This is a genomic window from Savagea faecisuis (assembly GCF_042675605.1).
Lineage (GTDB): Bacteria > Bacillota > Bacilli > Bacillales_A > Planococcaceae > Savagea > Savagea faecisuis.
In genome coordinates this window covers 1-43,096 of the sequence record NZ_JBHTJF010000008.1, presented here as the reverse complement: position 1 = coordinate 43,096, position 43,096 = coordinate 1, and the positions used below count along the sequence as shown (strand labels likewise).

General features: G+C 40.1%; 43 protein-coding genes, 1 tRNA gene and 1 rRNA gene. 2 read left to right on the top strand and 43 right to left on the bottom strand.

Annotation, left to right across the window (positions count from 1 at the left end):
* Window positions 1-509: 509 nt before the first annotated feature.
* The 14 genes from lysS to tilS all read right to left on the bottom strand — a co-directional run bounded on the left by lysS (window position 510) and on the right by tilS (window position 15,059).
* Complete coding sequence (gene lysS, locus ACFQ0V_RS02035) at window positions 510-2,000, bottom strand: lysine--tRNA ligase (RefSeq protein ID WP_194563759.1); 1,491 nt, start codon at window positions 1,998-2,000, stop codon at window positions 510-512.
* Between the two features lie 80 nt (window positions 2,001-2,080).
* Window positions 2,081-3,085, bottom strand: coding sequence for a tRNA dihydrouridine synthase DusB (gene dusB / locus ACFQ0V_RS02030; RefSeq protein WP_381009126.1), 1,005 nt, complete (start codon window positions 3,083-3,085; stop codon window positions 2,081-2,083).
* The gene (gene folK, locus ACFQ0V_RS02025) at window positions 3,082-3,576 is read right to left on the bottom strand and encodes a 2-amino-4-hydroxy-6-hydroxymethyldihydropteridine diphosphokinase (RefSeq protein WP_381009124.1); all 495 of its coding nucleotides are present in this window, start codon (window positions 3,574-3,576) and stop codon (window positions 3,082-3,084) included. The genes dusB and folK overlap by 4 nt, the downstream gene beginning before the upstream one ends.
* Window positions 3,573-3,941, bottom strand: a complete 369-nt coding sequence (folB, locus tag ACFQ0V_RS02020) for a dihydroneopterin aldolase (RefSeq protein WP_381009122.1) — start codon at window positions 3,939-3,941, stop codon at window positions 3,573-3,575. Before folB ends, folK begins: the two co-directional genes overlap by 4 nt.
* Window positions 3,942-3,949: 8 nt before the next feature.
* Window positions 3,950-4,768 carry a dihydropteroate synthase gene (gene folP, locus ACFQ0V_RS02015; RefSeq protein WP_381009120.1) on the bottom strand — a complete coding sequence of 273 codons (819 nt, stop codon included), beginning with the start codon at window positions 4,766-4,768 and terminating at the stop codon, window positions 3,950-3,952.
* On the bottom strand, window positions 4,765-5,610 hold the full coding sequence (locus tag ACFQ0V_RS02010) for an aminotransferase class IV (RefSeq protein ID WP_381009118.1): 846 nt from the start codon (window positions 5,608-5,610) through the stop codon (window positions 4,765-4,767). The genes folP and ACFQ0V_RS02010 overlap by 4 nt, the downstream gene beginning before the upstream one ends.
* Before the next feature lie 5 nt (window positions 5,611-5,615).
* Window positions 5,616-6,983 (bottom strand): anthranilate synthase component I family protein, encoded by a 1,368-nt coding sequence (locus tag ACFQ0V_RS02005; RefSeq protein WP_381009116.1) that lies wholly within the window; start codon window positions 6,981-6,983, stop codon window positions 5,616-5,618.
* Window positions 6,984-7,138: 155 nt separating this feature from the next.
* Complete coding sequence (gene cysK / locus ACFQ0V_RS02000; protein ID WP_194563765.1) at window positions 7,139-8,062, bottom strand: cysteine synthase A; 924 nt, start codon at window positions 8,060-8,062, stop codon at window positions 7,139-7,141.
* Window positions 8,063-8,201: 139 nt separating this feature from the next.
* Entirely contained in the window at window positions 8,202-9,170 is a 969-nt protein-coding gene (locus ACFQ0V_RS01995) for a peptidyl-prolyl cis-trans isomerase (protein WP_381009114.1), read from the bottom strand.
* Window positions 9,154-10,065, bottom strand: a complete 912-nt coding sequence (gene hslO, locus ACFQ0V_RS01990; protein WP_381009112.1) for an Hsp33 family molecular chaperone HslO — start codon at window positions 10,063-10,065, stop codon at window positions 9,154-9,156. The genes ACFQ0V_RS01995 and hslO overlap by 17 nt, the downstream gene beginning before the upstream one ends.
* Complete coding sequence (locus ACFQ0V_RS01985) at window positions 10,049-10,813, bottom strand: type III pantothenate kinase (protein WP_381009110.1); 765 nt, start codon at window positions 10,811-10,813, stop codon at window positions 10,049-10,051. Before ACFQ0V_RS01985 ends, hslO begins: the two co-directional genes overlap by 17 nt.
* A gap of 163 nt (window positions 10,814-10,976) precedes the next feature.
* A complete protein-coding gene (ftsH, locus tag ACFQ0V_RS01980) occupies window positions 10,977-13,016 on the bottom strand; it encodes an ATP-dependent zinc metalloprotease FtsH (RefSeq protein ID WP_381009108.1) in 2,040 nt (679 codons plus the stop codon).
* Between the two features lie 107 nt (window positions 13,017-13,123).
* Window positions 13,124-13,666 carry a hypoxanthine phosphoribosyltransferase gene (hpt, locus tag ACFQ0V_RS01975; RefSeq protein WP_381009106.1) on the bottom strand — a complete coding sequence of 181 codons (543 nt, stop codon included), beginning with the start codon at window positions 13,664-13,666 and terminating at the stop codon, window positions 13,124-13,126.
* 13 nt (window positions 13,667-13,679) lie between these two features.
* Entirely contained in the window at window positions 13,680-15,059 is a 1,380-nt protein-coding gene (gene tilS, locus ACFQ0V_RS01970; RefSeq protein ID WP_381009104.1) for a tRNA lysidine(34) synthetase TilS, read from the bottom strand.
* A 102-nt stretch (window positions 15,060-15,161) separates the two neighbouring features.
* Between tilS and ACFQ0V_RS01965 the strand changes: the two genes are divergently transcribed.
* Window positions 15,162-15,235 (top strand) — tRNA-Met (locus ACFQ0V_RS01965).
* A 98-nt stretch (window positions 15,236-15,333) separates the two neighbouring features.
* On the opposite strand, the gene ACFQ0V_RS01960 is transcribed toward ACFQ0V_RS01965, so the two are convergent.
* The 19 genes from ACFQ0V_RS01960 to metG form a co-directional block, all read right to left on the bottom strand.
* Window positions 15,334-15,753 carry a S1 domain-containing RNA-binding protein gene (locus ACFQ0V_RS01960; protein WP_381009102.1) on the bottom strand — a complete coding sequence of 140 codons (420 nt, stop codon included), beginning with the start codon at window positions 15,751-15,753 and terminating at the stop codon, window positions 15,334-15,336.
* Between the two features lie 125 nt (window positions 15,754-15,878).
* Window positions 15,879-16,265 carry an FtsB family cell division protein gene (locus tag ACFQ0V_RS01955; protein WP_381009100.1) on the bottom strand — a complete coding sequence of 129 codons (387 nt, stop codon included), beginning with the start codon at window positions 16,263-16,265 and terminating at the stop codon, window positions 15,879-15,881.
* A 79-nt stretch (window positions 16,266-16,344) separates the two neighbouring features.
* The gene (locus ACFQ0V_RS01950) at window positions 16,345-16,605 is read right to left on the bottom strand and encodes an RNA-binding S4 domain-containing protein (RefSeq protein ID WP_381009098.1); all 261 of its coding nucleotides are present in this window, start codon (window positions 16,603-16,605) and stop codon (window positions 16,345-16,347) included.
* Window positions 16,602-18,059, bottom strand: coding sequence for a bifunctional methyltransferase/pyrophosphohydrolase YabN (locus ACFQ0V_RS01945; protein ID WP_381009096.1), 1,458 nt, complete (start codon window positions 18,057-18,059; stop codon window positions 16,602-16,604). Before ACFQ0V_RS01945 ends, ACFQ0V_RS01950 begins: the two co-directional genes overlap by 4 nt.
* Window positions 18,056-19,642: a putative polysaccharide biosynthesis protein gene (locus tag ACFQ0V_RS01940; RefSeq protein ID WP_381009094.1), complete on the bottom strand. Its 1,587-nt coding sequence runs from the start codon at window positions 19,640-19,642 to the stop codon at window positions 18,056-18,058. Before ACFQ0V_RS01940 ends, ACFQ0V_RS01945 begins: the two co-directional genes overlap by 4 nt.
* A gap of 52 nt (window positions 19,643-19,694) precedes the next feature.
* Complete coding sequence (gene mfd / locus ACFQ0V_RS01935) at window positions 19,695-23,216, bottom strand: transcription-repair coupling factor (RefSeq protein ID WP_381009092.1); 3,522 nt, start codon at window positions 23,214-23,216, stop codon at window positions 19,695-19,697.
* A gap of 53 nt (window positions 23,217-23,269) precedes the next feature.
* Complete coding sequence (pth, locus tag ACFQ0V_RS01930) at window positions 23,270-23,833, bottom strand: aminoacyl-tRNA hydrolase (RefSeq protein WP_381009090.1); 564 nt, start codon at window positions 23,831-23,833, stop codon at window positions 23,270-23,272.
* A gap of 78 nt (window positions 23,834-23,911) precedes the next feature.
* The gene (locus ACFQ0V_RS01925; protein ID WP_381009088.1) at window positions 23,912-24,550 is read right to left on the bottom strand and encodes a 50S ribosomal protein L25/general stress protein Ctc; all 639 of its coding nucleotides are present in this window, start codon (window positions 24,548-24,550) and stop codon (window positions 23,912-23,914) included.
* A gap of 223 nt (window positions 24,551-24,773) precedes the next feature.
* A complete protein-coding gene (locus ACFQ0V_RS01920; protein WP_381009086.1) occupies window positions 24,774-25,733 on the bottom strand; it encodes a ribose-phosphate diphosphokinase in 960 nt (319 codons plus the stop codon).
* 213 nt (window positions 25,734-25,946) lie between these two features.
* Window positions 25,947-27,320, bottom strand: coding sequence for a bifunctional UDP-N-acetylglucosamine diphosphorylase/glucosamine-1-phosphate N-acetyltransferase GlmU (gene glmU, locus ACFQ0V_RS01915; protein WP_381009085.1), 1,374 nt, complete (start codon window positions 27,318-27,320; stop codon window positions 25,947-25,949).
* Between the two features lie 139 nt (window positions 27,321-27,459).
* On the bottom strand, window positions 27,460-27,831 hold the full coding sequence (locus tag ACFQ0V_RS01910; protein ID WP_381009083.1) for a RidA family protein: 372 nt from the start codon (window positions 27,829-27,831) through the stop codon (window positions 27,460-27,462).
* Window positions 27,831-28,658, bottom strand: a complete 828-nt coding sequence (gene purR, locus ACFQ0V_RS01905; protein WP_381009082.1) for a pur operon repressor — start codon at window positions 28,656-28,658, stop codon at window positions 27,831-27,833. Before purR ends, ACFQ0V_RS01910 begins: the two co-directional genes overlap by 1 nt.
* Window positions 28,659-28,724: 66 nt before the next feature.
* On the bottom strand, window positions 28,725-29,579 hold the full coding sequence (gene ispE, locus ACFQ0V_RS01900) for a 4-(cytidine 5'-diphospho)-2-C-methyl-D-erythritol kinase (RefSeq protein ID WP_381009080.1): 855 nt from the start codon (window positions 29,577-29,579) through the stop codon (window positions 28,725-28,727).
* Between the two features lie 601 nt (window positions 29,580-30,180).
* The gene (gene veg / locus ACFQ0V_RS01895; protein WP_381009078.1) at window positions 30,181-30,447 is read right to left on the bottom strand and encodes a biofilm formation stimulator Veg; all 267 of its coding nucleotides are present in this window, start codon (window positions 30,445-30,447) and stop codon (window positions 30,181-30,183) included.
* Window positions 30,448-30,538: 91 nt separating this feature from the next.
* Entirely contained in the window at window positions 30,539-31,444 is a 906-nt protein-coding gene (rsmA, locus tag ACFQ0V_RS01890) for a 16S rRNA (adenine(1518)-N(6)/adenine(1519)-N(6))-dimethyltransferase RsmA (RefSeq protein WP_381009076.1), read from the bottom strand.
* Window position 31,445: 1 nt separating this feature from the next.
* Window positions 31,446-31,997 (bottom strand): ribonuclease M5, encoded by a 552-nt coding sequence (gene rnmV / locus ACFQ0V_RS01885; RefSeq protein ID WP_381009074.1) that lies wholly within the window; start codon window positions 31,995-31,997, stop codon window positions 31,446-31,448.
* 112 nt (window positions 31,998-32,109) lie between these two features.
* Window positions 32,110-33,339, bottom strand: a complete 1,230-nt coding sequence (locus ACFQ0V_RS01880) for a ubiquitin-like domain-containing protein (RefSeq protein ID WP_381009073.1) — start codon at window positions 33,337-33,339, stop codon at window positions 32,110-32,112.
* Between the two features lie 92 nt (window positions 33,340-33,431).
* Entirely contained in the window at window positions 33,432-34,202 is a 771-nt protein-coding gene (locus ACFQ0V_RS01875) for a TatD family hydrolase (RefSeq protein ID WP_381009071.1), read from the bottom strand.
* A 295-nt stretch (window positions 34,203-34,497) separates the two neighbouring features.
* A complete protein-coding gene (metG, locus tag ACFQ0V_RS01870) occupies window positions 34,498-36,435 on the bottom strand; it encodes a methionine--tRNA ligase (protein WP_381009070.1) in 1,938 nt (645 codons plus the stop codon).
* 394 nt (window positions 36,436-36,829) lie between these two features.
* Between metG and ACFQ0V_RS01865 the strand changes: the two genes are divergently transcribed.
* On the top strand, window positions 36,830-37,105 hold the full coding sequence (locus tag ACFQ0V_RS01865) for an AbrB/MazE/SpoVT family DNA-binding domain-containing protein (protein ID WP_194563788.1): 276 nt from the start codon (window positions 36,830-36,832) through the stop codon (window positions 37,103-37,105).
* Window positions 37,106-37,154: 49 nt separating this feature from the next.
* On the opposite strand, the gene rsmI is transcribed toward ACFQ0V_RS01865, so the two are convergent.
* The 10 genes from rsmI to rrf form a co-directional block, all read right to left on the bottom strand.
* The gene (gene rsmI, locus ACFQ0V_RS01860; protein ID WP_381009068.1) at window positions 37,155-38,027 is read right to left on the bottom strand and encodes a 16S rRNA (cytidine(1402)-2'-O)-methyltransferase; all 873 of its coding nucleotides are present in this window, start codon (window positions 38,025-38,027) and stop codon (window positions 37,155-37,157) included.
* Window positions 38,011-38,283, bottom strand: coding sequence for a GIY-YIG nuclease family protein (locus ACFQ0V_RS01855; RefSeq protein ID WP_381009066.1), 273 nt, complete (start codon window positions 38,281-38,283; stop codon window positions 38,011-38,013). The genes rsmI and ACFQ0V_RS01855 overlap by 17 nt, the downstream gene beginning before the upstream one ends.
* Window positions 38,273-39,019 (bottom strand): tRNA1(Val) (adenine(37)-N6)-methyltransferase, encoded by a 747-nt coding sequence (locus tag ACFQ0V_RS01850; RefSeq protein ID WP_381009064.1) that lies wholly within the window; start codon window positions 39,017-39,019, stop codon window positions 38,273-38,275. Before ACFQ0V_RS01850 ends, ACFQ0V_RS01855 begins: the two co-directional genes overlap by 11 nt.
* A 72-nt stretch (window positions 39,020-39,091) precedes the next feature.
* Window positions 39,092-39,442 (bottom strand): initiation-control protein YabA, encoded by a 351-nt coding sequence (locus tag ACFQ0V_RS01845; RefSeq protein WP_381009062.1) that lies wholly within the window; start codon window positions 39,440-39,442, stop codon window positions 39,092-39,094.
* Window positions 39,443-39,459: 17 nt separating this feature from the next.
* The gene (locus ACFQ0V_RS01840) at window positions 39,460-40,272 is read right to left on the bottom strand and encodes a PSP1 domain-containing protein (RefSeq protein ID WP_381009061.1); all 813 of its coding nucleotides are present in this window, start codon (window positions 40,270-40,272) and stop codon (window positions 39,460-39,462) included.
* A gap of 12 nt (window positions 40,273-40,284) precedes the next feature.
* Window positions 40,285-41,262 carry a DNA polymerase III subunit delta' gene (holB, locus tag ACFQ0V_RS01835; protein ID WP_381009059.1) on the bottom strand — a complete coding sequence of 326 codons (978 nt, stop codon included), beginning with the start codon at window positions 41,260-41,262 and terminating at the stop codon, window positions 40,285-40,287.
* A gap of 57 nt (window positions 41,263-41,319) precedes the next feature.
* Window positions 41,320-41,760, bottom strand: a complete 441-nt coding sequence (locus ACFQ0V_RS01830; RefSeq protein ID WP_381009057.1) for a YaaR family protein — start codon at window positions 41,758-41,760, stop codon at window positions 41,320-41,322.
* 15 nt (window positions 41,761-41,775) lie between these two features.
* Window positions 41,776-42,105 carry a cyclic-di-AMP receptor gene (locus ACFQ0V_RS01825; RefSeq protein WP_194563796.1) on the bottom strand — a complete coding sequence of 110 codons (330 nt, stop codon included), beginning with the start codon at window positions 42,103-42,105 and terminating at the stop codon, window positions 41,776-41,778.
* 43 nt (window positions 42,106-42,148) lie between these two features.
* The gene (gene tmk / locus ACFQ0V_RS01820) at window positions 42,149-42,769 is read right to left on the bottom strand and encodes a dTMP kinase (protein WP_381009055.1); all 621 of its coding nucleotides are present in this window, start codon (window positions 42,767-42,769) and stop codon (window positions 42,149-42,151) included.
* A gap of 69 nt (window positions 42,770-42,838) precedes the next feature.
* Window positions 42,839-42,954: ribosomal RNA gene (gene rrf / locus ACFQ0V_RS01815) — 5S ribosomal RNA — on the bottom strand.
* Between the last annotated feature and the right edge of the window lie 142 nt (window positions 42,955-43,096).

Sequence of the window (43,096 nt, the reverse complement as noted above, 5' to 3'; positions counted from 1 at the left end):
TCCAACGGGGTTGAATAAAGAAACGGTTTATTTCATCAACAAGTTACTGTTCAGTTTTCAATGTTCATTTCGTCGCTTTCTTGAAGCAACTCTTATATCATAACTCAATGTCATTCGCTTTGTCAACAACTTTTTAAAAGTTTTTTTCGAAAGGTCAAATGCTTATTAAGTTCGTGTTGCAAAAGCAACGTTTATAACTATATCAAGGTTGTTTAAAAAACGCAACCCCTTTTCTTTAAAAACTTTAATTTAAATTTCTCTTCATTATATAACTTTTTTACATTTCAATTCGCGACACTTTTTTCAAGACTTGAAAATCAATTTCATCCCACACTCGTATCACTTCCACTCGTTTTTCTCTTCTTCAATCTTTGTTATTTTTTATAATCTTACATACTTCTCACTGTATTCTCATTAAATAATGATTGCTACTTAAACATCTCATTGTATAACCAAATAAAAAATCAGAAAGTGAGTAACTCACTTTCTGATTGAGAATATCTATTGTATTAATCTTTCGAACGCATTTGTGGGAAGAGTAAAATATCACGAATCGATTGTGCATCTGTCAATAACATAACGAGACGGTCAATTCCGATACCTAATCCGCCTGTCGGTGGTAAACCGTATTCTAATGCTTCGATGTAATCTTCATCCATATCATGCGCTTCATCATTACCCATCTCTTTTTCTGCGAGTTGCGCTTCGAAACGTTGACGTTGATCGATTGGGTCATTCAATTCTGTAAATGCGTTCGCGTGTTCGCGGCGCACGATAAATAATTCGAAACGATCTGTGAAGCGTGGATCTTCAGCATTTTTCTTAGCAAGCGGTGAAATTTCAACTGGATGTCCGTAAATAAATGTCGGTTGAACGAGTTGTTCTTCTACTTTTTGTTCAAAGAATTCGTTTAAAACATGACCGACATCCATCATTTTCTCTACTTCGACATTGTGTTCTTTCGCTAATGCATGCGCTTCTTCTTTCGTCATTTCTGGCCAGAAGTCTACGCCTGTATATTCTTTAACGGCATCTACCATGTGGAGTCGTTTCCAACGTGGTGCGAGTTCGATCGTATCTTCACCGTATTGAATAGTTGTTGTTCCGAGTACTTCTTGTGCGATATGTGCCACCATATTTTCAGTGAGTTCCATAATGTCATTGTAATCTGCATACGCTTGATACAATTCAATCATTGTGAACTCTGGATTGTGACGCGTTGAAATTCCTTCGTTTCGGAATACGCGACCAATTTCGTACACTTTTTCAAATCCACCGACTACGAGACGTTTCAAGTGTAATTCTAGTGCGATTCGAATATAAAGATCTAAATCGAGCGCGTTATGGTGTGTAATGAATGGTTTAGCGTTCGCACCACCTGCTACTGAGTGCAGCATCGGTGTTTCGACTTCTAAAAATCCTTGAGCGTCCAAATAACGGCGCATCTCTTGAATGATACGGCTACGGAGTACAAATCTCTCTTTGCTACCTTCTGTTGAAATTAAATCTAAATAACGTTGACGGTAACGTTGTTCTACGTCTTTTAATCCGTGGAACTTCTCTGGTAATGGACGCAATGCTTTCGTTAAAAATGTAAATTCGTTGGCACGTACAGATAATTCTCCGACATTCGTTTTGAAAATGCGACCTTTAATACCGATAATATCACCGATATCTACTGTTTTATATAAATCATATGCTTCTTCGCCAATTTCATCACGACGCACATAAATTTGAATTTGACCGTTCATATCTTGTAAATGAGCAAATCCAGCTTTCCCTTTACCGCGCTTCGTCATAATGCGACCTGCAATCGTTACTTCTGTTTCCATCTCTTCTAATTCTTCTTTTGAATATTGGTCATATGCTTCATGAATATCACTTGATAAATGCGTTCTTTCAAAACGACTACCAAATGGATCTAGACCACCTTCGCGAATCGCTTCCATTTTTTCACGACGCACGATAAGCTGATCGTTCAATTCGTCTAAATGAGACATTTCGTTCACTCCTTGATTCATTATCCGTTAATTGGATTTACTATCTTGTATTGTACACGATTTAATCAATCGTTTCATTGTTAAATTACAGTTTGTTGTCGTTCAGCAAGTTCTTGTTGGAAACCTTGTAAAAGATTTGTCAATTGTTCCTTCGTTTCCGTTTCATTCACAGCGCTTCTAATCGGACCGCTTCCTTTGATTCCTTTCAAATACCACGCTGTATGCTTTCGCATCTCACGCACCGCTACCCGTTCACCTTTCAAAGCCATTAAACGATTAAAGTGGAGTAAGCATACGTCGATTTTTTCAATCGGACTTGGTTCCTCTACGAACTCTCCCGTTTCTAAATAGCGTACCGTCTGGTAGATCATCCATGGATTCCCTAATGCAGCACGACCGATCATGACCGCATCTACACCTGTTTCCTCCAACATGCGCTTAGCATCTATCGGTGTTGCGACGTCTCCGTTTCCGATAAAGGGAATCGTAATTTTTTCACTCACTTGTCGCAATACATCCCAATTCGCTTTTCCTTCATACATTTGAACACGCGTACGACCGTGCATCGCAATGGCACTCGCTCCTGCTTTTTCAGCCGCTAATGCATTTTCCACCGCGAAAATATGCTCTTCATCCCAGCCGATTCGCATTTTTACACTGACCGGTTTTTCAACTGCTTCGGTTACTGCCGATACCATTTCATAAATTTTGTCAGGATTTAATAGCCATTTGGCTCCCGCTTCACATTTAATAATTTTATTGACGGGACAACCCATATTAATATCGATCATATCCGCGTTCGTCTGTTGGTCGACATATTGCGCCGCTTCTACTAACGTTTCTTTTTCTCCACCAAAAATCTGCAAAGCTAAAGGGTATTCTCGCTCGTCGATATGAAGTAAGTTCATCGTATTGCGATTGCGTTGAATAATTCCTTTATCACTAATCATTTCCGCATACACAAGACCTGCTCCAAATTCTTTCACTGTAAGGCGGAACGCAGAATTACTAATTCCAGCCATAGGTGCTACGACGACGCGATTGTCCAGTTCAATATTTCCAATTTTAAAAGGTTTCGTTGTCATGATGACTCCTCTCCTTCATAAATCCACACTTCACCTGTTGCTTCTTCTACATATTGTTTCAAAGGACGTCTCGTTTCAGAATGTACGAGTCCAGTAGATAATTCCAATAAAGGGACGAGAACGAATAGTCGCTCATGCATCCGTTCATGAGGAATGATTAACGACTCTGTCCGAATGACTTCTTCATTGAACAATAAAATATCGACATCGACTGTGCGCGGTCCCCAACGGATGACACGTTCTCTCCCTAATAACTCTTCAACGAGTTGACATACTTGCAGTAAAGCATCTGCCTCTAAATTCGTTTCAATTTCTACGACGATGTTTAGGAAGTTCGCTTGATCGACGAGCCCAACTGGTTCCGTTTCATACACAGAAGATTGACGTTTCACTTGAATCGCTGGGTGATGTTGGAGTTGTTCGACCGCTCGAGTTAAGTAGTCCATGCGATTTCCGATATTTGAGCCAATCGATAAATACGCTCGGTTCATCGATAATCGCCCCGTACAATTTCAACCGCTACATGATTGTAATGTCCTGGAATGGGAGGGTCCGGCTTGATAACTTTCACTCGAACTCCCTCTGTCAATGGTGAAAACTTTGTCAAAATACTCGTTGCGATACGTTCTGCTACCGCTTCAATCAACTTAACAGGCTCTCCTTCTACAACTTCCTTCGTCGCTTCATACACTTCCGCATAATTGATCGTCTTCGTTAAATCATCTGTTTCTCCCGCTTCCTGTAAAGAAACCGCTAATGAAACATCGACATTAAAACGTTGACCGAGACGATTTTCTTCCTCTAACGCACCGTGATAACTATAAAACTGCATGTTTTCAATATGAATATAATCCATGTTCATCCTCATTTCATTAATGCATTTAACATTTTAACCGTTCGCACCGTTTCTTTCACATCATGTACGCGCACGATATGAGCTCCGTTTAATATGCCGTAACTGACCGTCGCAAGCGACCCTTCTAACCGTTCTTCTACCGGTAAATCGAGTACATATCCAATCAAGGATTTACGGCTCGTGCCGAGTAAAATGGGATACCCCCACTCATTTAACTGTTTTAAGTGTTGCATCGCAATTATATTTTCCGGTTGTGACTTCGAAAAGCCGCCGATACCTGGATCTAACCAAATGTTTTCTTCGCGTACGCCAGCTTCTTTTGCGATTTTAATGCTACGCTTTAAGTCCGCTTCATACCCCGCAATAAATCCTTCTGGGTAATCCGCTTCCTTTCGATTATGCATTAAAATAATCGGAACATCGAAACGTGCCGCAACTTTTGCAATTGCTGGTTCTTTCTGTGCTCCCCATACATCATTAATAATTGAAGCCCCCGCGCGCACCGCTTCTTCCGCTACTTTTGCTTTATACGTATCGATGGAAATGACGCAATCCAATTCTTTCGTCAATGCTTCGATAATCGGCACGACTCGACGGATTTCCTCTTCTTCTGACACAGGCGCATGCCCTGGGTATGTCGACTCTCCACCGACGTCAATAATTCGAGCCCCGAATGCTAACATTTCTCGTGCGTGTTCGACAGCTTTTGTTACTTCGTTATATTTTCCACCATCTGAAAACGAATCTGGCGTCACATTTAAAATTCCCATGACGACAGGTTCTTTTTGAAAATCAAATGTTTCTCCTTTAATGACGTACGGTTTCACTTTTCATTCTCTCCTTTATGCACAACTTGTTGATAAAGCGCGTGTAGATGTTGATAAATCGGCCCTTTATTTCCTAGTAATCGTTTATTTTCATAACTTTTAATCGGAACGAGCTCTTGTACCGCGTTCGTTATCCACATTTCATCTATACTATGCAAGTCTTCTTCTTTAAACTCACCGATACATACTTCATAATGACGTGATGCGATTTTTAAGACGGTTGAACGTGCTGTCCCTTCTAATAAGCCGGTTGCGGCAGATGGGGTATAAATGACATTGTCCTTCGACCAAAATACGTTCGATGTCACCCCTTCTACGACATACCCTTCACGGTTAATCAAAATCCCTTCTTCTGTCGCCAAACTATTTAATTGTTGACGTGCTTTGACGTTATTTAAAAAATTAAACGATTTATGGCGATATGTTGTTTCCTCACTATTACGTGGCACTTCAATGCGATAAGCACTTTTTTCTGTTCCACGTGAAACATGTAGCTCTTTTCTTAGCAATAAAACATGCACGGAATCATATTGCGGAACCGCCAACCCTAAACCTTCTTCCCCTGCGTATACGTTTAATCGAAAATAACCATCATTATTTCCGTCCAGTTCATTTAATTGATGACATGCAATACGCAATTGTTCAGGCGTTAAAGAGCATGCCATATTTAAATCAGTCAACGCTCGAGTTAAACGTTCAAAATGAGCATCGAGTTGAAAAATCTCACCATTATACGTGCGAAACGTTTCAAAAAAGCCGACGCCATACAAAAAACCGTGACTCATCGGCGAAATCGATACATCGCTCTCTTTCATAATCATTCCGTCATAATAACAATACACTTCACTCACTCCGTTAATCGCAAAGCTTCAAACAATGCTTCTGCTTTCATTAACGACTCTGCATATTCCTCTTTCGCTACAGAGTCACTCGTAATTCCTGCACCCGCTTGTACATAATATGTCCCCGCTTCTACAAGCGCTGTACGAATGACGATATTCCATTCCAAATTACCATCAAAACCAATCCAACCGATTGACCCTGTATATAAATTTCGCTTCGTCGGTTCCAATCGTTCAATTGCGTGTAATGTTGGTAATTTCGGATCACCCGTTATCGATCCGCCTGGAAAGACCGCTTCTACAAGCTGCTGTAACGTAACATTATCTTTTAAGCGACCTCGCACATTAGATACGAGATGCATGACATGGGAATATTTTTCAATCACTTCCGACTCATTCACTTCTACCGTGTTCGGCACACATACTTTTTCAAAATCTTTCACTTCAAGTTGAACGAGCATATCATGTTCTTCTAAATCTTTACGCGCACTTTTTAAATCTTGAATATATGCTGCATCTTCTTCTGGTGTCGCACCGCGTGGTCTCGTTCCTCCAATCGGACGAGTTTCAACTTGAGTTCCTCGCTTTTTCAACAACAATTCAGGAGAACCACTCACGACTTGAAATTGTTCATGTTGAATAAACGCCATATAAGGGGACGGATTAATTTGGCGTAACACTAAATACATATGTAATGCTAGGATATCACTTTTCGCTTTTTGAAGAACGGTTAAATTTACTTGTTCCACATCACCATTTTCAATCAATCGTTGAATTTCAGCTACCCCTTCACAAAATACATCCTCTGACATCCCGGCTACAACTTCAAGTGAGCGCCTATTACCGCTTATTTTTTGCTCGTATTCACGAGCGTCTAACCAAAGCTTCTTCCACCATTTTAAATGTTCATCATCTTTGAACGTTAACCATATGACCTCTTCCGTCGTATGATCGAATATCGCATAGTCTTCAAATAAGTAATAGACGACGTCCGAGATATTCACTTCTGTCGTCGCTTCTTCTCCGATGTCCATATAGCGTCTCGCGTAATCATAACCGACAAACCCTAAAAATCCGCCTTTAAAAGGTAAATCGACATCGACGCTTTCGATGTGCATCGCTTGTCGTTCTTGCTCTATATATTGCAAAGGATCTAAATCGCTAAAAAACTCTCGTTCGCCTTCAATGATTCGAACACCTTCGTTTGTTGATTCATAACGTTTCAGTGGATGCATCCCTACAATAGAATATTTTCCGCCTCTACCACTCTCTAACAACATATGATGCTGTTCATCTTTCCCTAACGAAGCATATTTTCCAATAAACTGTTCATGCGTCATATGTCCTCGTTCTTCATAAACCTTTCGTTTCATCGATTTAATCCTCCAACTTCGTTCAGTTTCAAATATTTTTTCCATTCTATTTTACCTCTTCTAGAAGTCATTCTGCTACCCTTTGCGCTTATTGCAAAATAAAAAGCGTAGCGAGCGGATTTCTCCCGCTTCACTACGCTTCCATTCAAATATCTTTAATCATCAAAGTGATATAAAGGTGTGCTCAAGTAACGTTCTCCATTAGACGGTAAAAGTGTTACGACTGTTTTTCCTTTTCCGAGTCTCTTCGCTAATTGCAAAGCACCGTAAATCGCCGCTCCAGAAGAGACACCTCCTAAAATTCCTTCTTCTTTCGCTGCGCGACGAGCGTATTCATATGCATCGTCACCTTTTACTCGCATAATTTCATCATACACTTCTTCATCTAACACTTTCGGAACAAATCCAGCGCCGATCCCTTGAATTTTATGTCCCCCTGGTGCATCTCCTGACAATACAGCAGACTCATCTGGTTCAATCGCTACGATTTGAACGTTCGGGAAGTGTTCTTTTAACACTTGTCCGACACCTGTAATTGTTCCTCCTGTTCCGATTCCTGCGATAAATGCATCGACTTGATCGAGCGCTTCAACGATTTCAGGTCCAGTCGTTAAACGGTGTACTTCTGGGTTCGCTTCGTTATTGAACTGCTGTGGCATGAACCAGCCATTTTCTTTCGACAATTGTTCCGCCTTTGCAATCGCACCTTTCATTCCTTCTGCGCCTGGTGTTAAGACGAGGTCAGCTCCGTAAGCGCGAAGTAAATTACGACGTTCTAAACTCATCGTATCTGGCATTACGAGCACTGCGCCATATCCTTTCGCTGCTGCGATCATCGCAAGTCCGATTCCTGTATTGCCGCTCGTCGGTTCAATAATTGTGCTACCTTCTTTTAACTCTCCTGATTTTTCAGCCGCTTCAATCATCGCAAGTGCAATACGATCTTTCACACTTGACCCTGGATTAAAATATTCTAATTTCACATAAACGTCCGCGTCATTTTCACCTGTTAAACGGTTTAATTTCACTAACGGTGTTTTCCCTACTAAGTCTGCTACTGAATTCCCTACAATGGCCATGGTCATTCTCCTTTTTTAATTCCTACTATTTTAATATGATTAAGATTAGTATACAACTTCATGCGCTAAAGTCAACCCATATACTAGGTTTTAAATACAAAAAAGCGAGGAAGTTTTACTATCCTTCCTCACTCATCATTTATTTCTTTTCTTGATAAATCCAATCAACTTTAAACTCTTTCCAAAATACTTCTGGTCGGACGTTTAAAGGGAGTTGCTCCATCGCTAACACTCGTTTCACTTGCTCTTTTACTGCATCAAACTCAAAGTTCTTTTCTTCAATGACATCGTTAACACGAATGACTGCGTAAGTTCCATCTTCTAAACGAATTGGATCACTCAGCTGTCCTTTTTCTAAGTCTTTTGCAGCTTTTAAAATTTTATCATCCATCAACTCAGTCGAAGTGTTGATATAGCCTAGGTCACCGCCTAAGTTGGATGATTGAATATCAATCGAGCGTTCTTTCGCAAGCAATTCAAAGTTCGACCCGTCTTTCACTTCTTCAATCGTTTGCTTCGCTTCTTCCTCAGTGTCCGTCACGATAACGTATGTGCGATAAGACGTCGGAACATTATATAAAGAACGATGTTCATCGTAATATGCTTGAATTTCATCATCTTCTATGACGATGTCATGCGTGAGCACTTTCTCTAAAATGAGGTTCGCTCGAATTTGTTCACGTAAAGATTGCTCATGATTTCCAATCGTTAACTGACGGTCAGAAGCCGTTAATAAAGCAAGCTCTAAATCGACTTCTTCTTCCGTCACTTTTAATTTATATGATTTTGCTGCTGCTTCCATCACTTGCTCGTTAATGAGACGTTGCAATGTTTCACGGCCAATTTCACGTTCCATCGCATTCATCCACGTATTGCGATCGATTTTTTCAGATCCAACTGTCGCAACCGTTTCGTTCAACGTTCCTTTTTCACTCGGCAGTAAAAGAAGGATGAGTAAAATGAAGTTCATGATAACCGAACCCGCCAATAAAACGAGTAACGGTTTACGTTTTAATGTTCGTCTTCTTTTAGGTGGTTGTGGGCGTGCTTTTTCTGGTGGAGCTTGCCTTTGTTTCGGTGAAGCTTGGCGATTACGCACGCGCTTCATTCAATAACTGCTCCAACTCTTCTTTAGAATAATGATACTTTTCAAGACAGAAATGACATTCTGCTTCCGCTTCACCATTTTCTTCAATCATCACTTGGATTTCTTCTCGTCCTAAGCCGACAATCGCATTTGCAAATCGTTCTCTCGAACAATTACATGCAAATTGAATTGGCATTTCATCCACAATGTCCACACGCTCTTCCCCTAAAATCGCATATAACATTTCTTCTGGTGTTAACCCATTGTCAATCATCGTCGATACCGGCGTCATTTTTTGTAATGCTTCTTCTAATGCATCGATCGTTTCATCCGTTGCGCCTGGCATCACTTGTAAAATAAAACCGCCCGATGCTTTCACTGTATTGTCAGGGTTCACGAGAACACCTAAACCTACAGCAGATGGCACTTGTTCAGATACTGCGAAATATTGTGTGAAATCTTCCGCAATCTCACCTGAAACGATTGGAATTTGTCCTGTGAAAAAGTCTCGTAATCCGATATCTTTCACGACTGACAATGTCCCTTCTGTACCGACAACACCTCGGACATCTAATTTGCCTTGTTCATTTAACTCGACATGCGTTTGCGGATAAAGAGCGTATCCACGAATATCCCCCTTCGCATTCGCATCGGCGATAATCGCACCGAGAGGACCGTTTCCTTCTACTTTAATCGTTAACTTTTCTTCCCCTTTTAACATCGCGCCCATCATCACCGTCGCTGTCATCGTTCGACCGATTGCTGCTGTCGCAGTTGGCCAGCTATTATGACGGCGCTGCATCTCTCCTACTACTTCTGTTGAACGCACGGCATACGCGCGAATCGTTCCATCAAATGCTAATGCTTTTACTAAATAATCGTTTCCCACGATCGTCACCTCATTCATTTCGTTCATATATTAAATGTAATCCTTTTAATGTTAAAAAATCATCGACAACATCAATCGCATCCGTTTCTTTTGCGATTAATTGTGCCATGCCTCCTGTCGCGATGACAGTCGGTACTTCTTTGCTTTGTTCTTTCATCCGTTGCACAATACCCTCAACTTGTCCTACATAACCATAGACGATTCCCGCTTGCATCGCTTCTACTGTGTTACGTCCGACTACTTGTTCAGGTTGAATAAGTTCAACACGTGGTAGTTTAGACGCGCGATCAAAAAGTGCCTCCATCGAAATACCGACTCCTGGCGCAATCGCTCCCCCCATGTATTCACCTTTCTCATTGACGTAACAATATGTCGTCGCTGTTCCGAAATCTACAATGACGAGTGGACTCCCATATTCATGAATCGCTGCAACGGCGTTCACGATACGGTCCGCTCCGACTTCTTTCGGATTATCGTACTTAATGTTTAAACCTGTTTTAATGCCTGGCCCTACAACGAGTGGTCGTTGATTAAAATATTTGCGACACATTTGTTCTAGCGGAAACATGACTGGTGGTACGACAGATGAAATAATAATGCCGTGAATTTGATTAAATTTCAAACCGACATGATTAAACAATGATTTGACTGACATCGCATATTCATCTTCTGTACGGTGACGGTATGTTTCCATACGCCAATGATGTTTCAACTCACCTTTGTCATAAACCCCTAATACGATATTCGTATTCCCCGTATCTAATACTAAGATCATTTTCTCTAGCCCCACATTCTCAATGTTTTCCACGTTATCATAACATATTACAAAGAGAAAAAAACAACTCCACTCTTAATTTTAACTACATTCTATCGTTTCTTATTTCGATAAAGAAAGACGGAAAGTTGAATGTTATCATTCAACTCCCCGCCTGTTCCATTTATTGTTTATTATTTTCGTCCTCTTGCGTCTTAGATGTTGTGCCGAGGTCTCCCATAATTTCAACCTCTGCTTCGCCTGTATCTTCTGGAATTTGATCCTCTGATTTAGGTTCAGCAACTGAAGTTTCTTCTGATGTTGTTTCTGGCTCGCTCTCTACAGCCGCTTGTAATTCTTCTGGACGATTATTTTGATCATATAAACGAACTGGTAATGTACCATGTTCTTTTAAATGATTAATTTGTTCTGCGTCGAGTGTCTCTTCTTCAAATAATGTATCTGCGATTAATTGGAGAAGGTCTTTGTTTTCACGCAAAATATCGAGTGTACGTTCATATTGATCTTGAAGCATCGTTTGAACTTCCTGATCGATGAGTCGTGCTGTTTCATCTGAATATGTCGGTGCACCGCCGATATCTCGACCGAAGAACATTTGACTGCGCTCTGCGCTTAAATGAACCGGACCGAGCTTGTCGCTCATACCGAATTCTGTAATCATGCGGCGTGCTAAGTCTGTCGCTTGTTGGAAGTCATTAACGGCACCCGTCGATACGTCACCTAAAATAATTTCCTCCGCAGCGCGACCGCCTAACGTACCTGAAATACGGTCTAACAATTCTTGTGTCGTCGATAAGTTACTTTCATCGCGTGGAATACTAATTGCATATCCACCCGCTTGGCCACGAGGCACGATTGTCACTTTATGAACGAAACTCGCATCATCTAACATTAAGCCGATGACGACGTGTCCCGCTTCGTGAATTGCGACACGACGGCGTGTTTTCTCAGAAATAACAGAGTTCGACTTCGCTGGCCCCGCAATAACGCGGTCCGTTCCTTCGTCGATATCAGACATATCAATTTTCTTCTTATTGCGACGAGCCGCAACAAGTGCTGCTTCGTTCAATAAGTTTTCTAATTGGGCACCAGAAAATCCAGGTGTTTGCTTTGCAACAACATTTAATTTAACTGATTCGTCTAACGGCTTATTGCGTGCATGGACGTGTAAAATCGCTTCGCGGCCTTTCACATCTGGGTTATGCACTAAAATTTGACGGTCAAAACGACCTGGACGTAACAATGCAGGGTCTAAAATGTCCGCACGGTTCGTCGCTGCGATGATGATGATTCCTTCATTACCGTCGAAACCATCCATTTCAACGAGTAATTGGTTTAACGTCTGTTCACGCTCATCATGTCCACCGCCGAGTCCAGCGCCACGCTGACGACCGACCGCATCAATTTCGTCAATGAAAATGATACATGGTGAATTTTTCTTCGCGTTTTCAAACAAGTCACGTACACGACTCGCTCCGACACCGACGAACATTTCAACGAAGTCAGATCCTGAAATCGAGAAGAATGGTACGCCCGCTTCACCAGCTACCGCACGTGCGAGTAATGTTTTACCCGTTCCTGGTGGTCCTACGAGTAAGATCCCTTTCGGAATACGAGCACCTAATTGAATATATTTGCGCGAGTCTTTTAAGAAATCAACAACTTCAACGAGTTCTTGTTTCTCTTCGTCGGCCCCAGCTACGTCAGCAAAGCTTACTTTTTTGCCTTCGTCTGTATGCAACTTCGCTTTACTCTTACCGAAGTTCATCATACGGCCGCCACCGCCGCCACCTTGCGCTTGATTTAATAAAAAGAAGAATAGGATGATGATGATGATAAACGGTAAAACCCCGACGATAAATGTAGCGAACATGCTTTTCTCAGGTGCTTTTTCGAATTTAAATTCATGCCCTGTTTTCGCAAGCTCTCCAATCTTATCTAAAACTGGTCTATCGTCCATCGGTATGTTCGTTATGAACGTCTCGCCCTCTTCTGCATCTTTCATCTTCCCTTTCACTTCATAGACGAGTTGCATCGGTTGCAACTCTGCTGCTTCGATATTGCCCGCTTCTAACGCATTGACAAATTCATCGTAACGAATCGGCTGCATCTTCGGGTTCGGATTGTTAAGTAAATTGAAGACTCCTAGAAGCCCAAGGAACAACAATCCATACAATATAATATATCGCATCGTTCGATTCATCCTAAAATCCTCCTCATTTCATTCACAAAAAACTATTGTAAATCTTAACATATATTAACACTTACCTACAATGAAAAAGCCTTTTCAAGCTCTCCTATTGTTCACAATTAAAACGAATAAATTTCTTTTTTCAGAACACCGATATATGGTAAATTACGGTATTTCTCCGCATAATCTAAACCGTATCCGACGACGAATGCATCCGGTACATCAAACCCAACGTAATCTGCTTTCAAGTCCACTTTTCGACCTGTCGGCTTATCGAGCAATGTCACGATTTGAATCGAATTCGCTTGGCGATATTTGAAAAGGTCGACTAAATACTTTAACGTCTTACCGCTGTCGATAATATCTTCAATAATTAAAATGTCGCGTCCTTCTACGTTCGTATTTAAATCTTTTACAATTTTAACTTCTCCAGATGAAACGGTCGCATTACCGTAGCTTGAGACATCCATGAAGTCGATTTCTAAATAAGCGTCAATCTCTTTCATTAAATCACCCATGAAAGGAATCGCTCCCTTTAAAATACCGATTGCGAGTGGATATTTATCTTTATAATCTTCAGTGAGTGTTGCCCCTAATTCTTTCACTTTCGCACGGATTTCTTCCTCTGTAATTAAAACTTCTTGAATGTCTTTTTCTAACATGTTTTTCTCTCCTTTAATTTCGCTCGACGACAAGCACATATTTTTGCTCATCGCTTTCATTTAAACGTACATCATAGCGACATCTCAAATAAGGCACAACTAACACTTCATCTCGTTCATTCACGATAATTGGCCAAGCATCTCGTTGTTGTTTGGCTATTTTTTCATCGATAAATAGACGTGCTAGTTTTTTCGGTCGTTCCATTCCTTCCCAATGTAAACGATCACCTTCTCGACGTGTCCGAATTCGCAAATCGGATTCGGAAAGTGAATAATATTGTTTAGACTTTTCAAATGATTGAATATCTTTTTGGAAACATAATTGAAACGTATAACTTCCCCATTGAACAATCGTATTCAATGGCAAGGAAAGCTCAGTACCTCGTTTCAAGCGTTCTCTCTTTTCGAAATAAGCTCGATTGTAAGAACGGCGAACTTGATACCCATTTGGCAAGTGAACAACTTGTTCTCCTGCTTCACGATTGAGTTCAGCTTGAATTCGGTTTAGTAAGCGTTTTGAATATGTAATCTCTTCGTTTTGATTCGAATAAAGATAATTCAATAGTATTAGAATGACACGGCTTTGTAAAGCGCTGGCCTCTTTTTGAAAAGCATTACAATCGATGATTTGTCTAGACTTTGAAGATTCAATTTGAACACGTTTCAAGGATGCTTTCGCTAAATCATTCAAAGCTTGCTCATCCAATTGATTTCCTCGCAAACTGCGCGCTACTAACTTTGAATAATTTGGTTCAATTTTTTCAATTTCAGGTAAAACGTGTTGACGAATCGCATTGCGGACATAGTCGTCTTCGTCATTCGATGGGTCGTGGCGATAAGGATATTGACGGGCTTGTAAATAAGTTAGTAATTCTTTTTTCGTCACTTGAAGTAATGGACGCAATAACTGTTTTGTATGAAAAGGACGTTCCGCTAAAATACCGATCGGCTTTTGCCCACGCAACATTTGCATCATCGCCGTCTCAATGTGATCATCTAGATGGTGAGCCGTTAATAAAAGGTCATACCCTTCTCGCTCCATTACTCGATAAAAAAAGTCATAGCGTTCAATGCGACACCTTTGTTGGACATTGTCTCGATGCTGTACGACTAACTTCGGAATGTCGATGCGTTCACTATAAAAAGGAACACCGTAATTAGCACTTAATTGTTGCACAAATTGTAAATCTTCATAAGATTGTTGTCCCCGCAACATATGATCGACATGAACGATACCGTATTGAAAGTTCAACTGTTGCTTCAGCTCATCAATGAGATGAACGAGCGCTACCGAATCGATGCCTCCTGAACAAGCAACTAACAATTTCTGATGTTGCACTTCTGTTTTCAGCGTTAATATATGACGTTGGATTTTGTGAATAAGGGAATCCATAATTGAGTCGCTCTTTTCTTTTTAATAATTTTTGAAAATCTATTTGACAAATTTTCATTTGTTGTGTATGATAATTCATGTTGTTCTAAATCAGAACATTTTGGCGGCGTAGCTCAGCTGGCTAGAGCGTCCGGTTCATACCCGTAAGGTCGTGGGTTCGACTCCCTCCGCCGCTATACAAAAGAAGAAGCGATGAAACGTTTAAACGTTCCATCGCTTTTTTATTGCTTTAATTTCGAAAGCCATTTTTTCTAAAGATTGAGTAAACTTCAAGTTACCCTCTTCGTGAACCGCGGCCACCTCGTTTAGATTCAGTAGCTCTCTTCAATGTAGAAAGTCGCTCTTCACTATCTTTCATGAAGCGTGCCATTTTTTGTTCAAAGTTCTCTGCACGTTCGACAGGTTGACTTTGACGATTGTTGTGACGTGGACGTTGTGGACGTTGCGGTCTTTCTGATTCTGGCTTCGCTTTACGAATCGATAAACCAATTTTACCATCCGAACCAACATTCATTACTTTAACTTCGACTTCTTCGCCTACTTTAAGATGATCGTTAATGTCTTTAACATAACTATCTGCTACCTCACTAATGTGAACCAACCCTGTTGAACCACCTGGTAATTCAACGAACGCACCGAAGTTTGTAATCCCTGTTACTTTACCTTGTAACTTGTTGCCTACTTCAATTGACATAAAAAAAATGCTCCTCCTTAAAGTTTGAACGATTTCGAATGACGAAATCTTTACATGCACTCGTATGAAAAGTATACAAGTCTCCTAATTAACATTATAACGAACAAAAAAAGAGTGTCAACTGACTACTCTTTTTGTTGTTTCTTTTCTTTTTCAGGTAAAGAAAAAATGACTTCTCCTTCTTTTCCTATCAAATACTGCTGTCTCGCTAACTTTTCAATATATTCATCATCATCTAAACGTTCTAGCTCGGCTTTCAGTTGCTTTTGTTCTTGTTGTACTTTCTCAAGTTCAATTGTAAGCTCTGCCTTATCTGCTAAATAACGTTCTTGTGCTTTGCCTTGTTTTAAATAAATCGAAAAAATCGTTATAAACGTTATAGACGCAATACAAGCATAGAAAAAAAATCGCCTTCTTAATCTCTTTTTTTGTTGTAGGCGCCATTTTCTCTTTTTATTGTAAGCTTCTTCTTGTTCTTCCGATTGGAAATGAACTGTTTGCTCATCCCGCATTGCGCCTCACACTCCTTACCATTCATTCCTCTAAATTATAAGGGAATTTTATATCTTTTGCAAAATCATCCAAAATTTATTAAGAATTAATTGTATTCTCAGATATTATTGTATACATATTAGCTGCATCTTCTTTTTTTGTAGAATCTTTCAACTCGTTGACACGTACGGTCACAACTTTTTGACCGAACTGAATCGCTAATTCGTCGCCTTCTTTTAATTTAGAAGATGCTTTCGCTTCCAATCCATTGACTGTTACACGACCTTGATCAGCGACTTGCTTCGCTAATGTACGGCGTTTAATTAAGCGTGATACTTTCAAAAACTTATCCAATCTCATCGTTGTTCTTCCCCTTTCGCTTCATCCCAATACAGATCCATTTGTTCTAAGTCGACTACTTCCCCTTCAGCATGGTTTTCTTTCATGCGGCGTTCAACGTGTCGAAATCTTCGAGAAAATTTTTCGTTCGCATGAACCATCGCCTCTTCTGGACTAATTTTTAAAAACTGAGCGATTTTCACAAGTGTAAACAACACATCACCGAATTCATCGATTTGTGTTTCGTTATTTCCTTCACGCACTTCATGTAAAAATTCTGCCCATTCTTCTTCAAATTTTTCCAAAGCCCCGTCAATCGACGGCCAGTTAAAACCGAGTGTCGCTGCTTTCTTTTGATAATTATAAGACGTAAGCAACGAAGAACTCGCACGGTATTCTCCATCTAAAATAGAGTGCACCGTTTCTTCTCCTCGTTCCGCTCGCTTAATCTCTTCCCAATTCGCCACTACATCATCCGCATTTTCTACCGTTGTATCCCCAAATACATGAGGATGACGACGAATCATTTTTTCTTGAATCGCCTGGACGATATCTTCTAAAACAAAGTATCCTTCATCTTCCCCAATTTGCGCATGAAGAAACACTTGAAGTAAAATATCGCCTAACTCTTCAATGAGTGCATCATCATCTTGCTCTTCAATCGCTTGAATGACTTCATGAGCTTCTTCAATTAAATGACGCTTCAACGATTCATGTGTTTGCTTACGGTCCCATGGGCAGCCCTCTGGAGAGCGCAAAATGCGAATCACTTCTTTTAATGATGACCAATCTCGCATACGTTCTTCAAATGGAGCAGGTGGGACATAAACGGATGTCAAATTATCAATTTGCGTCACGCGATCCAATTCATAAATTGGCACTGTAAGCACTTGCTCCATACTCGTTCCCGCTGCCGTTACCACTTTCACTTCGTAATCATCACGATATTTTTCCATCAATGTTAACTTTACTTCGGACGCGACGAACGCATCGTACACTTGTCCGATTAAAATATGCTGACTCATGACGAGTTCTTCCGCTTTTAATTGCAGAGCATCGACGAGTTGAAAACCTTCAATCGGATCCATTCTCACAGCGGTAAACATCGCGTCTAAAAAACTTTGCCCGCCTTTAATATCGAGCTCAATTTTTCCTTCTCGTTCCGCTTCGATTAACAGTTGCACTGTCTGTTCTGCGACGAGCGGATGACCTGGTACCGCATAAACGACAGATGGAGCATCCACTTCTAATAAACGTTTGACAATCGTTTCATATACTGCTTCAAACGTCTCATTTTCTTCATAAATCGTATCAAAACTCTCAATTTGAATATTTTCTTCTTGAAGTTGTTCAAAAATCGGATGATCGATTGTACGTGTGTAAAGATAACTCGTCTCTTTCAAAAATCGATAAATACCTAGAGGAATTTGTTCTAATTCCCCATAGCCAAGGCCGATTACTATTACTCGTTTCATTTTTTGTCCTCCTTTTGAACATATAGTTGCCATTTGGCAATTTGTCTTCCGAATGGGAGTACGTACCACTCTCTTATTTGAATAATAGGATGACGCATCATGCTCACACTAAAAACGAATGCACCGAGCATCGCGCCCGTCAACGTTAAAAATGTCGCAGCTAGTCGACCGCTCCCGATCATCTTCTCCCAAGGTATTATGTACAAATACGGATAGACGACCATCCCCATTATCATCGTTGCCCATACACTAATACGATAGAAACGCGTCGTCGTCATCCGTTCTTGCACGATGGATTGAAAATAGAAAACCATACATATTGTGACGATACATAATGTGAGCAAACTACTCAAAGATGCGCCAACCACTTGATAATGTGGAATGAGCCATATATTTAAACCATACTTGATCAAGACGCTCCCACCGAAAATGATAATCGGAAATGCAATTTTTCCCTTTCCTTGTAATATTGCTGTTAAAGGCAATACTAAAGAAAGTAAAAAGATTTGCATAATAAAAAGTGCAAGAGCTAACCATTGCTCATTATGACGGAACAACATAATGTTGAGCGGTTCTAAAACGAGCACTAATCCAACCGTCGCCGCCAGTCCGAAAATAAAAGCGATCCGAAATGTTAACGTCGTGAACTGTCTCGCTTTTTCTTCTGTTTTCGCCATTTCATAATGAGCGATGAGTGGAACAATAGCTAAAGATAGCGTCGTCGCTACGAGTATGCCTAGTTGAACAAAAGGTTGGCCACGATCATAGACTCCTTTTAATTCCATCGCTTCTTGTAGCGGCATGATTTTGATTAAAACATTGAATATGGTAACGGAATCAACGAGTTGATAAAACAATAAAATTAAAGAACTCGCGCTGAAGCTAATACTTAAAATAAGCAATTCTTTCCAATGTTGTTTCCACTGAGACGTATAAGTCCAAGACATCGACGGTTTCCTCATCCATAAGATGAGTATCGCCATAACTCCTCCCGCGATGCTTCCATACACTGCGACATGGCTCGCTTCATAAACGTTAGATGATGTGCGCATGACGATATACGCTCCGCCGATGACGACCGATACTCGCACAGCTTGTTCCACAACATTCGAAATCGCAACGGGAGTTAATCGACCTTCAGCTTGTGCTGCTCCCTTCATCGTAGCGATTGGTGCCATACAGAGCGCCATCCAACTCGATGCACGAATCAATGGTGTTAATTGGTCATCTCCCATCCAATGCGCAAGGAAAGAAGCGCCTCCTTGAAGTACAATAAATAAAATTACGGAGATCAGACTCAACAAGATTACTGCACTCGTATACACTTCTTGCTTCGCTTGTCTTGTCATTTGGTCAGCGATTTGTTTCGATAAAGCAACCGCAAAACCGAAAGATGTCCAAACACCAAAAATTCCGAGTAAAGGATACACTTGTTGATACGTATAAAACCCTGCATCTCCTACCATATTTTGAAAAGGGACACGATAAGTGGCCGACAATATTTTTACGATGAAAGCCGCTAACGTTAGGATTGAAGCACCTTTCATAAATTGTTGCATCGACCAATCATTTTGTCTATTCATGACATTCCTCTTTTCTCTCGATCAATTGGAATTATCACATATTGTAGACGTTTTAAGTCGTGGCGAGTTCTTTTTGGCTATTTGCTAGTATTTCTAACAATTGCTCCACAACATCAAAATCTTTACGCTTCCCTGTTTGACGATCGTCTACTGATAAAATAAATTGATTGTTTTCTACAGAAAATCCGACAGCGCGACCGAACTGCACAGTTGCACTCACTACTTTCGGTCCGTCCATCTTCGCAGTTCCCGCTTCACTTAAACGTATTTCCGTAATCGCTTGGCGCTTTTTAATTTGCTCTACTCCTGCTTGCTTCCCTAATGCTTTCATTTTCGCAACGCGTAACAGCAATTCTGCTTGTAAAGGCATATCACCGAATCGGTCAATCATTTCATCGAAAAGTTCTGCGTATTCTTCCACTGTTTCAACTGCTTGAATTCGCTTGTACATTTGAATTTTTTGGAATCCGTCTGGAATATATGAGTCTGGTAAATAAGCATCGACCGCTAACGAAATTTCAATCGGTGATTCTTCCACCGGTTCTTTCACTTCTTGTTTCTCTTCAATCGCTTCTTGCAACATTTGAGAATAAAGATCGAATCCGACTGAATCGATAAATCCATGTTGCTCAGCACCGAGTAAGTTCCCAGCTCCACGAATCGATAAGTCACGCATCGCAATTTTAAATCCACTTCCGAGTTCTGTAAATTCTTTAATCGCCTGTAAACGACTTTCAGCTACTTCCGTTAACACTTTATCTTTTTGGTATAAGAAGTAACTATAAGCGACACGATTCGAGCGACCAACACGACCACGCAATTGATAAAGCTGGGATAAGCCCATCTTATCTGCATCATGGACGATCAATGTATTGACGTTTGGCACGTCGATTCCCGTTTCAATAATTGTCGTTGTGACGAGCACATCGTACTGTCCTTCTAAAAAATCTAAAATGACGCCCTCTAACATTGCTTCTGACATTTGACCGTGCGCCGATGCGATGCGTGCTTCTGGGACGAGCTCTTGAATTTCCGCCACACGTTTATCCATATCTTCCACACGATTGTATAAATAGAAGACTTGTCCTCCACGCGACATCTCGCGCTCAATCGCTTCACGTACGAGTCCGAAATTATGCTCCATCACATACGTTTGAACCGGGAAGCGGTTAGCTGGTGGTGTTTCGATGACAGATAAATCACGCACGCCGACCATCGACATGTGCAATGTTCTTGGGATTGGCGTTGCCGTGAGTGTAAGCACATCGACATTCGTACGCATCTGTTTAATTTTTTCTTTATGTGTCACACCGAAACGTTGTTCTTCATCGACAATAAGCAAGCCTAAATCTTTAAACTCAACATCTTTCGATAATAGGCGATGCGTTCCGACAACGACGTCGACCACTCCCGCTTTTAAGTCACGCAATGTCGCTTCTTGTTCTTTTTTCGTACGGAAACGATTTAATAAGCCAACTTCAACAGGGAAATTCGCAAATCGCTCGACCATCGTTTCATAATGTTGTTGAGCTAAAATCGTCGTCGGAACTAAAAAGGCGACTTGCTTTCCATCATTGATCGCTTTAAACGCTGCTCGGATGGCTACTTCCGTTTTTCCGTAACCGACATCCCCACAAAGCAAACGGTCCATCGGGCGTTCTCGTTCCATATCTTTTTTTATTTCTTCAATTGAGCGTAATTGGTCATCCGTTTCATCATATGGAAAGGCTGTCTCGAAAGAATGTTGCATATCATCGTCAGGTGAAAAGGCGAATCCTTTTTCCGCTTCACGTTTCGCATACAATTTAACGAGTTCATCCGCAATATCTTTTACCGCTCTCGTCACTTTCGCTTTCGCCTTTTTCCACTCAGCTCCACCGAGCTTATGTAACTTCGGCTCTTTCTCTCCTGAAGGAACATATTTTTGGACGAGCTCAATTTGATCGGCTGGAACGTACACTTTATCGTCTCCACGATAACGAATATCTAAATAATCTTTATGAACGCCGCCGACTTCTAATGTGACCACTCCGTAAAATCGTCCAATCCCATGATGCACGTGCACAACATAATCGCCCTTATTAATTTCGGAATAACTTTTAATACGCTCCGCATTCGTTAAGTTTTGCGCTTTACGTCGTGGACGTTTTTTCATTTTAAAAAGTTCTTGGTCAGTAACAAGTGCTAATTTTTGAATGGGCAATTCAAAACCTGTTCTAAACTGTTCCGTCGTAATGACGATGCCACGTTCTGTCGCACCTTCTGAAACGACATGCTTCACTAAATTATAATCTTCTAAAATCGATAATACTTGCTCTCGTCTTTGTTCGTCTTGAACACTGACGTATACGAGAAAGTCTTCTGCCATCCAACGATCAATTTCAACTTTTAATAAATGCATTTGACCATGGAATTGCTGCATCGGTTTACAAGACAGAGAGACGCTTTCTTGGAGCGATACATGTGAAATCGAACGTTTGAATAGAGAGAAATAAACTGTGCTTCCCGTCCAAGTTCCTGCTACTTCCGATAAAGGATATGTCACCTTTCGTAACTGTGGAATTCGCAACTGTTCAAATAAGTTATAAAACCATTCTTCCTCTTCTCGTTCTAATGTTTCATCGACTTCTTGAATACGTGCGAACTCATCATAAATGACCGTGCCATTCGGGTCAAAATAGTGAACGAGCGATCGTAAATACTCCTCTAAATACGGAATGTACGTCACGACTTGTTCTCGAAGGATGCCTTCGCGTAACTGTTCGATTTCTCCTTGAACATTTACCATCAATTGTTCTTTATACGTATCATTTTCCATCGCTAGTAGACGTTTTGCTAAATCTTGTTCTAAACCTGTCGCAATTTGATGACGTTGCTCATCTGGAATAATGAGTTCTACTGCTGGACCGATTTGAACCTGTTCTTTATTTTCTAAAGAACGTTGACTCTCCGCATCAAAGGTACGAATAGAATCAACTTCATCATCGAACAGTTCAATACGGAAAGGATATGCTTGATCGAGTGGATAAATATCGATAATTCCTCCACGCACCGCAAATTGACCGGGTGCGTTCACTAATGTTTCCCGATTGTATCCCGCTAAAACGAGTTGACGTTCCACCGACTCCCAATCCAACGTCTTTCCTACTGAAATCGTGAAAATATACTGTTCCCACATTTCTTTCGGCATGACTTTTCTTTTTAAGCCGGCTACTGGAATGATATAAATCCCTTTTTCACCATTGGCTAGACGCGTCATCGTATCGATTCGCTCCGCTCGCAAGTCATAACTCGATACGGACATTTCAGCTGCGATTAATTCTTCTGCGGGATATAAATGGACATGCCCTTCTCCTATTTGTAAAAGCAGGTCATCATACATCTTTTGACCGCTCAACATATTCGACACAATCACGTACACAGGTCGCGTTGACGTTTCATATAAACCTCGCACGTACATCGTTTTGGCGCTGCTCGATAAACCTGTCACAAGTGCGTTAGACCCTTCTAGTAATTGATCTACGAATGATGCGATATGTAAACGCTCTTGAAATAAATTTTGGACTTCGCTCAATTTCATAAACCCCTTTCAAACCGAAAAAGCTTTGGCTCAACCAAAGCTAGTTATTACTTCTGATTAAATTCATTCATCACTTCTAAAAATGGTGTGTCGAGCAATGCTTCACAAGCATCTGCACTCATTTGGATCACTTTTTCTACAGTTGCTTCTTCGTCTTTCGCAAAAGTAGCGAGTACGTAATCCGCTATGTTCATTCCATTCGTTGGGCGATCAATTCCGATTCGAATACGGTTGAATTTTTCGCTTCCTAAATGTTGAATGAGTGATTTAATCCCATTATGTCCGCCCGCACTCCCTCGCTGACGCAAACGTAAACGACCTAATGGTAAATCTAAATCATCGTACAGCACTGTGATGTTCTCCAATAGCACATCATAATAGTCTGCTAAAGGACGGATACACTCTCCCGATAAATTCATAAAAGTTAAAGGTTGTACAAGAATCACTTTCCCATTCGGATGATGATATGTCGTATAAACACCTTTAAACTTCGATTGGTTCAAGGAAACATTCCATCGATTGGCTAGTTCATCAATGACACGAAAACCGATATTATGTCGCGTCTTTTCATAACGAGCTCCTGGGTTTCCGAGCCCTACAATAATTTTCATCCGAGATCACCCTTTTTTTCAACGTACAAGAAGGGACGTCTATTATGAGACGCCCCTACTTACACTATTTTATTATAATTATTCTTCGTCAGCGTCTTTTTCGCCGATTACTTCTGGTTCAGCGCCAGTATCTTCTGTAGCTTCATCGAGTGCTTCGAGGTCTGCTTCAGAACGTGGTGCAGAGATTACGATTAATGCATCTTCGTCATCGTTTAAGATTTCGAATGGCGCATCTTTACGTACGTCTGCTACTGATAATGAATCACCGATTTCAAGTGCTGAAACGTCGATGTCGAATGTTTCAGGAATATCTGTTGGTTTTACTTTGATTGTGATTTCGCGAACTGGTTGTTCTACGATACCACCATCTTTTTCACCTACAGAAGTACCTGTTGGGTTAACAATTACGTCAACTTCGAGTTCTTCAGTCATGTTGATTGATAAGAAGTCGATGTGAACTAAGTTATCGCGTAATACTTCTTGTTCGTAGTCGTGCATAACGACGTTATATGTTTCGCCGTCAACTGTAATTTGGATAACTCCGTTACGTCCTACTTCGTTTACAGCTTTTAAAACGTCACGTTCTTTTACTGCGATCGATACGTTTTCTACTTTATATCCATAAAGAACTGCTGGAACATATCCTGTAGCACGGAGTTCTGTTAATGCTGATTTTGCTTTACCTTCGCGTTTTTGTGCTTCGATTGTAATAGTCATTTTGCTTAAACACCTTTCTGTCTTGAAATTCAATATTTATTTGATTTGCTTTCATCATTTTACATGAGTCATAGCAAAAAAACGTGCACTTCTTACTAAACATATAGAAAAAGCACATGATACAGGAACATTATATCACACTTGTTCAAGTTTTTGGCTTTTTGACGCTCGACATTTCATGTTCTCTTCATAAGTTTAACTCTCGATGCCGATTGTTACGTGCCTAGTCGAACAATTTACTTACTGATTTGTCTTCAAATACACGAATAATTGCGTTGCTTAAAAGTTCAGCAATCGATAATTGTGTAATTTTGTCTGACTTTTTCTCTTCAGGTAATTCGATAGAATTCGTAATGACAAGTTCTTTAATTTGTGAGTTGTTAATACGTTCGATCGCTGGGCCTGAAAGAACAGGGTGTGTACAGCATGCGTATACTGCTTTTGCTCCACTTTCAATCAGTGCATCAGCTGCGATTGTAATCGTACCTGCTGTATCGATAATATCATCGATTAAAATAGCTGTTTTTCCTTTCACTTCTCCGACGATATTCATCACTTCAGCAACGTTCGGTTTCGGACGACGTTTGTCGATGATTGCGATTGGCGCTTTCATACGATCTGCCATTTTACGTGCGCGTGTCACACCACCATGGTCAGGTGAAACGATGACGAGGTCTTCACCTTTTAATCCTTCGCCCATGAAATATTCCGAAAGCAACGGTTCTGCTACGAGGTGATCGATTGGAATATCGAAGAATCCTTGAATTTGTGAAGCGTGTAAATCTACTGCGATGACACGATGTGCTCCTGCTGTTTCTAACAAGTTCGCGACGAGTTTCGCTGTGATTGGTTCACGTGAACGTGCTTTACGGTCTTGACGTGCATATCCGTAATACGGCATCACGACGTTAATTTTTCGCGCCGAAGCACGCATTAACGCATCAACCATAATTAATAACTCCATTAAGTTATCGTTTACTGGGTTAGATGTTGATTGCACGATAAATACGTCACAACCACGTACGCTTTCTTCAATATTAATTTGAACTTCACCGTCACTGAATGTTTTGACTGTACATTTTCCGAGCTCGCAGCCAATGTGTTCTGCTACTTCTTGTGCAAGTGATTGGTTTGAATTCAATGTGAATACTTTTAACTTTTTGTTAGGATAATGGTTAGCCATCATGGTCCCCCTAGGTTTTGTTTTGAAACGAATTTCATCTTAATGTTCCATTAAGATGAAATATTCCTAACGAATGAATGTATGGACGTTAGGCAAGCCTCGCTGTTCCTGCGATTTCTAGTTCATTGTCTTCTATCGTTCGACACATTGTGAACGAATTGCAAAGTCTTCATCTTCAGTATACTAAATGATTCACGTATGAATAAAGGAATATTAATTGTTTAAGTTAAGTTTTTCAACGTAACCTTCTTTATTTTCCTGTCGCGCGCGCCCAATTGCAAGTGAACGTTTTGGTACATTTTTTGTAACTGTCGTTCCCGCTGCTACAAATGCTTCATCTTCTACATTTACTGGCGCTACTAAATTAGAGTTACAGCCGATGAAAACATTGTCGCCTACTGTCGTTTGATGTTTATCTTTCCCATCGTAGTTAACCGTGATTGAACCGCAACCGACGTTTACTTTTTTACCGAGAGTAGCGTCTCCGATATAGCTTAAATGAGAGAGTCTTGAGTGATCGCCGATTGTCGACTTTTTCACTTCCACGAAGTTGCCGATTTTCACATCGTCGCCCACTTTCGATTCTGGACGAATTTGTGCGAATGGACCAACTGCTGTTTCATTGCCGACTGAACTTTGAAGGACGACAGACGAATGAACTTTCGTCGAATGACCAATTTCGCTATCTACGAGATGAGCATTTGGGCCGATTTGGCAGTCTTCTCCAATAACAGTCGCACCTTCGATAATTGTTCCTGGATATAAAACCGTGTCTTGACCAATTACCGCTTCACTGCTGATGATTGTTTGTTCTGGGCTTAAAATTGTCACGCCGTTACGCATATGCTTTTCAGCGATGCGAATACGCATTAAACGTTCTGCTTCTGCTAAAGCAACACGATCATTTACGCCTAATGTTTCAGTAAAATCAGGTGTAATATAAGCAGAAACGATTTCTCCACGTTCTTTTAAAATACGAATGACATCTGGTAAGTAATATTCACCTTGGGCGTTGTTATTATCGACTTGCTTTAACGCTTCGAATAATGCTCGGTTATCGAAACAATACGTTCCCGTATTAATCTCGTTAATCGCAAGCTCTTCTTCGTTCGCGTCCTTATGTTCGACGTTGCGTAATACGAGTCCATCTTCACCACGTACGATACGACCATAGCCTGCTGGGTTTTCAGCGACCGCTGTTAAAATCGTCGCTTTCGCCCCTTCGCGCTCGTGTTGATCTACGAGAGCTTGCATCGTTTCTGGACGAATGAGTGGTGTATCTCCACAGATGACGAGCGTTGTGCCATCTAAATCTCCAAGTAATTGTTCTGCTTGCATAACAGCATGTGCTGTTCCTAATTGTTCTTCTTGAAGAACGTATTCACTTTTTGAACCTAATGTTTGTTCTACTTTCTCTGCTCCGAATCCTACAATCGAAACAACTTTACTCACTCCGATAGATGTCACATGATCGACTACATGCTCGACCATCGGTTTTCCACATACTGGGTGCAATACTTTGTACAATTTCGATTTCATTCTCGTCCCTTGTCCTGCTGCAAGAATGACCGCATATGTATTCGGCATTTTATTCGAGCCTCCATCCGTAATTTCAATATTGACTATAGCGGAAAATACACTTTTTTTCAACTATACTTTTACATTTTATACCATATAAAACAACTTAATCGCTCGCCAAAAACCCGCTACTTGCAGGTGGCGGGTTTTATTTTTGTGCGATGACTTCGATTTCTACTTTTGCATCTTTCGGAAGCCTTGCTACTTCTACTGCTGAACGTGCTGGTTTATGTTCTCCGAAATGCTCTCCATACACTTCGTTCATCGCTACAAACTCATCCATATCACTCATGAATACAGTCGCTTTAATGACTTTATCTAATGAAGTTCCTGCTTCTTCAAGCACGGCTTTTAAATTCGCAAATACTTGATGTGTTTGCTGTTGAATATCTCCTCCGAGAAATTCTCCTTCCGCTGTTAAAGCAATTTGTCCTGATGTGAAAATGTAGCCATTCACTTCTATCGCTTGCGAATACGGTCCAATTGCTGCCGGAGCTTGATCTGTGTGTACAACTTTCATTATAATTCCTCCTTCAGTTTAAAGTTTCCTCTTTGCAATGTAATCGTGCGATTAATTTCATCGACACTTTGTAGTTTTACTAAAGACAAATAGTCATCTGTTAAAATTTGTTCGCTACCTTCGGATTCAACGAGAACCGCAATTCCTGCTAGCTCACAACCGAACTCTTCAATCAAATTCTTCATACCGACCATCGTGCCGCCCGCTTTCATGAAGTCGTCTGTCAATAAGACACGTTGACCGCTTTTCATGCTGCGCTTCGACAATGCCATCGTCTGAATACGACGAGTAGACCCAGATACGTAATTAATACTTACTGTAGAACCTTCTGTCACTTTATTGTCACGACGTACAACGACGACCGGCACGTTTAAATAACGGGCAATCGCATGGGCAATTGGAATACCTTTCGTCGCGATCGTCATAATAACATCTACTTTTTCATGCGTGAAAGCAGAGGCAATCACTTTTCCAATACGATCGATCAATCGTGGTTGACCGATAATATCATTTAAAAATAAATAGCCACCCGGCAGCAAACGATCTGTCTGTCCGAGTTGTTCTAATAATTGATCAATTAATGATTCAACTTCTTCTTCGGGCACTTGCGGGATAAATCGCACACCGCCTGAAGCCCCACTTAATGTCATTAAACTACCCGTTCCTATCGCTTCAAACGTTTCTTTTACAATCGATAAGTCTTCACTGATAGATGACTTCGCCGCATTGTATCGATTCGCAAACAAAGTGAGAGGGATTAATTTATGTGGATTTTCCAATAAATAACGGGTAATGTCTACAAGCCTTTCACTTCTTTTCCACTTCAAAAGACCATCTCCTAAACCCGAATGTTTTAATCGTACATTATCATAATCATACGCTTTGAACAACCGTTAACGTTCGCTTCCCATTCGGACACAATATACTTCCGAACAAAAACCACGTAAACCGTTGTACATACGTTTTGCACGTTCTTCATTTTTAACAATCGCAAATACTGTCGGACCGCTTCCACTCATTAAAACAGCATCTGCTCCCATTTTTTGCATCTTTTCTTTCAAGCGGGCAACTTCGGGATATTGTCGAAATGTCACAGGTTCTAATGCATTTTGCATCGCTTGACAAATAGTAGAATAATCCCCCTGATTTAACGCCTCAACCATCTGTTCAGTGGAATGTTGCCCTAAAATAGAGTGATCTACTTTGCCGTAAATAGCAGCAGTCGATACAGAAATAGCTGGCTTCACAAGAACAATCCAACTATGTGGCATTGCAGCCAGATGTTCAATCTGTTCACCACGCCCTGTCGCCCTCGCTGTTCCACCATATACACAAAACGGTACGTCCGAACCAATTTGTGCTCCGTGTTGCGCTAATTCATCTACACTTAAATTAAGTTGCCATAAACGATTTAATCCCCTTAAAGCCGCAGCAGCATCTGTGCTGCCCCCAGCAAGTCCTGCCGCTACGGGAATTCGCTTTTGAATCGTCATACGCACGCCTTGTTCTACATGATATGTTTCTTTTAATAGTTGTGCTGCTTGATACGCAAGATTTCGTTGATCATTTGGAATAAAACGGTCGTACGTTTGAATTTGAATCATATCTTCTTGTAGTAACTCAAACGTCAAACGGTCGGCTAAATCAATCGTCGTCATCACCATGTCTACTTCATGATATCCATCCTCACGTTTACCGAGAACATCTAATGTTAAATTTATTTTCGCTGGTGCCTTTTCATAAAGCAATAGTAAAACCTCCGTCCGAAATTCATCTCCTTCTATTCTTTATATTTTAACATAGAACAGATTATGTCATTCCCTTTTTCCAAAACAAAAACACCGTTCCTTCATTTCCTAGTTAAAAGAAATAAAGCAACGGTGTTTTTAACGACTTTCCGAAAGAAGTCTCCCATCCTCAAGGAGTGTGAAGGTGCGAATAGCACCAATGAGTAGGTGGGAGATGAATTTCGATTGGCTTTAGCCAAAGAATTTGGTAAAATATAGACATAATGTTCTTTGACAACTGGATATATGGAGTTGCATACGGAAATAAGAGCGAAAACCAAGCCCCTCGTATGCGTAAAATATCCAAGGTACTAAAAACATTGCGTATCAGTAGGGTTGGAATGCCCCGAATTCACGCTCGTGGAGAACACATAAGACTTGCTTGCAAGCTATGTTCGTGGAAGCGAGAAGCCCCCACTTCAAACGAAGTTAAGTGGTGGGTAGTTCACTTGATTTGTTAAGCATCGATGCATGTATACCTATTTCTTCTCCCACCCATCTTTTAAGTTCTTTACAAAGATGATAAGTGGGAGGCAATATTGCATCTTAAAAAATCAGATGCTTACTTCACTAAAAAAGCTTCTTGATTGTCGTCTTCTAAAATCGTAATCTCTACTGCTTCTGTTAAAATATCCGCATAACTATACGATACGCGTTCAAAAGCATTCTCATCTTGATCTAATTCAACGACAAAAACTGCTCGATACGTTTCACTTAACGTACCGCTACGCTCAATTGTCTTTTTGCGACCGCCATTTGCTTTTAAGTGCAAACGTTTCCCTAAGTGGGCATCCAATGATTTTTTAATATCTGCTAATGTTTTCGGCATATATGCTCACACCTCACTTACAGACAATTGTAACATTTTTCACACTTTTTGTCAATGAAATCAAATATTTTAACAGTTTCAACTTGGAGTGTCAATCTTTTTTTATATTTTTGTCAATTGTAAAAAAATCGTCATATAGTTCATTTGAAAGCTTCGCAAATTCTTCAATTGTTAGCGTTTCTCCACGGCGTTTCGGGTCGATATTTGCTCGCTCGCACGCTTGAACAATCAATTCCTTTTTCGATTTTCCATCTTCTAAAGAAACTTGTAAATTGTTGAGCAACGTTTTGCGTCTTTGAACGAATGATCCTCGCACGACTGCGAAGAAAAATGACTCATCACGCACGGTAACCTCTTGTTGTTCTTTACGCTCTAAAACGATGACGGCCGATTCGACATTCGGTTGCGGTACGAAAACCGTTTTCGGTACGATCATCGCTGTATGTGCATCCATATAATATTGAACAGCGACAGATAGTGAACCGTATGCTTTCGTGCTAGGCTTTGCACTAATTCGATCTCCTACTTCTTTCTGCATCATAATGACGATACGGTCTAAACGAATTCCGCTTTCTAAAAAATGCATGATGATCGGTGTCGTGACGTAATACGGTAAGTTTGCAACGACGACAATTTCATCACAGTCTTGAAATTCTGTTTCAATGACCGCATGCAAATCTGCTTTTAGAACATCTTCATTAATCACTCGGACATTCGGATAAGGAGATAATGTATCTTCTAATACTGGAATGAGGCGTTGATCGATTTCGAAAGCGATAACTTTCCCTGCACGTTTCGCAATTTGTTCTGTTAATGCTCCGATTCCTGGACCTACTTCGATAACTCCTGTGCGTTCTGTCAACTGTCCTTCTGCAACGATATTGTTCAATGTATTTAAATCGACTAAAAAGTTTTGACCTAAGCTTTTCTTAAATGTAAAACCGTATTTCTCAATAATTTCTTTCGTGCGCGATAATGTTGCGATATCTTTCGTCATATCATTTCTCCTCTATCATTTTGAACCACTCTTCGATTTCTTCTTCTGTAATTTGAAATAGATTTAAGCGTTTCAATAATGTTTTTCCGTTCGTTTCTCCAATTTGAAGTGCTTCTCCTAAACGATGTCTCAATTGTTTTGATTGAGGTGCCCCGATAAAGCCTCTACGTACGAGATATGCACGAGAGACGGTTTCTTCGGCTCCATCCTCTTGTAATGAGTATACTGCGCTCAGCGCCTCTTGTATCGCCTCATTAGAAGCATGCTCAATTCCGACACTTCCTTTATGCTCTGGAATCGCATCACGCTTCATGAGGAAAGCATGTTTCACTGTCGGAATTCTTTCTTCTATTAAAGCGCGAATTCGTCGCCCTGGGTAATCAGGGTCAGTAAAGACGATGACACCATCTTGAGCATGAGCTTTTTCAATTAAGCGCAACGTTGCTTCATCTAAAGCAGAACCGTTCGTTTCAATCGTCTTCGCTTGTACCGCTCGTTCAATGGCAGCCGTATCACATTTCCCTTCCACTACAATCCACTCTTTAATTTGCATCGCTCGTCACTCCTTACAATCATCTCTCTAGTTTAAACATATTTAAGCCGTTCATCAAATAGAAAACGCTAGTGAGAGATTTCCTCCCACTAGCGTCATTATCGAAATGATGTTAGTTCATCACTTTAATTTTCACTTTTTTACGTCCCCAGCTATACGCTTGAGATTTCGTTTGCATTAATACGTCGATACGATTTCCTTTAATCGCACCACCTGTATCTCCTGCAATTGCGTAACCGTATCCTTCAACCCAAACTTTTGAACCCATCGGGATGACACGTGGATCTACCGCAATTAAGCGTAAGTTAGGGTTAGCACGCAAGTTAATACCTGCTGCTGAAATACCAGAACATCCTGTACAGTACGGTGTGTAAGCTGTAGCTTCTACGTAAAACTCTTTACCGCCTGCTGGTGCTGCTGAACTGTTGCCGCGTGATACGACTGTATTGTTCGCTGGTTTTGCTTGTGCAATTTGTTTTGATCCAACTGCTACAATTTTATTTTTAGGTGCGTCCACTACTTCTTCAGCAACGACATTACGTTCAACTTCTTCACCGTTGCGCATAACGACTTCATAAGTACGGAGCATCTTTCCTTTTTGACCTTCTTGCAATACTTTCGTTTTTCCTTTTTCTAAGTTCGCATCTTTTTTCTCTTCTACTTCAAACTCTGCTGGTGCTTCCACTTGTTCTTTCACTTTTTCGATACGTACGACTTCTACTTTCGATGCGTCTTTCGATAAGCGATCTTCCAATGTGACACCTGCAAGTTCATCATGCTCACCTAATGCGATTTGTTGATTCGCTAGGAATAATTCAACTGATGTTGGAGTCGTCCATATTTTTTTAGACTCTCCACCGTCTACTACTTCTACTTCAATTGCTTTCGTCACTGCGATGCGTGGTTGTGTTTCTTCTTCTAGTGCAGGGTAAACGATATCGTGCTCCGTTACTTCAATTCCTGCTTCTTCTAAAACTTCTCCAACTGTACGCTTCGTCGTAACGAATGTTTGTTCTTCTTCATCCACTGTCAACACAACTTCTTCTGCTTCAATCCATTCGACAGCAAGTCCTGTTTTCAACGGTGTATTTAAAGCTGGCTCCACAATATCATGTGCGGCTACTTCTATATTTTGTTCTTCTAACAATTGTTCGACTGTTTTAGCGTGCGTGCGAACTTCTATCTCTTCGCCTTCCACCGTCAAAGCAATTGTCTTTTTCGTACCTTCGATCAAAACGAGCGCCATAATCGCTACAAATAAAATCGCAATTACTGTTCCAAAAATCATTGTCGACTTTTTATTCGCTTGATTATGTCCGCCCTTAATGGCCTGATTTGACATGAAAAAAATTCCTCCTTCATTACTCGGCTGATTATATCGACTCTCATTTTGATTGTCAACTCGAAATGCTTACATTTTTTTGAAATAGCACTTTAATCAGCGATGCGAAATAACTTCAAAGCGTTGGCAGTCGTTTGTTCTGCCACTTCTTCGTAAGTGATCTCTTTTAATTTAGCAATTTCCTCTGCAACGAGCGTCACATAGAACGGTTCATTCCGTTTTCCGCGATGAGGATGCGGTGTTAAATAAGGCGCATCCGTCTCAACGAGCAAGTGCTCTAACTCTATTTCAGTCGCTACTTTTTTCGGCATTTTCGCATTTTTAAATGTGACAGGACCGCCTAATGAAATCATAAAGTTCATATCGATACATTGACGTGCAATTTCGACACTCCCGCTAAAGCAATGCATAATCCCTCCGACTGTATGCGCTTCTTCCTCTTCTAAAATTCTCACGACATCCGCTGTCGCATCGCGATTGTGAATAATAATTGGCAAATCTAATTTTTTCGCTAAACGAATTTGCTTGCGGAATAATTCGATTTGAACATCTTTCGGAGATTTGTCCCAATGATAATCGAGTCCTGTTTCTCCAATACCGACAACTTTCGGATGTTTCGTTAAAGATTCAATCCAATTGAGATCTTCTTCTGTACAATCGATCGCGTCGACAGGATGCCAGCCGATTACCGCATAGAGGAAGTCATAACGCTCTACTAACTCCATCGCTCGTTCAATTGTCTCCGTATCGAATCCGACAACGACCATCTTCTCTACGCCTACTTCCCGCGCGCGTTCAATCACTTCTTCGACATCTTCTTCATACTGTTCTGCATTTAAATGTACATGCGTATCTACTAACATATTCGATTCTCCTCACAATACTTTCTATTTTAATCAACGTTTATATTTCATTCGTGTCATTTCTATTACAGTTATATTACAAACATTTATTACTTTGACATAAACAAATGTTAAACTTCAACTCATACGTATTCAAATTTGCTCCAATCGCTTATAAATCAACTTTATTCGTACGCTTGTTTGTAGGTCATTTTATGTTACAAATATTTCACGTTAGGCCTTTTAACTTATTCTACTTAGCGAAATAAAAAGACAAGTAGCTAAAATAATCGCTACTTGTCATTTTGTATTGTTATTATTTTAAAATCGTCCCATTCGGAACCGTTTGTCCAATTTCAACAACTGTTAATTTACCTTCTGTTTCTGTCGTTAAAATCATTCCTTCTGACCATTCGCCGCGAAGTTTGACACGTTTTAAGTTAGAAACGATTATTAACTTGTGTCCAACTAATTGTTCCGGCTCATAATGTTGCGCAATGCCTGATAACACTTGACGCTTTTCTGTGCCGAGATCCAATTGGAATTTCAATAATTTATCCGCTTTCGGAACACGCTCACATTCGAGCACTTCTGCTACGCGTAATTCTACTTTATTGAAGTCATCAATCGTAATTTCATTCGATACTTCTTCCGTCATTTCGTTCGGTGCTGTAATTGCCATTTGGTCTTTAATGTATTGTACTTCTTCCTCTACTTCTAAGCGTGGGAAAATCGGTACACCTTTTTTAATGACTGTCGTGCCTGCTGGAATGGCTGATTTATCACCGAGCGCTTCCCATTTGAGTGCTTCTTTCGATAAACCAAGTTGTTCGATCATCACAAACGGAGCACGTGTTAAAATCGGTTGAATAAGTGTTGCGATATTGCGTAATGAATGTGCTAAATGGAACATGACAGAAGCAAGTTTGTTCTTTTCTGCTTCATCTTTCGCAAGTACCCACGGTGCCGTTTCATCGATATACTTGTTCGTACGTGAGATGAGTGACCATGTCGTCATTAATACTTGGTGATATTGCATTTCTTCCATTTGTGTTTCATACTGTTCGATCGTTTCTTCGATTTTTCGTTGAAGAGAAGCGTCAAACTCGGTCGCTTCTAAATTTTCTGTCGGGATGACCCCGTCGAAATATTTATTGATCATTGAAACCGTACGATTCAATAAGTTTCCTAAGTCGTTCGACAAATCAGCATTCGTACGCTCGACGAATGTTTCTGGAGAGAATACACCGTCTTGTCCGAATGGTAATTCGCGAAGTAGGAAGTAGCGTGTCGCATCTAAGCCGTAACGGTCAACGAGCATATCTGGATAGACAACGTTTCCTTTAGATTTTGACATTTTACCATCTTTCATCATGATGAATCCGTGCGCAAATACTTTTTTCGGAAGTGGTAAATCGAGTGCCATTAAGAAAATCGGCCAATAAATCGTATGGAAGCGAACGATGTCTTTTCCGACGACTTGAACATCTGCTGGCCAGTATTTATTGAATAACTCATCGTTATCTGTACCGTAACCGAGTGCTGTAATATAGTTCGTTAATGCATCGACCCATACATAGATGACATGTTTCGGATCTCCTGGTACTTTCACACCCCAGTCAAATGACATACGTGATACTGATAAATCTTCAAGTCCTGGTTTAATGAAGTTATTGATCATTTCATTTTTGCGTGATTCTGGTTCAATAAATTCAGGATGTTCATTAAAGTACTCAAGTAAACGGTCTGCATATTTACTCATACGGAAGAAGTAAGATTCTTCTTTTACTTTTTCTACACTACGATTACAGTCTGGACATTTACCATCTACTAAATCCGATTCTTTAAAGTATGATTCACAAGGGATACATTTCCATCCTTCGTACTCATCTTTGTAAATATCACCATTGTCCATAAACTTTTGGAAAATTTGTTCGACCATTTTCTCGTGACGATCTTCCGTTGTGCGGATGAAATCATCATATGTGATATCCATTTTCGCCCATAAATCTTTCGCAATTTGCGCCAATTTATCGACATGGACTTGTGGTGTTAGTCCCTCTTCTTCTGCTTTCTCTTGAATTTTTTGACCGTGTTCATCCATTCCTGTTAAAAAGCGCACATCGTAGCCACGAAGACGCTTGTAACGTGCAATCGCATCCGCTGCAATTGTCGTATATGCCGTTCCAATATGAAATTTTCCGCTAGGGAAATAAATAGGTGTCGTTACGTAAAATGTATTTTTTGTCGTCATGTATAAAAATCCTCCATTCAAAATGTTACTTCTTTCATTTTACCACAATTATGAATGTGACATTTCATTTAACTTCTAGTTCTCCTAACATTTTCTACTTTTCCCCTTGAGCTTATCTATTATTCACTGTATAGTTAATTAGACAACTGTTCCAGAATTTTTTAAGCTATTCGACTGAATTTACACACTTTTCAGTCAATGTGTCTAATTGATTAATTTTAAAAAACTTTAAAAGTAATCATTTCAAATCTTTTACTTTTTACACAAATACAGTTATTATATATAAGTATGTTTTAGAAAACTACTTATAGCTTCTTCTAAACATCTAGACAAGATTGTACATTTGCAAACACAATTGTACAAATCAAACATTATATAGGAGGAATCTCTTGTCATGAAATCAACAGGTATCGTAAGAAAAGTGGATGAGCTTGGAAGAGTCGTTATTCCAATCGAACTTCGCCGCACATTAGGAATCGCACAGAAAGATGCGCTCGAAATTTATGTGGATGAAGACAAAATCATCTTAAAGAAATATATGCCGAATATGACTTGTTCTATTACGGGCGAAGTTTCAGATGATAACTTACAATTGATCGATGGTAACTTGATTGTTAGTCGCGAAGGCGCACGTCAACTCATCGAAGAAATTGAAAGCAAATTAAAATAATAACTTACAAAGGAGTGTCGGTCTCATTGTGGAGAGACGCACTCTTTTTTTATTGGTGATACGCATTGTACACTTCACGTCTACTCACGTTCCGCATGACTGCTACTTGACGTATCGCATCTTTCGGTTTTAAATTTTCACGTTGGATCATTTCATCGACATGCTCTACAACAGATAATGATTCCCACCATTCTGCTTGTAGTACTGCTTCTTCTTCCTCATTAATCCCTTCAATCACTAAACAAAACTCGCCACGTACTTCCCCGTCTTCTGCCCATTGTACAACTTCCCCAATCGTACCTCTAATCCACTGTTCATAACGCTTTGTCAGTTCACGCGCTAAGACGATACGACGACCTTCGTGCATCCACTTTTTTAAATCGTCTAATGTTTGCTTTAGGTGATGAGGTGACTCATATAAAATAACTGATTCTGAACGATTTAGCACATCTTGCATTTGTTGTTCACGTTCTTTTTTCTTCCGACTTAAAAAGCCATAAAATAAAAAGGGCTGTGGTGTCAGTCCTGAAGCAATTAATGCCGTAACCGCAGCGTTGGCTCCAGGTAAAGGTACTACGGGTAAACCTGCTTCAATCACCGCTTGTACGACATACTGTCCAGGATCTGATATACATGGTGTCCCTGCATCACTGACGAGCGCGATATTCTCTCCATTATGCAATTTTTTAACGATTTGCTCGCGACTTTCCATCTCATTATGTTCATGGGTACTCATCATCGGCGTATCAATCTCAAAATGATGACAAAGCTTCATCGTATTGCGCGTATCCTCTGCCGCAATCCAATCCACTTCCTTTAAAATACGAATCGCTCGGAACGTCATATCTTCTAAATTTCCAATCGGGGTTGGTACGAGATAAAGCACTCCATCTTCTCTCTCAAAACTATTTTGAATTTGCATGTTCAAGTGCCTCCTTTATATACTGTTCTTTCTGTTTGCGTGTCTTTTGTTTAAATGCATATTCTGCGCGCATCGCTTCTGTTTTCGTCTCAAAATACTCGTAATAAATACAGTGTACGGGACGTCTTCCTCGCGTATATTTAGCGCCTTTTCCATCGTTGTGCGCTTGAATCCGTTTCGTTAAATGATTTGTATAGCCAGTGTAGTACGTTTGATCGGCACATCGTAATACGTAAAAGCAATGTTTATTTTCCATATAACCATTCGCTCACTTCTTGTCGGTATTCTCCTTCATCTGTATACACAACTAAAGGTGGTTCGATTTTCAAGTCTCGTTTGCCATCTTTTATCGCTTCAATTAATAAAATGTTCGCTTCTTTTCCTTCTTTTGAATGAACAAAGCGAATTCGTTTCGGCTCTAAACGATACTTTGGCATCCATTCCATAAAATCGGCTAAACGACCTGGACGATGAACAAAAGCTGCTTTTCCACCTTGTTTTAACAATCGGCTCGCCGCTTGAATCGCTTGTTCTAAATTTAATTCAATTTCATGTCGAGCAATCGCATAATGTTCGCTCATATTTTTTTCACTGTTCGGATGATGGATGAAGTAAGGGGGATTACATGTTACTGTATCGTACAATTCCTTCCCTAACGTTTCTTCAATTCCGATTACATTCCCTTCGATGAGTGTTAATTGTTCATCTAGTTTATTGTAAGCGATACTACGCCTCGCCATGCTTGCTAAGCGAGGTTGTAACTCCACTCCCCATATATGCGCTTGAGAGCGGGCGCTTAATAGAAGAGGAATGACTCCGTTTCCCGTACATAGATCAACAATCTTCCCTTTTTTTCGATAAGGTATTGATGCGAATTGCGCTAATAAAACTGCATCTAACGAAAACGAAAATACTTCTGGACTTTGAATAATTCTTAAATCTTCTGCTAGTAAATAATCGAGACGTTCGTCTGTCCTCAATGAAATATTCATTCTGTTTTACTCCATTTCTCGAATTTTGTCAAAAAGAAAGAGCTGCCCCTCTGAATAGGTTCAGCTCCTCTTTTAATTATGGTGCTTACTTAAAAAAGATAAACAAAATAGGCAATCTTCACCTTTACGACTACTGCCATAATGAACGTTACAGACATGATAGCCTTCATTATAAATGCGCGCTAAATTATCCACACCCTCACCGACGTCTACTGTTGATCGCTCTTTCACTTTTGTCGGGCGCTCTAGCTTCTCATCTAAAACATTTAACCGTTCACGTAAATGCTCATTTTCTAAACGGAGCGTATGATTTTCTTCTGTCATTTTCGCAACATCATGAATCATTAATGTGAATTGTTCTTGCATATATTGTAAATGTTGCTCAAATTCCATCACGCGGTCAAGAAAATTTTTCTCTTTCAATGTGGCCACCTCTTTTATTAGGCATTCATTTCACTTTGTTGTAACTCTTCCCACGTATATTGGACAATTTGCTCAGCTTCGAACAATTGAATTTCTAAAATTTGTTCCAATAAATTGAGTCCAATGACGCGTCCTTGTCCTTCTGCTGTTTGAATTTTTGTACCGATATCTGGCATGAGACGTTTTGATTCTTCATACGTATCATTTTCATATTTCAAGCAACACATTAACCTTCCACATAAGCCTGAGATTTTCGTAGGGTTTAACGATAGATTTTGGTCTTTCGCCATTTTAATCGATACAGGATCAAAATCACCTAAATAAGTAGAACAACAAAGCATTCTACCACAAGGACCGATTCCTCCTAGCATCTTCGCTTCATCTCTCACGCCGATTTGACGCAGTTCAATGCGTGTTTTAAAAATCGCAGCTAAATCTTTCACTAAATTTCGAAAGTCTACTCGACCTTCTGCTGTGAAGTAAAATATTACTTTATTTCGATCGAATGTATATTCTACATCGACTAATTTCATTTCTAATTTATGCTCTGTCACTTTATCTATACATACTTGAAAAGCATCCATTGCTTCTTGATTATTTCTTTCTACTTGTACTCGATCTTCCGCTGTCGCTTTACGAATGATCTTTTTTAAAGGGAGGACGACATCTTCCTCGTCCACCTCTTTCATCTCACTTACTACTTTACCATACTCTACACCACGTGCAGTTTCAACAATGACATAGTCTCCTAATTCTAATGAGAGTGTCACTGGATCAAAGTAATAAATTTTTCCAGCTTTTTTAAAGCGGACTCCAACAACTTTATACAAACGATATCCCTCCTAGAGACGAAGTATTAACTGCTCTACTAATAATGTTCGATTCATATTACTCGAAATCTTTTGTTTCATATGCAAAATTTCATCAATTTTAGAAGAGAGTTGTTCATATGTTAAACGATACGATAATTTCTCTAACAATTCACGCGCATCTGGATAGCAAATCGAGCGGTCGATATTCACTTTTATCGTCACAATATCACGGTACCCGTGAAGAAGCAAGTTCAATATCATCTCTAAATCTTCTTTCTCTTTGACGACAGTTTGCCATTCACCTTGAATAAACAAAATGGCCTCCGCTTTCGATTGTTCAACTCGTTCAATTAATTGCAAAGCTAGTTTACGCATCATCATAAACTGTTCTTCCTGAGATAGTGACAATGCTTCATCAACATTTGCTGTAATGCGACTCAACGTACTCGCTAATGAATCTGTCAATTGATGATCTACAACGAGTTGTCCGATCAATTGTTCTTCATTCGGACGTGTAAATTGAATTCGTTGACATCTAGATTGAATAGTCGGTAATAGTTGAGCATACGTATCTGTCATTAAAAAAGCTGTAATTTCACCGACTGGTTCTTCTAAAAATTTCAATAGAGCATTCGCTGCAGAAACTGTCATCGTATGCGCTTCTTCAATCATATAAAAACGCCGACCTTTTTCATACCCTTTTTTCGACATTTGTTGAATCAATTCATCAATTTGTTCTTTTTTAATCGATTGCCCATCTTTTTGAATGAGCCATATGTTCGGATGATTCCCATTTTCAATTCTTCTACAAGATGAACAGGTTTGACACGGCAAGTCATTTTTGCGTTGTTCACAGAGTAAATATTGAATGAATGTTAAAGTAAGTCGAGTTTTTCCTGTTCCGTGTAAGCCATCCATTACATAGGCATGACTTAATCGATTGTTTTTATCTGCTTGAACTAATTGTTGCCACGGCCGAGCTTGCAGACTCATTGCTTCCTCTACCATTCTTCCACCTCTTCTTCAAAAAAACCCGCGTTTTCTCAGCAGTAGGAAAACACGGGCTTACATATATAAGTTTATAAGTAATCCTTTTATTTCACCAATTTTCGCCAATAGATCAATGGATGTTTTCTCTTCATCAAGCATCGCCTCAGCGAGCTCTACAAGCTTTGAGTCTATTTCTTTTACTAAGTTTAGACGACGTCCTTCTCCAAACTGATTCCACGTATGTGACTGTTCTAACTCCAGTCCAGATTCGACAGCCTCTTGTAAAAATCGACGCACTAACATTTTAAACTTCGCCATATCTCGCAAATTACGCGAACGCGCAAGTCTTTCACCCGCCGCATTAATATTCCCAAGTAAGCGTGTCACTTGCTCTCCATGTAACTTTTGTTCATGTTTTTGAACCATTTGACCGAAATTAGCTCTTTTTTGAGGCGATTTTAAAGGATCATTGCGCAATTTTTCTAAATTAACGTGTTGATCACCCGTAACTCTCATATCACACAACCACCTTTAAAAGTGATGAAATTTCTCAATTGGAAGAACGAATACTGTTGCTCCTCCTACTTCAACTTCAACCGGATAAGGAATATAAGAATCGGCATTTCCCCCCATTGGAGAAACTGGTGCGACTAGTTGATCTCTAGAACGACAATTGTCTCGAATTAAATCGAGTAACTGTGGTACGAGTCGTTCATCTGTTCCGATAAGAAATGTTGTATTCCCCGAACGTAAAAATCCACCTGTACTCGCTAACTTCGTGGCACGAAAATCATTCTTCGTTAAAGCTGATGAAAGGCGATTACTATCTTGATCTTGTACTACTGCTACAACTAACTTCATATTGCCTCACTCCTTTCGTTTCTTTATTATACCATGAAATGACTCATTCTTTTAAATGAGTAGTTATAATTTTCCAACATTCTTCAAAAACAGCATCCATCGACTGTGAAGCATCTACTCTTTTTATCCGATTAGGAAACATTTGAAGTACTTGCTTATATCCTTCGTATACCCGCTTATGAAACAAAATACTCTCCTCATCTAATCGATTGACTTCACGATTTTTATTCGCAGCGATTCTTTCTAACCCTAACTCAGGTGCAATATCAAAATATAATGTAAGGGTAGGCATACAATTTTGAATTGCAAATTGATTTAAATCCCACACTTCTTGAATGCCGATATTACGAGCATACCCTTGATAAGCTAATGAACTATCAATAAACCGATCACATAATACAATTTCATTATTTTCTAAAGCTGGGATAACTCGTTCTACTAAATGTTGGCGACGCGACGCAGCATATAGTAGAGCCTCTGTGCGTGCATCCATCTCAACATGTTCTCGATTTAAAATGACTGACCGGATTGCTTCAGAAATCCGGATGCCACCTGGCTCTCTCGTTTGAATATATGAAAAAGACTCATTTTCCAAAGCTTTGGCGACCATTTCTAATATCGTTGTCTTACCTGCACCTTCAGGACCTTCAAATGTAATAAACATAGGGGACTCCTTTAGTTATTTTTTAATTTAAAAAAGCGAGTATTCTATTTAGAATACTCGCTTTCGATTGCCTAGCAACGTCCTACTCTCACAGGGGGAAACCCCCAATTACCATCGGCGCTAAAGAGCTTAACTACTGTGTTCGGTATGGGAACAGGTGTGACCTCTTTGCCATCATCACTAGACTTGTTTTGAGTCATTCACTCAAAACTGAATAAAACCAACATTTTTTTAACGAATACCGTTTCATACGTATTAATAGGTTAAGTCCTCGATCGATTAGTATCTCTCAGCTCCGTATGTCGCCACACTTCCACCCGAGACCTA

Coding starts and splice junctions, on each gene's coding strand:
- lysS (WP_194563759.1), bottom strand. CDS start 2,000: ATGTCTCATTTAGACGAATTGAACGATCAGCTTATCGTGCGTCGTGAA.
- dusB (WP_381009126.1), bottom strand. CDS start 3,085: ATGACAACGAAACCTTTTAAAATTGGAAATATTGAACTGGACAATCGC.
- folK (WP_381009124.1), bottom strand. CDS start 3,576: ATGAACCGAGCGTATTTATCGATTGGCTCAAATATCGGAAATCGCATG.
- folB (WP_381009122.1), bottom strand. CDS start 3,941: ATGGATTATATTCATATTGAAAACATGCAGTTTTATAGTTATCACGGT.
- ACFQ0V_RS02005 (WP_381009116.1), bottom strand. CDS start 6,983: ATGAAACGAAAGGTTTATGAAGAACGAGGACATATGACGCATGAACAG.
- cysK (WP_194563765.1), bottom strand. CDS start 8,062: ATGGCCATTGTAGGGAATTCAGTAGCAGACTTAGTAGGGAAAACACCG.
- ACFQ0V_RS01995 (WP_381009114.1), bottom strand. CDS start 9,170: ATGAAGCGCGTGCGTAATCGCCAAGCTTCACCGAAACAAAGGCAAGCT.
- hslO (WP_381009112.1), bottom strand. CDS start 10,065: ATGAACGAAATGAATGAGGTGACGATCGTGGGAAACGATTATTTAGTA.
- ACFQ0V_RS01985 (WP_381009110.1), bottom strand. CDS start 10,813: ATGATCTTAGTATTAGATACGGGGAATACGAATATCGTATTAGGGGTT.
- ftsH (WP_381009108.1), bottom strand. CDS start 13,016: ATGAATCGAACGATGCGATATATTATATTGTATGGATTGTTGTTCCTT.
- hpt (WP_381009106.1), bottom strand. CDS start 13,666: ATGTTAGAAAAAGACATTCAAGAAGTTTTAATTACAGAGGAAGAAATC.
- tilS (WP_381009104.1), bottom strand. CDS start 15,059: ATGGATTCCCTTATTCACAAAATCCAACGTCATATATTAACGCTGAAA.
- ACFQ0V_RS01960 (WP_381009102.1), bottom strand. CDS start 15,753: ATGTCAATTGAAGTAGGCAACAAGTTACAAGGTAAAGTAACAGGGATT.
- ACFQ0V_RS01955 (WP_381009100.1), bottom strand. CDS start 16,265: ATGCGGGATGAGCAAACAGTTCATTTCCAATCGGAAGAACAAGAAGAA.
- ACFQ0V_RS01950 (WP_381009098.1), bottom strand. CDS start 16,605: ATGAGATTGGATAAGTTTTTGAAAGTATCACGCTTAATTAAACGCCGT.
- ACFQ0V_RS01945 (WP_381009096.1), bottom strand. CDS start 18,059: ATGAAACGAGTAATAGTAATCGGCCTTGGCTATGGGGAATTAGAACAA.
- ACFQ0V_RS01940 (WP_381009094.1), bottom strand. CDS start 19,642: ATGAATAGACAAAATGATTGGTCGATGCAACAATTTATGAAAGGTGCT.
- pth (WP_381009090.1), bottom strand. CDS start 23,833: ATGAAAATTATTGTAGGGCTCGGAAACCCAGGAGCTCGTTATGAAAAG.
- ACFQ0V_RS01925 (WP_381009088.1), bottom strand. CDS start 24,550: ATGACTATTACAATCGAAGCACAAAAACGCGAAGGTAAAGCAAAATCA.
- ACFQ0V_RS01920 (WP_381009086.1), bottom strand. CDS start 25,733: ATGGCTAACCATTATCCTAACAAAAAGTTAAAAGTATTCACATTGAAT.
- glmU (WP_381009085.1), bottom strand. CDS start 27,320: ATGCCGAATACATATGCGGTCATTCTTGCAGCAGGACAAGGGACGAGA.
- ACFQ0V_RS01910 (WP_381009083.1), bottom strand. CDS start 27,831: ATGAAAGTTGTACACACAGATCAAGCTCCGGCAGCAATTGGACCGTAT.
- veg (WP_381009078.1), bottom strand. CDS start 30,447: ATGCCGAAAACATTAGCAGATATTAAAAAATCATTGGATGCCCACTTA.
- rsmA (WP_381009076.1), bottom strand. CDS start 31,444: ATGACGAAAGATATCGCAACATTATCGCGCACGAAAGAAATTATTGAG.
- rnmV (WP_381009074.1), bottom strand. CDS start 31,997: ATGCAAATTAAAGAGTGGATTGTAGTGGAAGGGAAATGTGATACGGCT.
- ACFQ0V_RS01880 (WP_381009073.1), bottom strand. CDS start 33,339: ATGTCAAATCAGGCCATTAAGGGCGGACATAATCAAGCGAATAAAAAG.
- ACFQ0V_RS01875 (WP_381009071.1), bottom strand. CDS start 34,202: ATGTTAGTAGATACGCATGTACATTTAAATGCAGAACAGTATGAAGAA.
- metG (WP_381009070.1), bottom strand. CDS start 36,435: ATGACGACAAAAAATACATTTTACGTAACGACACCTATTTATTTCCCT.
- ACFQ0V_RS01865 (WP_194563788.1), top strand. CDS start 36,830: ATGAAATCAACAGGTATCGTAAGAAAAGTGGATGAGCTTGGAAGAGTC.
- rsmI (WP_381009068.1), bottom strand. CDS start 38,027: ATGCAAATTCAAAATAGTTTTGAGAGAGAAGATGGAGTGCTTTATCTC.
- ACFQ0V_RS01855 (WP_381009066.1), bottom strand. CDS start 38,283: ATGGAAAATAAACATTGCTTTTACGTATTACGATGTGCCGATCAAACG.
- ACFQ0V_RS01850 (WP_381009064.1), bottom strand. CDS start 39,019: ATGAATATTTCATTGAGGACAGACGAACGTCTCGATTATTTACTAGCA.
- holB (WP_381009059.1), bottom strand. CDS start 41,262: ATGGTAGAGGAAGCAATGAGTCTGCAAGCTCGGCCGTGGCAACAATTA.
- ACFQ0V_RS01830 (WP_381009057.1), bottom strand. CDS start 41,760: ATGAGAGTTACGGGTGATCAACACGTTAATTTAGAAAAATTGCGCAAT.
- ACFQ0V_RS01825 (WP_194563796.1), bottom strand. CDS start 42,105: ATGAAGTTAGTTGTAGCAGTAGTACAAGATCAAGATAGTAATCGCCTT.
- tmk (WP_381009055.1), bottom strand. CDS start 42,769: ATGTTTATTACATTTGAAGGTCCTGAAGGTGCAGGTAAGACAACGATA.